The sequence below is a fragment of the Longimonas haloalkaliphila genome (assembly GCF_055379825.1).
The window spans coordinates 1,061,374-1,119,044 of record NZ_AP043948.1 but is presented as its reverse complement, the minus strand read 5'-3'; the positions used below and the strand labels follow the sequence as shown (position 1 = coordinate 1,119,044).

The window sequence follows — 57,671 nt, the reverse complement described above, 5'->3', positions numbered from 1 at the left end:
CATCACAATGTTGTCAGCTCGTTTTACTGTACTTAACCGATGTGCAATCATGATAACAGTATGGTCGCCTTCGAGTCCATAGATCGCTTTCATGACACTGGCCTCGGTTGCCTGATCGAGCGCACTTGTTGCTTCGTCAAAAACAAGCACAGAGGGTTTGTGGTATAGCGCACGGGCAATACCAATACGCTGCTGCTGTCCACCTGAGAGCTTAACGCCTCTCTCTCCTACAACAGTATTCCATTGGTTAGGAAGTTCGTCATTTATAAAATCGTAAATGTGAGCACGACGAGCTGCATCTTGAACAGCATCCATATCAATCTCTTCTTCAGGCACGCCAAACGCAATGTTGTGCGTAATCGTATCGTCGGAGAGATAAATCTGCTGGGGTACGTACCCGATGTTTTGTTGCCATGACCGAAGATTTCCCTCTTCGAGAGACACACCATCTACAGAAATAGTGCCTTGCTGCGGACGAAGGAGTCCAAGAATCAGATCGATAGCAGTGGTCTTCCCTGAGCCTGTTTTGCCAACGAATCCTACAGTTGTGTGTGCTGGCATTTCAAATGACAAGTCCTTAATAGCTGGTTCTTTAGCTCCTGGATAAAAGAAAGTAACAGAATCAAGAACACACTTCTTATTTAATTGGAGGTCTTCTTTCTCTTCTTGTCCACCACCAGAATAGGAAAGTGTTGTAAAGAATTTGCGCTTAGTCAAGTCGCGATGCAAAGCCTGAAGGGCAGCAATATTGAACCGAGCGCTGGCAACCCCTTTGAAAGCTTCTTGTAAAGCAGGCATGAGCCGGTAGCCCGCGAATGCATACAACCCTAACATAGGAATAACCTGTTGTAGATTTTCTTGGACTGCAATGAGATACACCGCAATGAGGATGATTCCTCCAAAGGCAACAGCCTCCAAGATATACCGGGGAGCTCTTTTAATTATTTTATATTGTGCTTGAACACGAGCATATCGTTTCGAGGGTAAAGCATATTGATCAATGAAAGTTTTTTCTTTACCGCGAAGCTTAACCTCTTTGATTCCACCAAAAGCCTCACTAACAAATCGATAACGTCCCTCATTAGCCTTTACACGTTCTTTTCCAGTATAATCAAGACGTGTTTTAACAAGAAGGTAAACACCGATGTATGCAGTTCCAAGTACAACGGCCACAGCACAAGCCAAGATTGGGTCCACGTAAATGAGTAACCCAATAATTGCAAGCGCAACAAGGGATTTTGCCGCTCCTCGAAGCACGGGAAGCAACATTTGAGTCGTAACTTCTCGCACCTCTTCCAAAATATTTTTTCCTAACTCTGAGCTATTCCGAGTAAGAAAATATTCATAGGGACGGTGGAGATACCGGCTCAGAAGCCTCTTTGAGAGGCTATGGTTACGTCCCCACACGTAACGGTAAAGTGCCCAGGTTGTGAATACAATGAATGCATTGCTGACAACCAGTGCGGCGAATGCACCAAGCCCAAGTGCGATCAAAAAGGAGTTTGTGTCGGCGAATCCGAACGTTTCGTATGCCCAACTCAGGTAGAAATTCTCTTGAATAATAGACGGATCGGCAGCTACAGACAAGAAGGGCATAATGGAGGCGACGCTCACCACCTCCAACCCGGCCATGATTACCACAGCGATGAAGAGCAATCCCAGGTTGCGCTTCTCGCGCGGGGTGAGTAGATCGAAAAAGGTGCGGAGGATTTCCATGGGGCGCGTTGTTAGTTGCGCTGTAGTCCAGCGCTATTCAATGAACAGCAAAAGGCAATCTACGAATCTCGCTGTATAACCATCTCTTCCTTCGCTTCAACGATATCTCCAGCCACCATCTCCTCGGCCATCTCTTCCAGTGAGTACTGCGGCGTCCAGCCCAGCTGCGTGCGGGCTTTCTCGGCGTCGCCCAAGAGCAGCTCAACTTCGGTCGGACGGTAGTAGCGGGGGTCGATGTCGACCACACACTGGCCGGTTTCGGCGTCGTAGCCTTTTTCGTCTTCGCCGTCGCCCTTCCACACAATGTCGATGTCGGCGGATTTGAAGGCGAGCGTTGCGAAGTCGCGCACGGTTGTGGTCTGGCCGGTGGCCAGCACGTAGTCGTCGGGCGTGTCTTGCTGGAGCATCAGGTACATGCCCTCTACGTAGTCGCGGGCATGGCCCCAGTCGCGCTTGGCGTCTAAGTTGCCGAGGTAGGTCGTCTCTTGCAGTCCGAGTTTGATACGCGCGGCTGCACGGGTGATCTTGCGCGTCACGAACGTCTCGCCGCGTCGGGGACTCTCGTGGTTAAAGAGAATCCCGTTGGAGGCGTGGATGTCGTATGCTTCTCGGTAGTTGATCGTGATCCAGTAGGCGTAGAGTTTGGCGGCTGCGTAGGGACTTCGCGGATAGAACGGTGTCGTTTCGCTCTGGGGCGTTTCTTGCACCTTGCCGTAGAGCTCTGAGGTCGACGCCTGGTAGAACCGCGTCTTCTCGGTCAGGTCCAGGATGCGAATGGCTTCCAACAGCCGCAGCGTACCCAACGCATCCACATCAGCGGTGTACTCGGGGCTGTCGAAGCTGACCTGCACGTGGCTTTGCGCGGCCAGGTTGTAGATCTCATCCGGCTGGGTCTCCTGCACAATGCGAATCAGGTTCGACGAGTCGGTCATGTCGCCGTAGTGGAGGAAGAAGCGGACCTCCTCCTCGTGCGGATCCTGGTACAGGTGGTCAATACGATCCGTGTTGAACTGCGACGCCCTCCGCTTGATGCCGTGCACTTCGTATCCCTTATCAAGCAACAGCTCGGCCAAGTACGATCCGTCTTGGCCGGTTACGCCGGTGACAAGTGCCACGGGACGCTCGCCTGTTGTACCGGGACGGTCCTCTGGGATTTTGCTCGTGATTTGCTTATCGGCTGCCATTATGATGCGGTTGATGTGTTGTATGATGCATTTGAAGGTAGGTACGGTGCCCCCGAATTACAATGCGAGATCTGGTGTTTGAATGGGGCATCACGCAAAGAATGCGTGCAAATACGGTACCAGGGTCCGGTAGACTCGCTACCGACACGATAGCACATGTATCATGCAGCTTTGGCTACGTTCCAAGGGGCCGTTCCTTCGACGGGTTCAGTCAGTACCTGAAAAATATGCCCCCGCTCTGTCCGGGACTCCGCCTGTGTTGAACTTGATTCGGTAATCCGGGGACTCGGGGGTCCTCAGATTCGTTTAGGCAGCACTCTCTACAAGGCTGTCATGGTGAGCGGACGGCGAAGCCGAGAGTCGAACCATCTTCTGCTCGGCCTGCAGGCCCCGACAATCTACCTCAGTCAAGCGACGTATGAGATTGTACCCCAGAAGCACTTCCTCCCTGCGGTCAGGGCGCCACACTCCCCTCATGCCGACGCAGCCGGAAAGAAAGGGTGCCCGAAGGGCGGGGTGGCCCCCTGCCGGGTAAAGATCCCGGGTCTTCGCTGGGCTGCGCCCGGGATGACTTGAACGTGTAGGATTTTTCTGGAAGGCGCGTCTACCTCTTTACTTCACCACCCCTCCAACACCAAGTCCCTGGCCCCCCGCCTGCCCCGAACGCCGATCCGGGGGCTCGGGGTCTCCTCATATCCGTAAAGGCAAAAAGTTTCCAACACGAGCGGGCACTTATTTTCAAGCGGGCATCGTGGGCAGATCTCTGCTAATAGCCATTCTGCCTCACACAGCAATGCATAAGATTTCCACGTCGCTAACGCTGCCTGCAATGATACGGTGAGGAAGTTTCCTGCGTGCGTATCATGCTCGCATAGACCTCCAGTTTAGCCGTGTGCCTGTCGCGATCCCTCACCCTAAATCCCCCTCCTCTGAGGATAGTCTATGCACACAACATGGAGTAGCCATGAGCGTTGGTTATCTGTTGCAATACTGCGTTGGTGTTCATTTTTTCCTGGATGAAAAAACGAACCAAAAAAATCACGGCTGGAAGAACTGGGCCTGACTCCGCCCTCCGGGCCGCTAAAATTGATCAAACTCGCTCACAGGTTCGCTCAAACACGATCAATTTTCAAGCGCGTCCCTCTGGGCTTCGTCCGGGCGGCCCACTTCTTCGAGGCCGGAAAGGGCTCATAACCGAAGGAGTTAGGTCTTGAGAGTACCTGAGCCTCCTCAAACAGCGTATTGAAACGCAGATTAGATCATGCCGACGAGGCCGTCGGTACAGCAAGGAGCAGGTACAGCAAGGAGCGAATCAGTGCACAAGCGGCAGAGCAGGCCAATTTTGAATCAACAAGGTAGCAAAGAAAAAGTTATGTGCAAGGACTAGCCCCTCAGTGGGACGTGATGGGCTCCGTCCGCGCCCCTTTGGCAGCATTACGGTGCCAAAGACTCCCCTCCTACCGATGCGCCAGCATCGGAAAGGAGGGGTGCCCGAAGGGCGGGGTGGTCCCCTGCCGGGTAAAGATCCCGGGTCTTCGCTGCGCCCGGGATGACTTGCTGTTTTGGGGTTTGCTTTACCGTAGACTTACGATCCTGTTTTAGTGCTCCATTCCAACAACACTTCTTCCCTATACTCAGGAGGATACGGCGGCAAACGCTCCGGTGCCTGCTTGTAGCGCATCGTAGGAGCCCTGTGCTACCACGCGGCCCGCTTCAATCTGGATAATATGATCTGCGTGTTTGAGGGTGTGGATGCGGTGCGCGATGCAGACGATCAGGCGGTGTGCCTTGCGCTTGTGCAATGCCTGCATGACCTGCGTCTCGGTGGCACGGTCCAGGGCGCTCGTGGCTTCGTCGAGTACGAGCACCGGTGGTTCGCGGTAGAGCGCACGCGCCAGTCCGATGCGCTGCTGCTGTCCGCCTGAGAGCGCCACGCCACGCTCGCCGACCGGCGTCTGCCACCGTTCGGGCAGTTCCTGCTCTACGAAGTCGTCGATGCACGCAATGCGCGCGGCCTCCTGCACGGCCTGCATGTCGATGGATTCCGGTGGCACGCCAAATGCGATGTTCTGCGCAATGGTGGTGTCTTCGAGATAGATGTGCTGCGGCACGTAGCCGATCGCCTGCTGCCACCGATTCAGCACCTCACCCTGCAGCGGCTCGCCGTCAATGCGAATCGTGCCCTCCTCTGGCTCCAGCAGACCCAGCATCAGGTCGACGGCGGTGGTCTTTCCGGATCCGGTGGAGCCGATAATGCCGACGGTCTGCCCGGTGTCCATTCGTATTGATACATTCTGAAGTGCGGGACGCTCAGCACCGGGGTAGCGAAACGTGACCGCGTCGAACGTCACGGCTTCGTGCAGCGGGAGCGGCTTGGGAGCTGGTGCAGATGTTGGGGAGGCCGCGGCCGTCGCATCCCCCTGAAGTGTATCTGTCTGAAGACCCTCGCGCAGATCGCGCAGCGCGGCGGTGTTGAACTGCACGCTGGCCGCCCCCTTGAACGCACCTTGCAGCGCGGGCAGCAGGCGGTATCCGGCAAAGGCGTACACGCCCAACGTGGGGATGACACTCGACATGGTGCCTTGTACAGCAATCAGGTAGACGGCAATCAGGATGATGCCGCCAAAGGTAACGATTTCAAGTGCATAGCGGGGCATGTGCTGCAATGCGCTGTAGCGAGCCTGGTAGCGCGCGTACCGTGCCGAGGGCTCGGTGTACCGGCGCAGACGCTCGGCGGCATGGGCACGGTGCAGCTTGCTCTCTTTGATACTTCCAAAGGCTTCCGCTACATGTTGATAGCGCGCGCTGTTGGACTGCACACGCTCCTCACCATAGCCGCGGATGCGGTGGCGAATGCCTATGTACAAGATCGTGTAGGCGCTCCCCAACACACATGCTGCGATAAGCGCAACCCACGGGTCGTAGGCCACCAGAAATCCGGCAATGAACAGCGCTACGACGGCTTTGGCTCCGCCTTTGAGTGCAGGCACGAGCATGCCGTTTACGACCTCGCGGATCTCTTCGAGCACGTTCTTGCCAAGCTCTGCGCTGTTGCGTGTCAAGAAGTAGGTGTAGGGACGCTCCATGTAGCGCTGCAACAGCCGCCGCGACAGATTGTGGTTCCACATCCAGGCGTAGTGGTACATCGCCCAGGTGGTGGCTACGATAACTGTGTTGCTCACGAGCATGGCCCCAAGCGCAGCGAGTCCCAGCGCAATGAGAAAGGCGTTCGTATCCCCAAACCCGAATGTCTCATACGCCCATTGCAGGTACGGGGTCGTGTGGATGCGCGCAGGATCGGCGGCCACCGACAGAAACGGCATGATCGAAGCCACGCTCACGACCTCCAGCAGCGCCATCACGACAACGGCAGCAAACAGCCCATAGAGCCGCCGACGCTCATGCGGGGTGAGGAGTTGGAAAAACAGGCGCAGTGCGTGCATGACGCAGGGGCGTTACGGGGTGGTGTCGGAGGCGAGGCGTAGCCGTCTTGTGACTTCACAAATGACGGTACGTGACGCAGGTTGCTTCCTGCAAGCTACACAAATATCAAGTTGGCTTTACCAATTGCGCTCCACCAGGTGCTAGCAAATGATCCACATACCCATAAATAGGGGCATCGCAAACCTGTTTGCCACAGTGAAGCATGAAGTATATAGAACCACGAATGAGACGTCTTCTTAGAGTCTGTTTGGGTTTTGGTTTGTAGGCGAGAGCGAGCGCCGCTGAAGCGAAAATTGGACCACGATGGCGGTTCGTAGCCGGGGCTACGGGCCGACATTGGGGGCAATTTGCACCAGGGGCATGACCTTCGGCCCCAGTCCAGCGCCGCCGCTCGGAGCCCAAATTAAGAAATCAAAACAGGCTCTTAGGCGGCTAATTTAATAGGGGGTTCTCTATTCTCTCTGCTGAATATGCGATTGGTCCTGAGTCATGTTCGCACTCTGCCTTCTTTCTCGAGCATCGAGCCGCTATGCGGGTCAGCATCCCGAGCCTTGCGGAGTATCTGCCGGTATAAATCTCGTGGACTGCTACGTTATCCGGCTGTTCAGAATTGTGTATGCGCTGGAGCCCTGGCGATTGCTTTTTTCTCTATACAATCTATTTTCAATATGCCTGTCCCAGATAACCCGCTCGTCCTTGTTCTTGGCGGTGACGATAATTACGCTGTTCCCATGGCCGTTACACTGTACTCGTCGCTGAGACACTGCACAGCGAACCTGCCCGTCGCCGTGTATATTTTAGATGGTGGCATCTCTTCAGACAGCAAGCAACGCCTGGAGCATATCGCTCTCCGTGCTGCGCCTCGTGTTGAGATACACTGGATACCTGTGACTCCCGAATCTGTGCCACACGGTATGCACTCCACTCCCTGGCTCAACGACACAGCATTCCTGCGGCTGCTTGTCCCTGATGTTCTACCTGATCACTGCACACGAGCGCTGTATCTGGATAGCGATCTTGTCGTACAGGACGATCTCATGGAGATATGGCGGGTACCTTTCGACGGTGCCGCCATCCTGGCTGTGCAGGACGCAGGTGTTCCCTATGTTTCCGACCGCCGTGGCATTCCCTCATACGGTTCGATGGGCCTTTCTGCAACGTCACCTTATTTCAATTCCGGAGTGATGATGCTAAATGTACCACGCTGGCGTACCGAACGTATAGGTCAGCAGGTTATAGACTACTTGCATGCCCATACCCATAAGAACCACTTTGGTAACCAGGATGGGCTGAATGCAGTATTAGCGCATGACTGGAAACCACTTTCAGCACTTTGGAACGTACCATCTTTTATTCAAGCGCCTTATTGGGCACGTAACGTACGTGCCTGGGCTGACTCCGACTTTCTTCGTGAGATGCGAGCTCTGCGCACATGCCTGTCAGCAGCAGCTCGCATTATTCACTATGCCGGGCCTAAAAAACCGTGGCACTGGGCAAACCCTTCTCCGCTGCAGCGGATCTGGTATCAATCGCTCTGGCAAAGCGGCTGGTACACGCCTGCTGAAGCAACGCAGTCTCGGTTGGCCTTCTACACGCGCTGGACAGCCCAACGCTTCGTCATTGATCCAGTGCGACGTAGCACACGTCCGTTCCGTCAACGGCTTGCAGATTGGATTATTGAATCGTCGCGTCAGTCCGATCCTGTGTGACGTTCTGGCTAATCTTATCTTCATGCTGATTGCCGGCGCAGCCCGGAAGAAGAGAACCTGAAAGGAGGGGGGCCTTAGCGGGGTAAAGAGACCGGGATTGCGCTGCGCCTGAGATGACCTGAGCGTGTGGGATGGAGTTGCCCCGGTCTGGAAGACGCGTCTGCCTCTTTACTCCCCCCTCCAACCCCAGGTCATCCCGGACCCGCCTGTGTTGAACTTGATTCGGTAATCCGGGGACTCGGGGGCTCCTCATATCCGTAAAGACGATTGTTTCCAACACGAGGCTGCACCTACCGAACGGGCATCGTGGGCAGGTCTCTGCTAATAGCCAGTCTGCCTCGCACAGCAATGCATAAGAGCACCCTAAAGGCACTTCCTCGCTACGCTCACAGCGCCGCGTCGCTACGCTCCTCGCAATGACACGGTGAATGGTTATTCGAGACTTACACGAGCTGAACGCCAGCGTAACGAACCCTCAAAACTCCCCTCCTACCGGCGTTAGCCGGAAAGGAGGGGGAGCCAAAAGGGTGGGGTGATCCAGGGCCAGGCTTCGCCAACCGAGAAAGATCCCGGGGCTCCGCTGTGCCCAGGATGACTTGTGCTGTGGGTTAGGGCCATCGTCGCCCTGAACCCTACGCGTCGGCTTCGGTGGGTACGGACTCGGGTTGCTTCGTGGCTTTGCTGGATGCAGGGGAGGCGCCAATCTCGGCAGCGGCGTCCGCATCAGACGCGTTGTCCTCGCCTTCGTTGCGGTGGGCTGCTTCAGCGGCCTGCACGGCGCTGTGGACTTCGTGAAAGAGGTGGTTGGGGCCGAGTTCGTGCACTACGCCCGCCCGGTTGAGCACGTCGTGCACCGGGCCCTTGAGTCCGGCCAGGTAGAGGTCCACGTCGCTCTCATGGCACGTTTCGATGACCTCGTGCAGCGCGTGGGCCGCGGTTGAGTCCACGCGGTTCACAGGATACATGTCGATCACGATAGCCCGCAAGGCCTCGTTGTTGAGGTCGATTTCGCTGACGAGGTCTTTGAAGGTCGCCACGTTGGCGAAGTAGAGCGCTGCATCCATGCGCACGATCATGATGTCGGCGCGTGTGATGGCTTCTGGGCTCCGCTTGAGGTTGCGGTAGGTTGTGGAATCGGGCAGGCGGCCCATGATGGCGGTGTGCGGTGTGGCACTCTGGTGGATCACGGCGATGAGCGATACGATGACGCCGGCGATAATCCCTTCTTCAATGCCAAGCGAGAGCGTGGCCACAAACGTGATGCCCATCAGCATCAGGTCGCGGCGGTCGACACGCCACAGGTAGATGGCCTCTTTCCAGTCAACGAGTCCCGACACCGCGACCATCACAATCGAGGCGAGCACGGCATTGGGCATGTAGTAGAAAAGCGGGGTGAGCACGAGCAGGGTAAGCGCGATAACACCAGCACTGACAAGGGCGGCCGCGTTGGTCTTTGCGCCTGCATCGGCGTTGACTGCCGTACGTGAGAATCCCCCTGTAGTCGGGTAGGCCTGAAAGAACGCACCGGCAACGTTGGCCATTCCGAGTCCGACCAGTTCTTTGTTCGCGTCGAGGCCATAGCCGTTGCGGCGAGCGTAGATCTTGGCGACGGCTACCGACTCCATGAATCCGATAAAGGCTATCGTGAGCGCGCCGGGGATCAGCGCTTGCAGGTCGGCCCAGGTGAATGCCGGGATGACAACCCCCGGAAGCCCGCCGGGTACGTCGCCTACGATCGCGACGTTACTGTTGTCGCCGCCGACGCTCCAGAGCAGTCCGGTTGCAAGCACCACCACGACAAGCGCACCCGGGATCGCCTTCGACCAGCGCCGGAGCGCAACAAGAATCGCGATGCCCCCCAGCCCGATCGCAACGGTGGGCCAGTGGATTGCTTCCCACTGCTGCAGAGCCGCCCAGACAATCTCGTGGATGTAGTTGGAACGCTCAATGTCGACGCCCAGCAGGTGGCTCAGCTGACTGAATCCGATGATGAGCGCAGCGGCGGAGGTAAACCCGCTAAGTACGGGGTGCGACAGAAAATTGACCAGGAAGCCAAACCGGAGGAGTCCCATAAGCAGTTGCAGCACGCCCACCATGAGCGTCAGCACAAGCGTGAGCATGATATAGCGACTCGGGTCCCCGTCTGCGAGGGGCGCAACGCTGGCAGCTACGAGTAGCGAAACGAGCGCTACGGGTCCGACGGCAAGCTGTCTTGAGGTGCCGAAGATGGCGTATCCCACGAGCGGGATGAGCGACGCATAGAGTCCGTAGATCGGAGGCAGCCCCGCGATCAGCGCGTAGGCCATGCCCTGTGGAATGAGCATCACACCCACGGTGAGTCCAGCAGAGAGGTCGCCTTTCAGGGCGCTGGAGTTGTAGTCGGCCAGCTGATCGAGAAGCGGGAGCGCGGAGCGAAGTCGAGCAAGCATGGGAGGCGCAGGCCAGGTGCATCAAAGACGTATGGTGCAAAACAAGACAGGAGCGACCCGGTAGCCAGGCCGCTCCCGCTGTGTGTTGTGGGCAGTTGCCCGTGTTACGCGGCAACGGCTTCTTCCGAAACAGGCGCCTCGTAGTCCGAGAAGTTGCCATTCACGTAGGCTACGGTGCGTCCGGCGCGGGCCAGATAGGCCGAGGCAGCCGCGGCGCGGGCTCCGCTTCCGCAGTGCACCAGCAGCGTGTCAGCATCGGGCAGATCAGCTTCATACTCCGGCAGGCGCGTGTAGGAAGCGTTGTGCGCGCCTGCTACGTGCCCGGCGTCGTACTCCGAGCGGAAGCGCACGTCCACCACCGCCGTATTGTCGGCGTGGCGACGCTGCTCCAGTTCGGCGAAGTCGATCTCTTCGATAGAGGCCGTCTCCGCATCCGCAACGTAGCGCTGCAGGGTTTCGAGGGTCGCAAAGGCCACCACGTTGTCGTATCCGATGCGGACCAGGTCGCGCACGGCTTCCTCAACGTCGCCCTCGTCGATCAGCAGCACGATCGGTGTGGTTTCGTCTTCGACGAGCGAGCCGACCACCGTGTTAAACGACTTGTTCATCGGGGCGTAGAGCGCGCCCGGAACGTGTGTTTCCATGAAGGCGGAGCGGTCGATCCGCGTATCCACGATGAGCGACGCATTGTTTTCGGCGTGGTTCTTTAGTTCGCGCACAGTCAGCTTCTTGGGCTGCGGCAGCTGGCCGAGTACGGGCGCACCCAGCTTGTTGTCGCGCTTCATACGCGCAAAGTAGAGCTGCGGCTCGGGCTGTCCGTCGAGGATGGCCTCCACAAATCGGTCTTCACCCTCAAGCGCGGCGCCGACCATCGGGTTGTACTTGCGCTCGTATCCGATTGTGGTCTGCGGCACCGCGCCGAGGGCTTTGCCACAGGTGGAACCCGCGCCGTGGGCAGGCCACACTTGCAGGTAGTCGGGCATGTCGAGGAAACGTTGCACCGAGCGGTAGAGCTCACGTGCGGACGGCTCCATGACGCCTTCGACTTTGGCGGCCGATTCGAGCAGGTCGGGGCGGCCCAGGTCGTTCACAAATGCGAAGTCGCCGGTTACGACGCCCATCGGCTCCGTAGCGCCTCCGCCCTTGTCGGTGATCGTAAAGGCCATGTGCTCGGGCGTGTGGCCCGGCGTATGCACCGCTTTCACCTCGATGTTGCCAATCGTGAAGGTGTCGCCGTCGTAGAGCAGCTGCGCATCGTATGAGCCGCCGCTCTCTTTCGGTTCTTTGATCCACTCGTACTTCCAGTCGTCGGTGCCCTCGTCGGAGAGATAGAGCTTCGTATCGAAGCGCTCGGCAAACTCGCGAGCGCCCGAGAGGAAGTCGGCGTGGATGTGCGTCTCCGCAACGGCAACAATTTCAACGCCCTCTTCCTCGGCGAGCTCCAGGTACTGGTCGATGTCGCGCTCCGGGTCAACAACGAGCGCTTCGCCGGTTTGCTGGCAGCCGATGAGGTAGGCATACTGAGCGAGCTTGGGATCGAAAATCTGACGGAATAGCATGGTAGTCTGTTGGAGTTATGTATATAAAAACGAGGATGAATGCAGGCGTACCTGCAAATGTCTGAAAGTTAGTGCGGCAGATGCGGACGCAGCGCGCCGTACACCCAGGTGCCAGCCACTGCGCTAAGCAACGCAACGATCATGACGGAGTACCCGCCACCGATCAGCGCGAAGATGGGGCCGGGGCAGGCACCCAGAAGCGCCCAGCCGAGGCCGAACATGATGCCGCCTACCCAATAGCGGTAGTTCGACCACTGCTTCGGGTTAATGGTGATGGCCTCGCCGTCGAGCGTGCGGATGTCGAAATACTTGATCGCCTGCACGCCGATCATCGCCACCACAACGGCGCTTCCGATGATGCCGTACATGTGAAACGCCTCAAAGCGAAACATCTCTTGAATGCGAAACCAGGACACCACCTCACTCTGGACGAAGATGATGCCGAAGATCATTCCCAGAAGCAGGTAGCCAAAGAGGCCACCTACGGTGAGATTTGCTTCGGTTTGTTCGGATTGTTGGGTCGTCGTAGCCATAACAGGTCAGCAGAACGTAGTTGTAAGGGAAACGCACAGGGGGGTGCGAAGCGAGCCGCCTCAGCAGCTGCTTCAGCACGCGCTACAGTCAGCACGCGCTACAGGATGAGAGGCAAGACTACGTAGGTCACGAAGAGCCCACCAATGAAGAACCCGATTACAGCGATGAGCGACGGCACCTGCAGGTCAGCGAGCCCGCTGATAGCGTGGCCCGAGGTACACCCGCCGGCGTAGCGCGCCCCGAATCCCACCAGAAAGCCACCTACGACAATCATGATGAAGCCCGGAAGTGAGGCCAGCCCCTCCCACGTAAAGATGTCATTGGGAAGAAGCCCCGTGAAGTCGGAGATTCCCAGCGCGGTGAGCTGCGCACGCGCACCCTCCGAAATCCCGATCTCCGGGTTCGGATGCGCCAGCAGCGTCGTTGCAATCAATCCGCCCAGCACGATGCCGACGGCAAACACGAGATTCCAGAGCCCCGACTTCTTCCAGTCGTACTGAAAGAACTCGATACGCCCCGGAATGGTGGCGGCACAGGCATGGCGCAGGTTGGCCGAAATCCCGAACATCTTGCCTCCGGCAATAAGCAGCGCGGGCACAATCAGTCCGATAAGCGGTCCGGCCACGTACCAGGGCCAGGTTTGGGAGAGCATCTCAATCATAGGTGCGTTACCATTGGGGTGTTGTTATAACAAGTTTGCGAGAGAGTATATATGCTACGCAAGTATCTTGTTCCAAGATCACATCGCACAAAAATACATGCCCAACCCCTTTAAGCGGCATATATTATTATCTCAACGTATTCTTTATAATACTTACAAAGAATATACTATCCTTTCAGCGTGTTACGCTCTTTTGACTACATGTAGTAACAACTTAATCAAGTCTCATCTGCACCGATGTGAGCATGCTACGCACGCTGATGTGGGGATTTTTCTGACATGCTGCGTCCTGCGTCTACGTAAGCCATGGCCTGCGGCCTGAACGGGGCCACGGGCGAATGCGTACGTTTCGCATCCTTTACGCCCAACCGTTCTATATACCAACCCGTTAATCTATTATGTCGGATACAAACGCTGATGCCCCGTCGCGACGTCAATTTCTTACACGCGGCGGCACCGCCCTGGCAGGCGTAGCAGCTGCAGGCGCATCGTTTGCAGCCGCACCTGCACCGTCCGCTACACCCAACCGTTCAGGGCGCTTCGACGACACCGTCGTGCTCATCACCGGTGCCACCTCCGGCATCGGCGAAGCCACCGCCCGCGCCTTTGCCGATGAAGGCGCGTCGGTCTTCTTCTGCGGACGCCGCGAGCATCTGGGCGCTGAAGTCGAGGGGGCAATTCGGGGTGCCGGCGGCGAGGCCACGTACATGCGCGCCGATGTGCGCGAGGAGACGCAAGTGGAGGCGTTTGTCTCGGCGTGTGTTGAAACCTATGGCACAGTCGATGTCGCCTTTAACAACGCAGGCATCGAAGGGCCCAATGGGGGCTATAACGGCATCGCCATGGAGGGGGAGATGGGCTATCACGACCTGATGCGCACGAACGTCGACGGCGTGCTCTACGCCATGCGCTACGAAATTCCGGTGATGGTGGAGCAGGGAGCGGGCGTAATCATCAACACCGGATCGGTCTTGACGAGCCGTGGCTCGGGTTCGTGGGGGGCATACGCCGCCTCAAAGCATGCCGTGCACGGGCTGTCGCGCTCAGCCGCCCAGCGCCACGCGGGCGACGGACTCCGCATTCTCACGCTTTCGCCGGGCGCTACCGAGACGGACCTGCTGCGCCGCTTCTACGGCGGTAGCCTGGAGGGAGCTGGCGAGAACCATCCCATGGGTCGCCTCGCCCAGCCCGAAGACATCGCCGCGATGGTGCTGCACCTAAGCTCCGATGGCGCCAACTTCGTGTCGGGGGCCAACATCGAGGTAGACGGCACCTCAACGGCGTAACTGCCGATGCTTCCGCCCGTGCTTCCCTGTTCGAGACGAACTGCCGCAGCGGCGATACTCGAGGCGACAGCACACGTCATCCCAAGCGCAGCGGAGCCCCGGGGTCTTTTACGGTTGGCGAAGCCTGGCCCTGGACCACCCCGCCCTTTCGGGTCCCCCCTCCTTTCCAGCTAACGCCGGTAGGAGGGGAGTCTCTGGTGCCGTAATACTGCAGTAAGAAGCCCCCTCACCTTGTCATTGCGAGGACGAAGGACGACGCAATCTCATACGCTTCTGTTCGAATTGGCTGGCTGTTAGCAGAGACCTGCTCACGATTTCCACTTGACGGTAGGGGGCAGCCTCGTGTTGGAAACGATCGTCTTTACGGATATGGGGAGTCCCCGAGTCCCCGAGTCTCCGGATCCGCGTCCGGGGCAGGCGGGGACTGTGGCGTTCTTCACGCTTCACAAAGGCACGCTCGGAATCAGAACACTTCGTGTTCGAACGTAGGCTGTGCCACGCGGGTGTCTTGCTCCAGCTTGCCATCCCGCAGGCGCAGGATGCGACGGGCATGCTGCGCGATGTCTTCCTCGTGCGTAACCACCAGAAGCGTGTTGCCCTGCCGGTGCAGCTCCTCGAAGAGCCGCATGATCTCATCGCCCGTTTCGGTGTCGAGGTTACCGGTCGGCTCGTCGGCCAGTATGATCGAGGGCGCGTTGACCAGCGCACGCGCCGTGGCCACCCGCTGCCGCTGCCCGCCCGAGAGCTCGTTGGGCCTGTGGTCCATGCGATCGCCGAGGCCGACCTTTCGGAGCGCCTCCGCCGCGCGCTCGTGCCGCTCGGCCTGCTTCATCCCGGCGTAGATCAGCGGCAGCTCCACGTTGCGCAGACAGTCCACACGCGGAAGCAGGTTAAACGTCTGAAAGATAAACCCGATCTCGCGATTGCGAATCTCGGCAAGCTCGTCGTCGGAGTAGTGGCTGACGTCGTTGCCGTTCAGCAAGTAGGTGCCGCTGGTGGGCGTGTCGAGACAGCCCAGCATGTTCATGAACGTCGACTTGCCCGACCCTGACGGCCCCATGATCGCGACGTACTCCCCCTCCTCGACGGAGACGTCGATGCCGTCGAGCGCCCAGACCTCCTCGCTCCCCATCACGTAGCGTTTCTTGAGTCCGGTAATCTGAAGGAGGGGACCGGCGGGGGACGCGACGGTTGGTGCGCCTGACGACGTACGTTGCGTAGATGAGGCCATATGCAGATAGACAAAAGGTAACCAGAAACCCGAGACAGTGAGACGTCGAAGCGAAGATCCTTCGCATCCCCCCGTATTCTTATGTATGCTGATTCTTACGCGCTGCGCAACTATCGAGAGGCTGTGCGGCGTCCGCCCTGGCGGGGCGATTCTTCGATTGTGATGGGCGCGCCGTCGTTTAGCTCGCGGCTGACGGCGCTGTACGGCCCCGTGATGACGCGCTCGCCGGCGCTGAGTCCAGAGCGCACCTCGATGTATGTATCGTCGGCAATGCCGGTATCGACGGCGCGCACGTGCGCCGAGTCGCCATCGGCCACGAAGACCACGCGGCGCATGCTGTCTGCCGAGCGCCGTCCGCCCCCCTCTTCGTCGTCCATATTACGTACCGTAACGGCCTGGATGGGCACGGAGATGACGTTCTCTACCGTCCGGGTCGAGATATCGACGCTGCCGCTCATGCCGGGTCGGATGACGGGCGCGGGCGCGACGGGCTCTCCATCTTCGGCTGTTGCGATACCGCCTTCGGGGCCGGTCATGACTTCGCCGGCGTCTTCGTTATGTGCGTCGAGCAGCCGGATCTTCACCGGGAAGTTCGTGACCTGCTCTTGCGTACCCTCGCCGCTTACGCGAGCCGAGTTGGCGATTTCGGTGACCGTGCCGCGAAAGGTGCGGTCGGGGTGAGCGTCAATCTCGATACGTGCGGTGTCGCCGGGACTCACATTCACAACGTCGTTTTCGTTGATATCCACTTCCATCTCCATCTGATTGAGGCGGGCGATGCGCATCATTTCGGTGCCTTGCATCTGCGAGGTGCCTACCACGCGCTCGCCGAGCTCTACGTCGAGCTTGCTGATGGTGCCGCTCATGGGCGCGTAGATGTTTGTTTTTTCGAGCTGCTCGCGGGCGTCGCGCAGCGTAGCCATGGCGCTTTGCACCTGGTAGCGGGCGCCCTGCAGCCGGGCCACGGCCTGCTTGTAGCGCGACTCGGCGGCCTCGTACTCGCTTTCTGGAATGACGTCGCGCTCAAACAGGCGTTTCTGCCGGTCGTACTCCAGCCGCACCTGCAGCGAGTCGGCTTCGCGCTCGGCGAGGTTGGCGCGGGCGCGGGCCACCTCGGCCTGGGTGCGCTCAAGCTGGGCCTGGTAGTTATCGGGACGCAGGCGCACGAGCAGGTCGCCCTGGCTGACCTGAGCGCCCTCGCGCACGTTCAGCTCCACGATCTCGCCCGCTACGTCGGGACTAATGGTAACCTCCACCTCGGGCTGTGCGCGTCCGAATGCGGTTACGACCTGCGTGATGGTACGCTCGTCGGCGTTTTCAGCCTGTACAGCGATGCCATCGGCCCCGCCGCCGAACCAGCCCATGAAGCGACCGGCCGTACCCAGCAGGATGAGCACCAGGATGATTCCGCCAATGATGTAGAAGATGCGACGCATCATAAGAGTGTCTCAATAAAGGGATGTAAGAAGAGGGCGCGTCGCGCGGTTGGATCAACAAGGCGCGGGGCCCTCAGGGGGTGTGACGTTCGCTGCCTGCTTGTTCTGCCTATTCAAAAAGGGGCGCATCGGGATTAAGCGTACCCACCTGGTAGTCGATCAGCTTCTGCTGAAACACTACGTTGAACTCCGCCTGCACCTGCTGACTTGCAGCATCGGTGAAGTCGCGAGTCGCCTGCGAGAGCTCCACGATCGAGGCGCTGCCCAGGTTATAACGCTCTTCGGCCGCTTCGCGGGCTCGCTCCGCTGCACGCAGGCGCGTGTCGGCCACTTCGAGCTGCTTCAGCGCGTTGCGGTAGTCGAGCACGGCCTGCCGCACCTGCAGCGCGATGTTCTGGCGCTGGTCTTGCAGGTTGTATTCGGCCTGGCGCACATCGGCCCGTGCCTGAGCCGTCTGGTTGCGGCGCTGCAGCCGGTCGAAGACTGCAAAGGAGAGCGAGATGCCTATGTTGCCCCCACGGCGCGAGTCGAGCACATCAAAGAACGACGGGTCGGGGTCGCCCGGAAGCGCAGCCGTGCTGGCCCAGTTGGTGTTGTACCCGAAGTTGAGCGAGAGCGACGGCCAGTAGCTGGACTGCGCGATGCGGATGCTCTGTTCAGAGGCAGACAGGTTGGCCTCTTCCGCCCGCAGGTCTACGCGCCGATCGAAGGCATTCTGTAGCATCTCATCCATTGCGTAGATCTGCTCTTGCGTAGCTACCTCGCTAACCGGCGGAGCTTCAAAGTCGTACGTGCCGAACGGGTCGAGCTGCAGCGTCTGAATCAGCCGCGTGGTGTTGACCTCGACTTCCCGCTCGGACTGCAGGAGCTGCTGCTCGGCCTGGGCCAGGTCGGCTTCGGCCTGAAAGAGATCGGACGTGGGCCGGGCGCCCGCATCCACAAACTCCTGGATCTGCTCCAGCTGCTGGCGCTGCACCGCGACCTCATCTTCGCGCACTTCCACCTCTTGCTTGCTCTGTGCCAGGTCAATGAACTGCTCCATCACCGTAAACACGACATCCTGCCGCGTGCGCTCCAGGTTAAGCTCGCTGGCCTGTCCGCGACGGTTGGCTTGCTGCAGCGACGCAATGTTGTTGAACCCGTCGAAGACCGTGACGCTGGAGTTGGCGCCGACGCGGAAGATATCGGTCGTCTGGTTTACGATGGCCCCTTCTTCCTGGCTAAAGCTGCGTCCGAACTGGCGGGTGGTACCGCTGTTGATACTCAGGTTCGGTGCAAAATCGAACTGGCGCTGCCGGATGGTAGCGTCCTGGCGCTGCACGTCGTTTATGGCACGCCGCAGATCGGTATTCTGGTCGAGCGCAATGGTGACGGCATCGTCGAAGGTGATGGTTTCGGGGCTTTGCTGCGCCTGAACGGGAGCGGTTCCTACCGCGGCGAACAGAGCGAGCGTACAACAGAGGGCGGCAACAAACGAGCGCATAGAACACAAGCGGGTCAGCAGAATCGACGGAACGGATGCAGCACAGGCACTTGCGGCACACGGTTTCTGTGGCCACGCGATGCGCCTTGCGCTGCTGTGCCCTCTCTACGGAGCCATGCGAAGCAATGTTACAGCACAGGTTATGAGCTGCCGCTCTGGCTGCATCAGGCGCTTGTGGGGGGCTTTTGAGATCCCGGGGTGGTGTCTAAGCCAGGAATCGACATATTAGCTTGCGCCCAGTTGCGTTGGACATCAGAAACGAGGGCTGGTAGCGGCTTAATGTCAAGCGGTGGAGGCAACGGGCCCGTTGTCGAAAATGAGGAGCGTCTCTCAGCCTGCACGTTCCCTACAGAACTGGAGGTAGCAAACAGGGACCGTTCGCTTCAAGAAATATTTTTTAGGAGACCGATCGTCGATGTACTCACCTACCACCCGAGTGCCTTGTCTGCTCTTCATTCAAGGGGATATGGATCCTGCATCGACCTTGCTTTTTATGTTGCGCTTAATACAAACCGGACGTAGCTTATATTTACACTATTTACACTTCCATGTGCTTTACTTCAGTAACTGTAACGGTGCATCATGGCCGGCCGTGACCTGAAGACCTTCCTGCGCTTAGCGCACGATCATCTATCGACATTGCAAGCAATACATGCGGCACCGCACGGGCTGCGTGAAGCAGAGATCCGTACCCATCTTCGCCGTGCCCAGCAAGGCCGTAGCGCCTCTACACCCTCAGTGCCGCACATCTTTCGGCAGCTCTGCACCCATGGGCTCATCGAGCCGCTTCCTGAGCAATCCGCCGTATACGAACCTACAATGCGCATTCAGCGCCTCTTACGCGAGTTTCAGCGCGAGCAGGTGCTGAGTACTCCGAAGGTCCTCCGAGGACACCTGGAGCAGATCGCCACCGACCGGGAGCGTCTTCGCGCGTTCGGCGAAACGGGCTCGCAGAGCGGTGCTATTCGCATCCTTGAACGCATTGGAGACGAAATGGAAGAGATCCGGCGAATCTCCCGGCGTAATCGCGAGGCCATTCTGAGTCACGTTGCGGCATTGCGAGCTCAAACGAAAGGCATAAGCGTGAAAGACCGCTTCGACGTCGTCCTCGAAATGATGAACGACCACATCGACCCGCTGGAAGAGCTCGTGCGCACTGGTGGGATGGCGGAAGACCAGTTTTCGCAATTGAACACCGCACTTGGTCATGTGCAACCAGCGTTTACTGATGCTCCTGCGGTACTGCGTGAGCTTGCCGTTGCCAGAGCCCGTCTGCGCCGCGTGCGCCGTCGCGTCCTCCAAAACTTTGAGACAGCCCGCGACGAGGTTCTGCCCCTGTTCAAAGAGCAAAAGCGTAGCACCATGCTCGTTCGTGGCGCATCTCAACTTCTGCAGGCCGTCCATCGTGCCGGCCCCGACGTGCTGCGCCTGCCCGAACGCCTCCAACTACTCCGCATCAACATACGCACCGTCTTCGATGACGACGCCATGCGAAGTTTCCTGCTGGATATGCGCGCCTATACGCCGGCACCGCCAGATCCTATCTCCGACTATACTGCAGACGCCCCACCAGTGGCCCTACCACGCCGCGATGAACTCATCGCCCAGATAGTACAGGCGTGCCCAATAGACGACGTAATGGCTCGACTTGTTAGTCAGTTTGCAGATGCCGATACGTCTCACGTACTCGCCGCCTACCGGTACGTCCTGCAGAGCAACGAACTGCATATCTCGTTCGATACAACACCTTGCACGTACCCGCATGGCCCGTATCTCATTGAGGCGCACCCTGTTCGCGTAGAAGCCGCTGAGTTGACCGCTATCTGACTATGCCTGACGACTATCAAAACTTAAGTAGGCCCACAAAAGAATCTTTGATTATGTCATTGCGAGGAGCGCCAGCGACGCGGCGCTGTGAGCGTAGCGAGGAAGTGCCTTATAAGCAGGATAAACCGCTTCAACTGACGTATGAGATCGCCGCGTCGGTCGCAGGCTCCCTCCTCGCGATGACAAGGTGTAAACGTATTTTCGCCGACTTACTTAACAACTTTACCTGCTTGATTATGAAGCCCCTTCCCCATCTTGCCACGATCTTCGACCGTCTCCGCAGAGGGTACCACTTTACGCCATCGGATGGCGATCTCTTCCGGGTTCTCTGGAATAGATTTGAGGCGTATGAGAACGCTTTTGCAGCTTTTGGACTGCATCTACACAAACACCCCCAAAATGTCGTTTACTTGGCTTCCGATCTTGACAAAAACCCGGGCAAGCAGGCGCGTACGATGGGATTATTTGTATTGGTGATGGTCGAATGGATGGGGAACGGGCACGCAGCGATCATTCCGACCTTCTTCGATGCCTGGTGGCCCATCGACGACCTCCCGCATCTTGCATCCGATCGATATCGCGAGTATATGGAGCAGGTAGATGTGAATGATGCCGATGACCTGGCGGGCGTCATTCGGTTACTCGAAACGTATGGGTTCGCCGAAACCCGGACCGGAGGCACGTTTCAGTTTCGGACTGCATCATATCGCTTTCTGGATCTGTGTGTCGAAGCTGCAGAGATGAGCGCTTCCTCTGATGCTGCAGCGTCCGACGCTGACACACAGGGCGACTCACACACCTACCCGCTCCCTCCTATCCAGAAATCGTAGCGCCCCCCATCCGAACGCCCCCATCCTCCTCATCACATCATTGTATATCATTGTGTTATGGCTCTCCTTGGACCCACCCGACTCATTCTGATACACGCCGGTACGTTTGATTTTGCTGATGTAGACCTGACGCGTCCGCTGCATTTGATAGGCCCGAACAATGTTGGCAAGACCACTCTGGTCAACCTGCTTCAGTTTTTGTACGTGGACAAGATCAGCCACATGTCTTTTTTTGGGTATACCACGCGGGAAACGCGGCGCTATTACTTTCCAGAGCGCTACAGCTACGTTCTGTTTGAGTGCCGAACCCCGCAGGGCTTGCAGGTTTTTGGAGTGCACGGTACCGGACCTGCAAAAAACTACGCCGTACAACGGTTTGCCTATGCTGGACCATGGGTCCGCAGCGACTTTCTAACAGACGACAACGCTCCTCGCCCCATCGACGAGGTAAAGCCTGAACTGGCCCTTAAGAACCTGCGGCTGATGAAAGCGCATCATCTTCGTGCTGCTCTTACCGGCATCGGTGAGAATAAGACCGTACACCTTGGTCTTGTACCCGTAAAGAGCCAGGAGGGCTATGATCGGTTTCGCGACCTGTTCAAAGGCCTGATTCGGCTTCGCCATCTGGACCAGCACACCCTGAAGTCTACACTTTGCAACACGTATGCTGAAGAACTGGGTGCCCTGTCGATCGACCTAAAAACGGATTATGCCGCTCAGTTTGCAAAAATGCAGAACCAGCGCGACGAGATTGAGAAGCTGGAACTAATTGAGGACAGTATTCGCACCGCTCTCGAGCACTACGAACGGCGCCAGCATCTCCGAAGCACCGGCGTGCAGCTGTGGGATCAGGTTACGCACACGGCAGACCAGCTTCGCAACACACTTGACGAGGCGGCTCGCGCCCAGGCTCAAGCGATCCACCAAGAAAAGAGCACGCGCAATGACCTTCAAAAAGCGTATCGCACGCTGGATGCAACACGCGACGACCTGAACCAGACGCTGGGCGGTGTGAAGGGTAACCTGCAGCGGTTGAGAGACATAGTGAAGGCAGGCGCAGACGTTGACCCCGAAACGACTGAGCACAAGCTGAAGCACCTGCGTCAGAAGCAGGCTTCACTGCGCGCCAAGATACAATCCATTGATGCAGACGACCCGAAGCGTATTCGCGCTCGCCTGCAACGGGTCAATAAGAATGTGGAGCAAATGCGCCACCGCCTCGCGAATCTTGAGAATGCGGTAGGTCCGGTGCTCAAAAAAACGCTCGGCACAGCTCGCATGAACCGGCTGTTTCGCATTCTGAACCCGGAAATGCTGGACCTGAACCCATCGGGACCTCACCTGAACATTACTGACCAAGATGCCCTTCTGGCGCGTCTCCGTCGTCTGGATGACGAACTCACGGCCAATCCATGGGTGGCTTCATGGGGCACGCTGTCTTTGAGCGGACTGACGCCCCCTCCATTGGACCAGTATATTGATGCCGATCGCATCCGCGCAGCGTTTCAGGATGCTACAGGTGAGCAGGAGCGGCTTCAACAACGACTGGCCATCGCCGAGAACCGGAGCAAGCTGAACGCGGATATTCAATCATTGCAGAAAACGATTGATGACCTGCAGGCTGTACTGCAGCATCGCCGTAAGGCTGAGGAGGCCTCCCAACAGATTCCTGAACTTCGCAATCAGAAAGCGCAAGTTGAGGCTGAAATGCAAGTCGTCACACAGCGCCGGGATGCGGTGCGAGACGACGTGCAGGTGCATGATAAGCGTATCCAAGACGCTCAGGTGCGTTATCAGCAGATTCAGAAATCTCTCCGAGAGCTGAAGAACGAGCAGCGCGCCTTGCACGCTCCCCCGGCTGCATGGACACCTCCAAACAAGGACAGCGAGGAAACGGTCGCATCCGATAGCTCACAAGTAGCACATTCTGTTGAAGGCGATGCAGGAGATATGCTTGCTGCCATCCGGCCTCTCTTCAGTGCATACCGTACGACCCTCAGCGATGAACAAGATGCAGAGGACCACCTGCGCCGAGCGCTTCGACGAATCCACACGCGAACTACGGCTCAGTACGAACGCGACACGTTGGAAGCTACCCTAACTGTTCTGCGCGACGAACTGCAGGGGCTTGCTCCGCGTCGTCAGGCTGCCGAAAATATGTGGCAGCAGCTAATGACCGGACTGGGTCGCAACCTGAGCGATCTACTGGCACGCCTTGATACACTACAGGCCAAAGTCAGTGCAATTAACCGGCGCTTGCGAACCACATCCGTATCCGACCTGAAGCGACTCAAACTGGTTGTTTCGCCCATAGACGAAATGGTTCGGCTCCTCAAGCGCACCGCTGAGCAAAATGCCATGCCTCTCTTTGGTAATGCCGAAGCACATGCCGCAGATGCACAACAGCTTGACACCATGCTGCGCACCCACCCGCGCATCCACCTGAGCGATCTGTTCAATGTAACCTTTGAAGTCACCGCTGCTGATGGCACAACAAGATCATACGACGGCCTGCAGTCTATCGAGTCAAATGGAACGAGTATCAGCATCAAAGTGCTCGTGCATCTGGTACTGATCAACGACCTGCTCAGCGACACCGATCGCACGATTCCATTCTACCTGGACGAGGCCTCGAGCCTGGATGACCGGAACCTAATAGGAATTACCGAAACGGCAAAGCGCATGGGGTTTGTACCTATCCTGGCGAGTCCGACCGAGTCGACGGCGGTAGATCATCTGTACTATCTTCAGTCCTCAGAAGACCGGGTGTACCTGGGTCCAAATCAGCGCGTGCGCTTGCGACGTCCCGAAGAAAGCGCCTCCCCGACTTCCCGTGCTGCCCCCAATACCTAACCTCTGCTTTCTTGCATCTCCCCAGAGAAAAACGATGGCCGATGGTCTCCTAACAACTCTTACCGGACTGATAGAACACGGAGCGGTAGCCTGGAGCAAGGTGAGCACTACGCAACGCAAAGCACTCCGTCCCCTACTTGATGGCGGCATTTTGGTACGCGAACGGTCTGGCAGCGGAGAGCGGCTCGTTGTAAAGAATCCAGCGGTTGTGCAGCGTTTTGCAGATAATCGTTACCCTAACGGACTTGCTGAAGCTACAGAAGCAGCTCAGCAATCGGGGCGTCTGTCTACTACGCAGGGCGTACAGTATTTTCGGGATGCGAAGCGAGGGGGCCAGCAGGCCGACCTTCTGCTCTTTCGAGGACGCCCTGGCACCACGATCCAATGCAATGGCATCGACCTGCCGGTCGGACAACTCACGAGCACTGCTGGCGTGGCAGCCGCCATACTGAGCGCATCCCAGAACCTGTCCATGTGTGGAACGCTCGCTGTCGTGGAGAACCAGACCGCCTTCCTCCGTGCTGAGGCGCTGGGCGTTGACTTTGACATCGCCCTGTACGGGCGAGGACGGCTATCAGGACGGGTTATTGAGTGGCTGGCAAGTAGCGCCATGGAAGCGGTCGACGTAGTCCACTGCCCTGATTATGACCTGGTTGGCCTTAACGAGTATAGCCGGCTACATGCCCAATGTGGAGGGCGCGTCCGGTTGCATCGTCCTCATGACCTGGAGAGATTGCTGCAACGATACGGCAAACCGTCTCTCTACTGGGAGAACCACCTCCTCCTTGCCTCGCTAGAAGACGCGCCGCCAGCAGCCCGGTCGGTCGCTACCCTGCTTACGCGCTACGGATGTGGGCTCGAGCAGGAGATCTTGATTACGTGATCTTAGCTCCCAAACAGACCAGCAGCACATGACTTGCCTCTGTGCGGGTCTCATAACAGTGCGAGCACACGCAGGAACCGGCAAACTGCCCCCTGTAGAGAACGGAGAGACATGAAAACAGCAGAGGAGAAAAAAGCGGAGGGGGAGGGATTCGAACCCCCGAGACCCGCGAGGGCCTGCCGGTTTTCAAGACCGGTGCATTCAACCAGGCTCTGCCACCCCTCCGTATGTAGCGTTACGTACGTCTCTTTGCGTGACGTGCTGTGCCTCGCACTCGGCATTAGGACACATATCACATTTCCATCGTACCAAACACGCCGATGTGCTGCAAGATCCACCCTCCTCGTTTGGGCGAGTTTTCACGGAGCACGCGCTGCTCTCGCATCCCAAACGCGTACCATCTATTCTTTCTCCACGTATCCCTCTTGCTTACTGATCCGGTTGCGCCATGCCTACTGATGATCCTAACAACGCCTCCGCTCTGGTGCTCTTTTCAGGCGGACAGGACTCGACCACCTGCCTCTTCTGGGCGCTGCAGCGCTTCGACGATGTGCATGCGCTTGGCTTTACCTATGGGCAGAAGCACGCCATCGAGACGGAGCAGGCCCGTAAGATCGCGGGAAAGGCCGGTGTGCCGTACGACTGCATCGACCTGACCGGCGCACTGGAAGGCTCTGCGCTCACCGAGCACGACAAGGATATGAACGCGCCGCACGCTCGCAATGAGGACCTGCCCGCCAGCTTTGTACCCGGACGCAACGCGCTCTTCCTGAGCACCGCCGCCGCATATGCATACAACCGCGGCACCACCAACCTTGTAGGCGGGATGTGCCAGACCGACTATTCCGGCTACCCCGACTGCCGACGTACATTCATCAGTTCGATGCAGGTGAGCCTCTCGCTGGCAATAGACGCAGACCTGAAGATCCATACGCCGCTGATGGATCTCACGAAGGCCGAGACCTGGAAACTGGCCGCCGACCTTGGCACCGTAGCGGACTGTGACGTGTTCGAAGTGGTGCGTGTGATGAGCCACACCGATTACAACGGCGATCGCAGCCAGCTCAACGAGTGGGGCTATGGCCGGCTCGACAACCCTGCTTCCAAGCTGCGCGCGAAGGGCTACGAGGAGGCCAAAGAAAAGGGATGGGTGTAGCGGGTCTGCCAAATGCTAAGGCGATGGGTAGTGGATGGACGCTGAATGATAAGGCGATTGGATGCCGCAGCTTTTTCTTTTTCGAACCCCTTCTCCCTTATTCCGCTTCGCTCCATCAGTCGCCCTACGGGCTCGTGTCGGGGTTCTCCTCCTTGGCCAAGAGAGAGATGTCCACAGGATCACGCCTGCAGCGAAGCTCGGCAGACAGAGGGGGTTTGGGTGAGCGTGCGATGATGTAAACCACAGGCAATCATTTAACATTGAACCGCTACCGAAATATGGATACCCTCGCAGATACTCGTCCCGCAGCCCTGCCCGACGCCACGCACGTATCCACTTCAGACCCCGCATCTACCTACCGGGTCAAGAACGTCTTTCGTACGGTACAGGGCGAGGGCTTCTGGGCGGGGCGTCCGGCCGTGTTTGTGCGGCTGGTTGGATGCAACATGTGGAGCGGGTACGAGGACGATCGCGAGCGCGATGCCCAGCGCACCGGCGCCGACTGTCCCCGCTGGTGCGACACGGACTTCACCAAGGAAGGCAGCACCGCCTACACCGCCGGTGAACTCACCCAGCAGATGCGCGAGGTGGGCGGTCCCATTGGCTTCTGCGTGCTTACCGGCGGCGAGCCGTTCCTGCAGGCCGACGCAGCGCTCATCCAGGCGATGCACGCAGCCGGATATACCATCGCCATTGAGACCAACGGCACGGTGGCGCTGGCAGACGCATTTGCGGATCCGGAGACCGGGGAGATTACGGCGCCGGACTGGATCACCTGCAGTCCGAAGCTGCCCGAGGAGTACCTCGCTCTTGAGCGCTTCGATGAACTGAAGCTGGTGGTGCCGGACTACCGGCCCGCCCACTATGAGCGGTTCGCCCGGCGTGGTATCCGGCACACCATCGCCGGTGAGACGCGGCGCTGCCTCTACGTACAGCCCGAGGATGGCCCGCGCTTCAACGACGCTCAAGACGAAGCCGTGTCTCTCGCCACTCAGCACCCGGAATGGAGCGTGAGTACCCAGACGCATAAGGTACTTGACGTCGATTAGGCAGCGTCTGAAAACGCTCCGCGGGCTGCACGCTGCCGGATGCAAAGCTGTACCCACTGTAAGGGGTAGGTGCACCATATAGATTCACCATATTAGATGCATACCGGAGCGAAGCATCCAAAATCCCAACTCCCCATCTTCCGTACTTCCTTCATCCCTCCCCCTCGCCTTTGCACCACACTTCACATGGCACTGCCCATGAAGGCGGCACCTGTGGAGGCATGCGCCGTACGGGTGAGATGGCGGCGCGGCTGCTCCGTCTTATCGCCTTCCTTTCGCTCTGACGTTTGCTCTGCATGGCTACTCCCGCTACCGACGACCAACAGATGGTGCTCCTGCTTCACTGGTGGCTCACCGAACGCCGCGAGGCGCTCGGATACTCGTGGGACGACCTGGCCCGCCTTACGGGTACGCTGCCCGATACCGTTGAGCAGTGGGCCGCTGGCGAGGGCCTGCCCGACTACCCGCAGCTCAAGGCGCTGGCTCAGCACCTCGGAGACCCCGATCATCCCCCCGGCGCGGAGCCGCTGCCCGACACCGAGGTGGGCCTGCACGACTTCGTGATTGCAGGCAACGGGCTTGGCATCGGGAAGTGTGTGTCGCTGGAGAATGGCACGGCAACCGTGGAGTACTTCGACACGATTGCCCGGCGCGAAACGCGCGAGGAGCCGACAGCCCGCCTGCGCGTGGTGCGCCTGGCCAACCAGACGCGCTGCTACGTCTTCGACCCGGAGGCGGAGCGCTGGCACATGGGCCGCGTACGACGCCTCGGCGATGGCGATCGCATGATCGAGCTGCCCGACCAGGAGGTCGAAGACCCCGGTCAGGAGCATCTCTACGTGCGCTGGGCTCGTCCGGTAGAAGATCCTACAGAGACGCTCAAGCAGAAAGGCCACGAAACGGTGTTCTTCCGCAATCAGCGGGCACCGTTTGTGCGGGCGCTGCTTCGTCAGCGCACAGCCTCGCACGGAGCATCTGGACTCCTCTCGTCGAGCATCGAGCTGTATCCGCATCAGGTCGAGATTATGCGCCAGATGCTTGAAGATCCGGCGCCGCGCTATCTGCTTGCAGATGAGGCGGGGCTTGGCAAATCGGTCGAAGCAGGTGTTGTCATCCGGCAGTTTCTGATCGATCACGACGCCGGCCACGTGCAGATCTGCGCCCCTGCCGAGCAGCACGCCGCCTGGGAGCACGCTCTCGATGCCATGTTCGACACCGAAGCGCTCCGCGGTACGGTGTCTGTCGACCCGCTCTCGGCTGTCTCGGGGACGGAGGCCAACCTTCTCGTTGTCGACGATGCCGATCGCGTAGCTGCCTGGGCGCAGACCGACCCCGATGCGTTTGCCAGCGCCGCAGCCGCTATTCACGCCGCCCCGCGCCTGCTGCTCCTGTCGGATGCCACGCCCCATCATGCCGAGCAGCCGTTTCTTGCGCTCTTGCACCTGCTCGATCCGGACACCTACCCGCTCGACGCCACCGAGGCCTTCACAGCCCGGCGCGAGGCCCGCGCCTCATGGAGCAAAGTGCTGCACGACCTGTCGGCCACTGCCAGCGAGGAGGCGCTTCGCCGCGCCTGTACCCGTATCTGCGAAGCGCATCCGAGCGACGATGAACTGCACGCCTGCGCGACCGCTCTGCAAGAGGCGCTCGACGATCCGGATGCGGAGCCGACCAATGGGGCCATCGACCACGTGCGCATCCTCCTGAAAAATCGGTACCGCTGGCACCCCCACATGCTGCGCACCCGGCGGGCCGATGTAGCGGATGTGGACGCCGTTCGCCAGGCGCCTGAGTATGCCGAGTTCGGGATGGATCTGCGCGAGGAGACGGTGCATGCGCTGTTGGATGCGTGGCGAACGGAGATCTATGAGACCGCGCTCGCTGATGCGGAGGCGCCCGCCATGCCGTATGCGCGTATCTTGCAGACGCTGGTGGAGACAGCCGGGAGCGACCTTTCCCTCTTTGCGAAGGCCGTAGCGTATCGGCACAGCGGCGCCGAAAGCGATCGCCTCAACGGCGACCTGACCGCCCCCGAACGCCGCCGCCTGCGCGAAACGCCGCTTTCAGAAGATGAGGAGGCGCTGCTCCACGACATGGAAACCGCCGCCCGGGCTGCTGTTGACGATATGGACCTGTCGCACGCGGACTGGCTTGCGGCCTTCCTCGATCAGAAGATGGATGCGGACGCTGCGGTGCCCGAAACGTTTGTGGTACACACGCGCTACCCGTCGGTTGCCGCGCGCCTGCACGAGCAGCTCACCGACCGGTTCGGCTATGCCGCCACGGCGCTCTATCACGCCAACGAAGATGTAGCGATGGCCCAGGACGAAGTCCGGCGGCTGCTGGAGGAAGACGCCTGCCGCATTCTGATATGTGATCGGTCGGGCGTAGGGGCCATCGACCTGTCGTTTGTAGACCACCTCATCCACTACGACCTGCCGTGGGATGCCCGTCAGATCGAAGCCCGCACCGGCGGACTCGACCGCGTTGGGCGGCGGGGGCGTCCGCTGCACACGCACGTCTACCTTGGGCCCGACGTGGAGGGCTCGCTCTTTGAGGCGTGGTACCGGCTTGTGCAAGAGGGGCTCGGCGTACTCGACACCTCGGTTGCTCCGGTGCAGCCGTGGCTCACGCAGATTCAGCCCGACCTGATCGAGACGCTCCTCGCAAAGGGTACCGCAGATATTGACGAGCGGGTGCAGGCACTGCACGACGCGCGTACCCGCACGCACGAGCGCACAGCTCAAGAGGCGCTCTTTGAGCAGCCCGAGGCGCTTGCCAGCGGCGATACACCGTACTTTGAGTCGGTGGAGGCACTCGAAGCCGACAGCCGCGCGCTCTATCGCGACATGGACGCCTGGATCACGAAAGCGCTGCGCTTCCACCGCTCCAAGCGGGGCTACCCCGACGACATCTTACGCTACCAGCCCGACTTCAACGGAAAAACGCTGATTCCTTTCGACACGATCCTGAATCGCTTTCTGCCGAAGTCCGACAAGCCCACCACGTACCACCGTCCGGTAGCGCTGCAGAGCCAGGCGCGTGCCGACGTTACCGCCAACCTGTTTCGTGTCGGGCATCCGTTCCTGGATGCGCTCACGGACTACTTCGAGTGGGACGACCGCGGACGGGCTTATGCTATCTGGCGCACGAACCGCCAATGGAACCTGCTCGGGCGCGACGACGCGCTTTTCTTCCGGTTCGAGTTTGTGGTGGAGGCGAACGCTGCGCATCTGTCGGAGGCGGGCGCCCACCCGGCTCGCGCAGCCTTGCAGCGCCGCGCCAATGCGGTCTTTCCGCCACAGTTCGTAACGATCTGCACGACGGGCACGGGTGAGGTCGTCGACAACGAAGGGCTGCGCAGCCTGCTGGAGGCGGAGCCTGAGCGTCAGCAAGACGGCGGCAGCGACACAAACATCAAAGGCGACCGCCTGCCTGCACTCGACGCGTTTGTCGACCCAAACCGATGGGCCACGCGCTGCGATGATGCGCGTGATGCCGCGCGCCGCGCACTCCGATCTGGCGATCGCCTGGTGGAACGGCAAGAGCGGGCGAAGCAGGAACTGCAGGCGCAGGCATCTCCCGAAATCGCGGCCACGCTGCGCGAGAGCATTGCCGACCCGGCAGTGCGCCTTGATAGCGTAGGCGCTATCGTACTCTCGGGCGGCCCGCTGCCCATCGACGAGGAAGGGGCCGCGTGAGCGCCTGTTGATCTCTCAATTTGGCCTCTGAGGCGTCCCGTCGTGCCTTCCTGTTGGTAACGAGTCCCATTTTGCCCCACGCTTCATGCCTCTAACGGAATGGATTTGGACCGACCTGTTGATTGTAGGTGGAGCCGGGGCGATCACCGGTCTGGCTACCGGACTGGGCGTGCTTCCATTTTTTGTGACGCGCCGGGTGTCGGCCCGTTGGATGGTCGGGCTCTGGGGCGCTGCCCTTGGACTCCTCGCCACGATGAGCGTGCTCGTGCTCTATGAGGGCGTTCAGAGCGGACCCACATACTGGGTTCTGGGAGGTGCAATTCTGGGCATGGGTCTCATGGCAGGGACAGACCAGATCTTGAAAAAGCGCCTTCCTGCCTCCGGCGCCTCCAAAACACATCAGCAGCGCCTCACCATACTGGTCGTGGGCGCCATGTTCGTCCACAGCATTCCTGAGGGCGTGGCCGTCGGCGTCGCGTTTGCTGACCTGCCCCACACAGAAGGACTCTCTCTCGGTGGGTTTGACCTGCCTGCGCTGGCAGTGTCTATGACTGCAGCCATGGCCTTGCTCAACATTCCGGAAGGGCTGGCTATTGCGCTCCCGCTCATTGCGCATGGCGTTTCGCGCGCGAAAGCGCTGGGGTGGGCCGTGCTCTCAGGCCTGCCTCAGCCTATCGGGGCCGTGGCGGCCTACCTGTTTGTAAACGTAGCCCACGGGCTTATGCCGGCCGGACTTGGCTTTGCCGCTGGCGCCTTGGCCTATCTCATGATTTTTGAGTTCTGGCCTACTGCCCGTAAACAGGGACGCTCATTGCCTGACCGCGGTCGGCGCGAGCTGCTGCTCGGACTGGGCTTTGGGGTGCTCCTGGTCGGCGGATTGCTATGGGCCACCCACTGAAGAACGCGACTGCCGAAAACCGCGACCGTTCGCCGGTTGATGCCTCTCGTTCCGGGCATCATCTAATCAACCCCCGTTCTCAAAGCCCCATGGAGCAGGGGGCGTTTCAATCGGTGCAGTCAGGTCAAAATCCAGGCGATAGCCCCACGTCCCGTCACTATACGTACCATACGTAAAGCGCTCGCCGGGGTCAATCTCGATGCGCCAGCCGCTTTGCGTATCCGGACTTATAAACTCGACGATGTACGCATCGATCACGGCTGAGCTTACCGCACCATACCAACTGCTCTCCTCTTCTTCGCCATCACGGTAACGATGATCGTGGCGCAGCTCCAGGCCGTCTTCATGAGGCATGAGCACCCATGTACGCGACCGGTTCCAGTCGTCGGCCTCTGGCTCTAACACATGCAGGGGGATGCGCAGCTCCTCTTCGCTACATTCGCGGATATGCATTGTTAGCTCAGCGTCTTCGGAGAGCTGGTCATCGCCTTCCGGCTTTTCGATCACGACGCCCTCGTACGCCTGCCCGCAGTCATCGGAGAGGGTGGCCCAGAATGCGGCATAATCGGCAGGTACAGGTGGTTCAGCATTGTCGTCGCCGTTCGACACAGCAGGGCTTTCAGGCTCGCATCCTGTCCATACAAACAGAGCAGCCAGAAGCAGGAAGGGGGTAAAACGGGGAATGAGATATCGACGCATGAGGCAGTGGTGTGAGAACGGAGTGTACGACGTATAGGAACGGCATGAGCTTCCAAAATACAAACTGCGCACGGTTAAACAAATAAATCAGCACGAAGGTAGAGCAGCCCGGATCTTTTAGAACCGTCTATTTTTGCGGTTAGGTGATATACTGCCTACGTTACAGAAAAGCACATCGTTTGTATTGACAGCGTCTCTATTCTATGTGGTATTACAGCGATGACGGAACGCAGCGGGGGCCGTTTTCGGAGCGTGAGTTTCAGCGGTGCATCCAAAGCGGGGAGGTAGCCCCCGATGATCTGGTCTGGCACAACGAGTTGAGCGGGTGGACGCCGGCAAAGGAGGTGCCCGACTTACTCATGCCGCCTCCGCCCTCCGATGCCTCCTCACAAGAACGGGGGGCTTCGTTGCGCTCGGCAGCCGAGCGTGGACTCTTTGGCGACGAACGGCACTGGGAATCAGACACCTCCTCGGATCCATTCGAACCGGTAGCCCCACCGCCCGGTCATAGCCGAAAGCAGACCCGGCCCGCCGAACCGTCCGCGCAGCACGATGAACACAGCCCGACCTATGAAGAGAATCCCTCGTTCTTTGGATACCGGGGTCGTCTCGGACGGCTGTCGTACTTCCTTCGCTCGTTTTCTATTGCGCTCGTGCTTGTTGTACCTGCAACCATTGCCGAGGAAGTAGGTGCACTTGGGAGCGCTGCGCTGCTCTACCTTGTTGCAGCGGTTCTACTCTCTTTCCCTGCCGTCCAGCGCCTTCACGACGTAAACCTGTCGGGCTGGTTTTACTGGATTGGCTTGATTCCGCTTGTCAATGTTCTCTTTGGGCTGTACATGCTTTTTGCAAGCGGCACCGACGGACCCAACCGGTACGGCCCTGCGCCCTCGTAAGTATGCGCTCTCCAACTGGAAAAGGGGCTGTATCCTGCGGTAGCAGATGCGGACGCCGCGTATCGCCACATAAAGCCATGTATAGCTGAGGGCTCATTATGACTGTCGTGGAACTGCTTGTCCTTGGCGTTGTGATTGCAGCGAACAACATGGCCGTAGCGCTGGCCCTCGGCGCGTTGAAGCAGTACGCGCGCCGGAGGCGCATCATTGTGGTATTTGGCCTCTTCGAATTCTTCGTACCGCTTCTAGGCATCACGCTGGGCCAGGCTACGGCACGGTGGATTGAGCAAGAGATCGCATGGGTCGGGGCGCTTTTGTTGATTCTTTTGGGCGGGTGGACGCTGGCCTCCAGCATGCGACAGGCCGCCCCAGAAGACACCATTGCTCAACGCATCACGACGTGGACCGGTCTGGCTATGCTGGCTGCCGGACTTAGCCTGGACAACCTGCTCATCGGGTTTGGTCTTGGGCTTGGCACCATAGATGCACTGCTCGTTGCCACAACCATGTGCCTCTTTTCCGTCGTGTTCACCTGGGTTGGGCTGTACGCCGGGTACCGCATTGGAGATGCATTCCGCCACTACCTTACCGCAGCGGCAGGCGTACTGCTCATCGTTCTCGGCGGGCTGAAGGCTCTTCATTGGATCTGAGTTCGCGCACAATCTATTGAACGCAGAGATAGGGCCCGCGAGCACAACAGGTCTGTTTTTCGCTTTGTGTCTGCCATAAATCACACTCTTGTACCTGACCTTCTCATTGCCTGCTTATGCCTGTACGTCTGCTTTCAGCTCTTACTGGCACCGTACTCATCAGCCTACTTCTTCTATCTGGCTGTGCCTCTGAAAACGCTGATGCGATAGGGCAAGATACCGGATCATCATGGTCCGACGCACAGGCAGACGGCGAGGCAGCCGTCACGGTGCTCTACGTACCGGCCGACGACTTCGCGTACGTCAACGAACACGACTCACTCACTGGCATCACGGTCGAGTTGATGCGGATGTTTGCCGACTGGGTAGCCACCGAGCGCGGTATCGACCTCACGCTCAACTTTGTAGAGGAGACCAACTGGCGCACGTTCTACGAGCGCGTACACCATGCCCGGAACGGCGTCTTCGGATTGGGGAACGTAACCATCACTGAGGAACGGCGCAGCGAGCTTCAGTTCTCGCCGCCGTACTTTAACAACGTGGCTGTGCTCATCACGCACGAATCGGTCGAGGAGTTGGACCGGCTAAGCAACTGGTCTCAGACGTTTGAAGGGCTCACCCCGCTGGCATTTGAGGGCACGCTGCATGAAGAGCGGCTGCGGAATATTGTGCAGGCACACGCCTCCGATACCGATCTGGCATTTTCAAACGCGAACGACGACCTCATCGAACGGGTCGCAACCGGAGATTACGCGGCCTACATCGACGGGTATAACTACTGGCGCGCACTCAACGATGGAGCGCCGCTTCGCCGCCACCCTGTAGGCGACGATCCCGCCGAAACGTTTGGTATCATCATGCCGCTGGATAGCGCGTGGGATGCACCTGTTGAGGCTTTCTTCGACAACGGAGGCGACCTGCGTGAACGCGCGGCTTATCGTGCTCTGCTGCGTGACCATCTTGGACCAGAGGTTACAGACGCACTCACACGCGCAGTCAGCGACGCGCAGTAAACGATGCCGCGCCTGCCAGTGCCGTATCAAAGTGGGCCTGTAGCGCTTCGGGATCTGGCCCCTCAGGCAGGCTCAGCACCACCAGGGCAGTGCGTGGTGTGTCGGGCCAGGCGCCTCGAAACGTGAGGGCAGCGCGGCGTCCGGCCATCTGAAGCAGCATACGTTCCTGACGCGTTTCTTCAGTAGCCACAAAGCCCTTCACGCGCAGCACCGTGTCGGGCAGACGGCGCAGCATGCGTTGCACGTCGTCTAAGTTTGTAAACGGCACCTCCGACCGGTACGTCCACCGCCGAAACGACGCCTCATGGTCATGGTGGTGCGCATGGTCCTCGTCGTGTTCGTGGCTGTGCCCGTGGTCTTCATTCGAATGGACCTCGTGTACAGATGGCAGCGGGACGGCCCCATCCAGCAGAACCGGAATCGGAACGTCAGCATGTTTGGTCTCAAGGATGCGTGCGCCGGGCGTCCACTCCTTGATCCAGGCGCGCAGATCGGCAATCTTATCGTCCTCGACAAGATCGACCTTGTTGAGCAGCACGATGTTGGCGGACTTAATCTGGGAAGCCACCAGCTCTTGCACGTCGTGGCCGTCGGGATACGGCGCGCGCTCGGCATCAATCACCGTAAGAACGCTATCGAGGCGCAGGTGCCGTTGCAGTCCGGGCGCCATCAGTCCCGCCGCGATGGGCATCGGGTCGGAAATACCGCTCGCCTCGACCAGGATATGCTCCGGCGGGGTGTCACGTCCAACGAGGTACATCGCTGCCGACGTGAGGCCCGACTGCATTGTGCAGCAGATGCATCCGCCCTCCAGGCGCAGCACATCGGCCTCCTGCCCAGCCACGAGATCAGCATCCACATTCAGGTCGCCGAAGTCGTTCACGAGCACCGCAAAGCGCGAGGCGCTGTCGGAGCGTAGCAAGCGGTTCAAAAGCGTCGTTTTGCCCGCCCCCAGAAATCCAGCCAGCAGGGTTACGGGAATCGGGGCGGTCGGCATGTCGGGCATACAGTGTCGGGCAGACAAACGAGAAGAGAGAGAAGTAGACACAACACTCATACACACGGAAATGTGTATAACCCGGTTCCGTCGGTAGGCTTAGAGCCTGTTTGGGTTTTGGTTTGCAGGCAAGAGCGAGCGCCGCCGCTCGGAGCCCAAATTAAGAAATCAAAACGAGTTCTTAGGGGGATGCGCCGCGTCCCGTTCGTCTCGGTATCCAGACCGCTGATCCGGTGCTTGTACCGTTGGTGCTGTTTTTGTAGACAGCGGAGGTAAAATGCACGTACGTTATGAGCAATACTTATTGGCCTGCAGTTATAGCCCGTGATGCGTTCTCTCTCTCCTGTAGCTCTTATGTGGACTGCCCTGCTTAGCTTGATTTCCTGGACCCATATTGCTCTCGGCTTCCTTGCGCTCTTCGCTGGTCCTGCAGCCATGTACGCCCGCAAGGGCGGCACGGCGCATCGCCGGTGGGGACAGGTCTTTGCCGTGTCGATGGGTGTTGTCGTCGTTACAGCCGTGCCGTTGGCGATTGCAAGCACCAATGTGTTTCTTCTCTTCGTGTCGGGCTTCAGCGGCTACTTCGTATGGACGGGCGTGCGTGCCCTGCAGCATAAGCCTGGAGGCGCGGGACCAGCACGACCAGACTGGATCGGCACAGGAAGTATGCTCCTGGTGAGCATGGGACTGATCGTGTGGGGCGGATGGATGCAGGGACAGAGCACTGTTGCCTCCGTTGCTCTCGTTTTCGGCAGCATCGGCACTGCGCTGGCTGGATATGACCTGTACGACCTCTTCGCCCCGGCCTCCGATCCACGTGCCTGGTTCTACACCCACCTGTCGCGTATGCTCGGCGGATATATCGCCGCCGTCACTGCATTTGCCACCACCACCCTCACCATGCTCCCCCCGCTCGTCCGCTGGCTGGGTCCCACCGCTGTGGGCGTGGCAGGCATCGTGTGGCTGACCCGCTCGTACCGGCGTCGGTTTAACGCTCCAACCTCCGCATAAGCCCCGGCTCATACGTTCTGGTTCATGAGAAAACTTTTTCGACTTGCCGGATGGGTGGGCCTGGTGGGCATTGCCACCGGAACGATCGTATTTTTCAGCATTGGCAGCCTGAATGCCCCCGGCACCCACAGTCGCGTGTGGATACGCAGCGTCACTCATGCTGCGATCTACACCGGTATCATGACAGCTGTCATCATGGGCGTTGGTAACTGGGTATATACCTGGTTGCCCTTGCAATCGTATCGGGCCGTAGCCGGACATGTGGTGGGACAAGCAGGTGCCACACTGGTCTCGTTTGCAGTCGCCACAGGCGTAAATCATGTGCTGTTTCCAGACACGTTCTCGCTGTCCGGACCGGTGCTTTTCATCGTTGCGGGAGTCGCCGCCGGTACAGCGGCGCTGTGGAGCAGCTTCGCCTACATGGCCGAGTTTTTTCAACGCATGCAAGCCGCGCAGTCGGCCGCCTACGATGCCCGCCTGCAAGCGCTGCGTGCACAGATCAACCCACACTTTCTGTTTAACGCATTCAACACGGTCGCTGCGCTGATTCGGACGCGTCCCAAAGAGGCAGAAGCTGTTGTCGAAGATCTGTCTGACCTCTTTCGCTACACACTGCATGCTTCGGAACACGACACTGCACGGCTCACCGATGAACTTGACGCTGTGCGGCGGTATCTGGCTATCGAAAAAGCTCGTTTTCAGGACCGGCTGCAGGTAGATGTGCAGGTTGACGACGGGCTCCGCCAGATGCACATGCCAAGCATGACCCTGCAACCGCTCGTAGAGAACGCCGTGAAGCACGGCGTAGGCCAAACTACAGCACCCTGTGAGGTGTCCATTCAAGCACATGACCTCAGAGATCGGTGGCAACTGCGCGTCAGCGACACAGGACCGGGGTTCGACACCACCAACCCGGATGTGATATGCTCCCGGGGTACCGGACTCAGCAATGTGCGCGAGCGCCTGTCTCTCTTTGTTGGTGGACACGAGGCGCTGCTTATAGAACGGCAAGGCGTTGTGATTACGCTCCCGAAAAGAACGACCACCGCTTCTGACTTTTCTGATTCATAGATGCTCTACACCATGCGCTGTATACTGGTCGACGACGAGCCGCTGGCACGCGAGCGCTTTCGGTCGCTCCTTGACGAATCCGACTCCGATGTTACGGTGGTCGGAGAAGCCGGAAGCGGCAAAGACGCCGTGCCGCTCATCCATGAAACGCAGCCCGATGTGGTTTTTCTGGATGTGCAGATGCCCGTGCTCGACGGATTCGACGTAGTCGACCTGCTCTCCAAGCCGCGTCCACACATCGTGTTCGTAACGGCCTATGACAAGTATGCCCTGCAGGCGTTTGACATCCATGCCCTCGACTACCTCACCAAACCGGTTCGGCTGACGCGTCTGAGCAGTACGTTGCAACGACTGGCGGAAGCGACCGCATCCGAACCGAATGAGGGGCTTGATACGCTCCGCAAGGAGCGTCAAAGCAAGACACTGCATCGCCTCACGGTACATGTGGGGCGCAAGCTGCGTGTGGTCGATCTTGACGACATCCGCTACGTCGAAGCCAAGAACAAGCTGGTGTTTGTACATCTGCATAACGCACGCTACCGAACGGATTTCACGCTGCAGGAACTGGAGAAGCGTCTTGACGATCGGTTTGTCCGTATACACCGTTCCATCATCGCGAATCTGGATGACGCGTACGAGCTGGTACCGTGGTCGTCGGGGACCTACCGACTTCGGCTTGCAGACGGCACCGAGCTTCCTGTTGCCCGGCGGCGCACACAGACGGTAAAGTCCGCACTGGGAACGTAACGGATCCGTGCGCACTGCTTGCTCATACGTTTGGGGTGGTTCGTTACTTATCCTGATTGCAGTGCTGCTTCATGCCTCCTACCGATGCGCTTGCCGATGCCCTTCGAACCATCCCTGATTTCCCCGAACCGGGGATCCAGTACAAAGACATCACACCTATTCTATCGAACGCGGCGCTGCTACACGCAGCTGTATCCCGGCTGGCAACACCGTATGCTGAAGCGAACATCACCAAGGTGGTAGGGATTGAGGCCCGTGGGTTCATTCTAGGCCCTATGCTGGCGCGCGAGCTCAATGCCGGTTTCGTGCCCGTGCGCAAGGCAGGCAAGTTGCCCCACAACACGCTTGAGGCGACCTACGAGTTGGAGTACGGCACCGACACGATCGAAATACATACCGATGCGCTCGCTGCCTCCGACCGCGTGCTCCTACACGACGACGTCCTGGCTACCGGCGGTACCGCTGCTGCCACTGCACGCCTAATCAAACGCAGCGGGGCCACCCTCCATGGGTTTTCGTTTCTGGTCGAGCTTGCTTTCTTAGAAGGCCGTACCGCGCTCGATGACTCGACTCCGTTTCATAGTGTGCTTCCCCTTGAAGGGTAGGCGCCTCTCGTCTACCTGCGTGCACGCCTCACTGTCTGCGTACCTGTTCCTGTCCCATGCTCGACATTCAGAAACGCCTCTCCAACTCCTTCTACGCGCTGTTAGCGCTTCCAGCTACGGCCATGGGCTTTGCACTCACCGTGCAGATCGCTGCGCTTAGCTGGATTCTAAGTACGCAGTATGGCCTGCAGATCGATGAAATCGGCATTGTATGGGCCACAGGGCCTATTGCCGGGATTATCGGCCAGGTTGTCATTGGTATCATCAGCGACAAGGTCTGGTTTTGGAACGGACGCCGGCGCCCGTTTCTGATTATTGGCGGGGTGCTGGCTTCGCTCATGATTCTGGCGCTACCCAATATTGGCGTCATCCAGGAAGGCCTCGGACTCGACGGGGTTCTGGGCATCGCTATCATCGTGTCGATGACGCTCGACCTGTCGATCAACCTCTCGTTTAATCCGGCCCGCTCGATCATCGCTGATGTGACGCCCGAGGGGCGCGAGCGCACCAAAGGGTACACCTGGATGCAGACGGTATCGGGCACGTTTGGCGTGCTGGCCTATCTCATCGGCGCCGTGTTCGACAATTTTGTCCTGCTCTACTTCGGCGTGGGGCTTGTCTTTTTCTTCTCCGTAATCCCACCGCTCTTCGTAAAGGAGCCCAAGTACCTGGGCAAGTACGGGCAAGACGAGGACGAACTCGACCGGGCAGCCGCCGAGCGCGGCGACCCTGATGGGATCCAAAGCTTCGATGATATCAGCTTCATGGAGGTCCTCCACGGCATTCGTCCGCTATGGGGATTTCTCGTCTACGCCGTCTACGCGATCGCGATGCGGCTTACCGGCTTCGAGTTTGCCGGGTATTACTTTGAAGGCATTCTCTTAGCAATCACGGTCTTCTTTATTGCCGAAGCCCTTCTGAAATCGGAAGCCGGGAAATCCAAAGAAGAGGCGGGGCTCATCGGGTTTCGTAAAGTACTGGCTGCGCACTCCTTTACGTGGATTGGCATCCAGTCAATGTTTATTTACATGTTTGCGTTTGTCGACTTCCGCCTGCCCGGCATGAGCGACGATGGTCTGGGTACGGTGGTAAACTGGAGCTTCTTTTCGCTCAACCTGGTCGCTGCCATTCTTCCTGTTTTAGCGCTGGAGCCTCTCGCTAACAAGTTTGGCCGCGTGAAAGTGCATGCCGTTGCCCTCGCCTGCACTGCAGCTGGCTATGTAGGCATTCTCGCGTTTGGCTTTTCCCCCTGGGCCATTTATCTGTGGATGGCGGTTGTGGGCATCGGCTGGGCCTCAACGATTAGCCTGCCGTTTGCAATCATGTCGCAGAAGATCGACCAAGGAAAAATGGGACTCTACATGGGGCTCTTCAACCTGTCGGTCGTGCTTCCACAACTGGTGGCCAGCTTCGGCGTGGGCGAGGCCGTTCAGGCTGCCGACGATAAGGGGCTCGTGTTCATCATCTGTGCGGGCACCGTGGCGTTCTCATCGCTGGCCTGGTTTATGATCAAGGAGCCCGAGGACGAGCAGACCGAGAACCCGGTGCTACTCGACCAAGAGATTGAGAGCGAAGCTGCCGATACTAACCACCCAGATGGTGCCGGAACCGGGTCAGAGATTGCCAAGGCTAACAAGTAAGCTGCCTGCAAACGCTCAGCCAATCCGGCACTGGCGCGCAAGTAAGATACCCCAAAACAGACGGTGGGTACGTCGACATCCAGAGACAAGACCGCTTTACAGTCCACGCAGTTTATGCAAGTTTATGGGATGTGCTGGCAAACACGCATCCTGAAACCCCTTCCGAGTCGTCTGCATTTTGCATGATGCTCGGTGCTTTCTCTCTCGCTGCTCTTCTTTTTATCTGATTCCCTGTATGTTGTCCTCAGTCCGTATCGTCGCTTTGCTTCTCGGCCTGCTGCTTCTATCTGTGCCCCTTACCCTGCTTGCATCCGACATCGCAGCTGCGGACGAGCGCCACAGCACCGCCTCCCCCGAATCCATTAACCAGGTGCATGTAGAGGTGGTCGACGGCGTGCCCATGTATAGCATCACGCGGCTCGGGGACCCGGTCGTGCAGCCGTCTCCGCTCGGCTTTCTACTCGAAGATGCGCCCGACCTCGATGGCCCGTTTGCGATTGCTGATGTGGAGACCCGCTCGTTCGATACAACCTGGGAGCAGGTGTGGGGTGAGAAGCAGTTCATCCGTAACCACTACAACGAGTTACAGGTGACGCTGACTGAAACCGATGCCCCGGAGCGCGACCTGGTCGTGACGTTCCGCGTCTACGACGACGGCGTGGGCTTTCGTTACGAGTTTCCTGAGCAGGAGGAACTGGAGCAGTTTCGCATTGCCGATGAGCTGACCGAATTTCGTCTGACGGGCGACCATGCGTCGTGGTACATCGATGCGTATCAGTGGAATCGGTTCGAGTACTATTTCGAGAATACGCCGCTTAGCGAGGCCGACACGGTGCATACACCGCTCACCATGCGCACCGAGAACGACCTCTACATCAGCATGCACGAAGCGGCACTGGTCGACTTTTCGACGATGACGCTGGAGCGTACCGGCGAGCATACGCTCAAGTCAAACCTGATGCCGTGGAGCGAGGGCGACCGCGTGCGCGTCACCGACACCCGCGTATCCCCCTGGCGTACGCTCCAACTGGCGGATGCGCCCGGCGACCTCATCACGTCGTATCTGATTCTGAATTTGAATGAACCGAACAAGATAGAGGACACGTCCTGGATTAAGCCCGCCAAGTACAACGGGATCTGGTGGGAGATGCACCTCGACAAGTCCACCTGGAACCGGGGTGACCGGCTGGGCGCCACCACGGAGAATGCCAAGCGATACATTGACTTTGCCGCCGAGCACGGCCTCGATCATGTGTTGGTTGAAGGTTGGAATGAGGGGTGGGACGAAGCCTGGTACGAGAGTGGCGTCGTGTTTAGCTTTACCGAATCGATCCCTGAGTTTAACCTGGAGGAGGTGGCACAGTACGCCCTCGACAACGACGTGCGGTTGATGGGACACCACGAGACCTCGGCCAGCGTGCTGCACTATGAGGACCAGATGCACGATGCGTTTGCGCTTTACGAAGACCTGGGTGTGCGTGCGGTAAAAACGGGCTACGTAGGCCATGGCACCGAGATTGTACGCTACGATGATGAGGGCAATGAGCACAATGAGTGGCACCACGGGCAGTTCATGGTCAACCACCACCTTGATGTGGTGAAGCTCGCTGCCGAGCATGAGATTGCGCTGAACGTGCATGAGGGCGTGAAGAGCACCGGACTCCGCCGTACCTATCCCAACATGATGACCAGCGAGGTGGCGATTGGTCGCGAGTATGACGCTTGGGGCGAGGCCGGGGGACATCCACCGGAGCACACCCTGAACCTGCCGTTCACCCGAAATCTGGCGGGTCCGTTTGACTTTACACCAGGAATGGTCGACCTGCACTTTGACGAGTACCGCCCGGATAACCGCATCAAGTCGACGCTGGCCAAGGAGCTGGCGCTCTACATTACCATCTACAGTCCGCTTCACATGGTGGCCGATCTGCCCGAAAACTACGCCGAGCAGCCCAAGGCCTTTCAGTTCATCAAAGACGTGCCGACCGACTGGTACGACACCAAAGTGCTGAACGCCAGCATCGGCAACTACATTACGATGGTCCGCAAAGAGCGTGGGGGCGACGACTGGTACCTGGGCAGCATTACGAACGAGAACGGACGTGTACACACGATCTCCCTTGGGTTTTTGGATGCGAACACCCGGTATGTGGCCGAAATCTATCGCGATGGTCAGGATGCGCACTGGGACCACGCGCCGTATGACCTGGTGACGGAGGAGCGCCTCGTTGACCATAGCACCGAGTTGACGCTGCGCCTTGCCGCGAGTGGCGGACAGGTCATCCGCTTTCGCCCCGCTACCGACGAGGACATAGAGCGGCTGGAGTAAGGACTGATGGGTGGATGTATTGAGGGCTGGATGGAGCGCTACGGCTTGCGGGGGTAGTAACATCCTCATCCCGTTCGATGGAGCCGATCCGGTTGAACAGCAGTATGTCGGACAGCAGCATGAGATTGCTACTTCAGCCGACAGGCTCCTCCACGCGATGAAACGGTGTATGAAACGATCTCAAAAGCGTCTGTGGCTCTGAGCAGCTGCCTCCTTGAAAGTAGGTGGCACCCGTCATTTTATTTCAGTACGTGATGTGCATATAGCGTGCAGTTTCGTCCTATCTAACCTCTCGATCAGCGCATCGCCATGGAAGCAACAATCATTCGTTCCGACACGAAGCCCAGCTACGCCAATATCCTCTCGACCGCAACCTTTTTGGTTGGCGTTGTGCTTCTGGGCTTCCTCGCATGGACCTACGTGAATGGCTCCCTCTCGGAGAACTGGATCCCCTCTCTCGTAATTGGGTTGGGAGCCATCGCCACAAGTCTCTCGATTCGATACAGGCATCTGTTTGTTCAGCAGCCTGAGCTTCGCATCGACGAAACCGGCATCAGATCGCAGAACACATCCATCTGGGGAGACAAGTTAATCAAGTGGACAGATGTCAAGGCGATCTCGCTTACCAAGAACGCGATCCAGATCCAGTACCGCCAGTCTGGGTTGCGCGATGAGGTGCATCTTCCAAAGAATGGAACGCAGGAGCATGATCAGATCAGCCGTGCGCTTAGCGAGGCGGCTACATCGTTCAACATCGTGTACAACCAGAATTGAACGCAAGCGCCCAAATCGAAGGGGCGGTACCAACGCTATGCAGCCACCGGATCCCAGATGCGCGCCATAGGCAGTGTAAATCCGCTGACGACTGTGTCGGCGGTCATTGTCTCGGGACGATCGAGCGTCGTGTGGAGCGTATCCGGCTGGTAGATGGTAACCGTTTCCGTCAGCGGGTCAATGAGCCAGCCGAGTTGCACGCCAGCGCGCATGTACTCGTTCATTTTGCTCTTTAGCGCATCCAGCGGATCAGAGGGCGAACGGAGTTCGATGAGGAAGTCGGGGGATAGAGGCAGGAGGCCTTCTCGCTCGGATTCAGAAAGTGCCATAAAACGTTCGCGCCGTACCCAGGCTGCATCAGGAGCACGGATACTGCCTGTCGAGAGTTTAAACAGACCATTAGAATCGAATGGGATTCCCTCTTTGTTCTCTTCGCTCCATTGGTCCAGATGGCGAATGATGACCGAATTACGAGCAGAAGAGAGACCACCAGTTGGACTCATAAGCGTGAGGGTACCGTCAGGATCTTGCTCAATAGAGAGCCCTTCGTTCCGGGCGCAAAGCGCGTGGAATGCGTCATCGGAAAGGGGCTCTTCCAACTGAATGCGCATGCGCTGGCAGGGGAGCGCGGGACGCATGACAGCGTCGAGAGCAGCGGTGTCGCGTGGCGCATCAATAGTTGTTGTCATAGCATGCCCTGACGGACGTGAAGGGATTGTGTGCAAATGCAGGGTAATTACTGCACGGTAGCCGTGCAGATCCTGCCGGTACGACTCAAATCATCTACTCCGCAATCGCATTGCGATCCCACACCGCAAATGTGGTGTCCTGCCCGCCTATGACATGGTTGTCGGTGATAGCGAGACTCCGCACGGGCTCGGGCGGTTCGTAGCTGTAGCGATAGGTGCCTGCATCCAGGTCGTACACATCCACGATGTGGCGATTTTCGTCGGGCTCCAGGAAGACCACGAGCACATGGATTGCATTGTCGTGAATTGACACGTCGTTGATGCGAAACCGAAGCCCATTATGGATTACCCGCTTCGTAGGACCGATCGCTTCTGTCGGGGTAGGCGGGTAGTCGTCAATCATGTGGCGAATGTAGTCGATGGTGCCATTACTGCGCCACCGGATCAGGTAGCCGTAGTAGAAAGAGAACTGAATCACACCGCCCTGTGTGTCGTCACGCAGACCGCCCTCTAAGAGCCTGTTTGGGTTTTGGTTTGCAGGCGAGAGCGAGCGCCGCTGAGGCGAAAATTGGATCCCGATGGAGGTTCGTAGCCGGGGCTACGGGCCGACATCGGGAGCAATTTGCAGTCCAGCGCCGCCGCTCGAAGCCCAAATTAAGAAATCAAGGTAGTGGATAGAGGCTAAGTGATGAGACAGTTGCAAATTGCAGCCTCGTATCGGTCGAACCCCCTCTCCCTACGGGTTTCTCCCCCTTGGCCAAGGGGGAGATGTCGGCAGACAGAGGGGGTTTGAGCGGGCTGCAATCATGTAAACCGCATGTCAATCACTTAACATTGGACCGCTACTGAAATCAAAACAGGTTCTAACACGCCAATCCACTCATACGGATCGCGTACAAGGTCCACTGCTTGCTCATGCTCCCCACCGTCAGCGGATTGAAACCGCACCGCGGTAGGGGCTGCCAGCGTCACGATTTGATCGTCGGTTGTAACACCCAAACGCATGAGACTAAAGTCGGGCCGTTCGGTACGTTGCACCGTTCCATCCTCGCTAAATACTGAGATTTTGCGTCCCTGCGCATCCCCGATAACAATATTGCCATTGGAGGTAATGCCATATCCCATCACGTTCATGTGCTGCCCGGGACCGATGCCTTTTCCTTCTCCATACATGCGCACATGCTCTCCATCAAGCGTGTACCGATACACCCGGTGCTCAGACTGATCGCGAAAGAACACGTCGCCCCGAGCTGCGCGGAGCGCTCGCGGATTGGTGAGCGACGGGCGCTGTGCTCCCACCTCGGTCCACGCGCCAGACCGGAACGCCCGCTCACTGGCTGGCTGTGACTGGATGCGCTTCGTGAACTGGGGCGGGGTCTTGACGGGTGCAGACGCCTGAGCCTCCGGGGGCGAAGGGTTCGGGTCCGACGATTCGTGCTCAAAGCTCGCCCCGAACGCCCAGAAAGCAGCCAGCACTGCGCATCCGCTGATAATAATAGAAAGCGTGCGTCGTGTTGACATTGGCATCAGATTGGTAGAGATGATGACAGAGACAGGTACATAGCGGCATGTGCAGGTTTCCTTCCTCCTTTGTTGATCGCCGCCTTGTCGCAGAATGCGCGGTCCTCACATCCGCCATTCCCTCACGCTGTTCGGGATTTCCCCCTTCGCGAAGGGGAAAATGTCGCGTAGCCACAAAGGGGGATATGCGCCCAAAAGGATAATGGAAAACTTGCACACCGCGTTACATAGGTGAGGGTGCTGCACTACTCGCGCTCGGCTGTGGAAGCTGGATCGTAGGCGACCGTGTCGTTTAGGTGATCGCGTCCAAGGGGGGCAAGAGTAAGCACAAGTGCGATGAGAAGCAGAGAGCGCCGCATACCGGTTACCAGATGGTTACAGGTCCGAGCATGTGCCAATGTATGCAATTGATGAATCGGACACAAAATGTGGGTAGTTGTCTCGCGCTTTCGACGATATCTCCTGCGCGGGCCCCCAAAACGGCTCCCATCTCAGGCGTTCGATCTTACGACACCCCACCGCCGCCTCCACCGACCCCACCCGTAGCGCCCGCGCCCACCGATACACTGCTGACAGACGAGCTGCTCCCGGAAGCCGATGCAGATGTGCTGCTCATCATTAGAATGTAGAGCGGCAGGAAGGTGGTGAAGACCTCCTTGCTTTCCCCTTTTCCCACGCGGTCTTCAATCCACGGCGGTAGTGTGACGGCAGTGGGATTCTCCTCCAGTGCGTCGTTGATGGCTTTCACATATGTGCTATCTACCGATGTGTCGATCGTAAGCCACGGCAGCGCCTCCACAAAGCGATGTGCCGCTGCCACGGGGTTTAGGTCGAGCGTGGATTCGATAGCGGTACGCTCTTCCTCCAGAAAGGCCTGCACTTCAGCATGCTGCCGGGCCCCCTCGTCACTCAGCGTGCGGTACTGCGTGGCGATGAGCCCGCTCCCGACCCCCATTCCCATTCCGAGTCCGCCTGCGACGGCAGCCATCCAGCCCGAGAGGCTTAGCAGCGCTGCCAGTCCGCCCGCAAAAAGCGCGACGCCGCCCAGTCCGCTGAGCCACGAGCGGGCCGGGTGCTCCACAATCCAGCCGCGCTCCACCAGATTATCGCGGATGCGTTTCGCCTGCTTACCCTGCCACGACCACTCGGTTTGAAAGAAGTCGGCCAGTATATCGTGCGAGCGGAGCACTTCGATCAGGGCTTCTTCGCGATCCGAGAGCGTGTGCGATTGGGCGTGCACGTCTACTTCGATCGTTTCGCTGGTTGGGTCGGTCCACGATGTGTCTTTTTCCACACGCCGGAGCGTGAGGTGGCCCCGCTCGGCCAGGTCAAAGATCATTGCGCTAAACAGGCGTTGCCACCCGTAAATGTTCTCGCGCAGCATCAGGTAGCCGGCTTCTTCAAGCGGGAGGCGGGGCTTGCGTGGGCGACGCACCGACGGAGCAGGGGTGCGTCCGAGCCACCACGCCATCGCGCCGCCCCCGAGCATCCCGAGTATGCCCAGCCCAATACCTGTGAACACCTGCGCGACATTTGTCGACTCGCGTTCGGGAGCATCAATCACGCGGGGCAGGTGGATGCGCAGGCGATAGCCTTCGTTCGGAGCCAACTCGCCGTAAGTGAATATAGCCTGCCATCCCGCCTCCATAGAGTCGAGTGAGGCGTCAGCAGCAGGTTCCAGTCGAATAGAATCGCGCTCCACCTCGGGAAACGGAAGCTGCACGGTCGCCTGCATCGCGCGGATGGGTACGTCCCACGCATCGCCCACCGCCTGCCAGTCGATGACCGTCTGGTCGTCTTCGGTGTACGGCGCGCCCTCCACCACATACGTCAGCGTAAACGTCGTCGTGGTGTCGCGCTCGGGGTACTGCCACTGAATGACCCGCTCACCGCTCTGTGTACGGGTGGATACGTCGGTAACCTCCACCTGAGCGCTGGTCACCTCCACATCGCGCAGCGCCTGCATCTGACGTGTAGGGATGCGTCGCTCGCCCCGGGTGTACGTGCCACTGCGCAGGTCAAAAGTGATATCTTCGGTGACTGCGTATGTGCCGCTGGTATCCACAACAACATCCACGGTATAGCGGGCGATGTCCCAGTCGGCATCCTGCGCATGGCCCGGTGCTGTTTGCACCAGCATTAGAAGCAAGACACCGAGGGAACACCATGTCGCTGGAATCTGAAGATATTGCATGGCTGGCGGACTATATAACGGAACGCTGTAGATATCGTGACACTCCATCCACGATCACAGCGCTGAAAAGGTTACGGGTGGGGAGAGGCGATGCTACAGGTGGTGTAACAACGCCGGATCTCCACACACCCAAACCACGGATGCACTTTCCTATCAACCGGTGTGCATATGTGGCGCTCGTTTTTCGCTTCGGATCTGATTGTGCTCATCTGCAGCATGGGACTCGCGCTAGCTCTCGCCGCCTGCGGATCCAGCCAGCCTACGCCCGATCTGCCGGGCCTCTACAACCAGTCGGCACAGTACCACGGTCCCGAGCGCAACCCGGTGATCGTTATTCCGGGACTCTTGGGGTCCGAGTTGGTAAAAAAAGACACCGAGCGCATTGTCTGGGGCGCGTTCCGGGGCGATGCGGCCAATCCAAACGATGACGAAGGCGCGCGGCTGATTGCTCTGCCCATGGATCCCGATACGCCGCTCCGCGATCTGCACGACGACGTTCGCCCCAACGGCGCGCTACGCGCATTTCGGCTGCGCGTGCTGGGTCTGCCCATCAACCTGCAGGCGTACCAGAGCATCATGCAGGCGCTCGGCGTGGGCGGCTACCGCGACGACTCGGGCAGTCTGGGCGCGATCGACTACGGCGATGAGCACTTCACTTGCTTCCAGTTCGATTACGACTGGCGCCGCGATAACGTCGAGAATGCGCAGCGCCTGCACGCGTTCATCCAGGAAAAGACGGCGTATCTGCAGGAGGAGTACGCGACGCGCTACGGCATTGAGAATGCCGACATCCAGTTCGACATTGTAGCGCACTCAATGGGCGGCCTCCTGACGCGCTACTATCTGCGCTACGGCAACCAGGACCTGCCCGATGACGGCTCCGCCCCCGAGATCACCTGGGCCGGGGCCGAGCACGTCTCCCGCGCGGTGCTCGTGGGTACGCCCAACGCCGGATCCGCCAAAGCGCTGCGCCAGATGGTGGAGGGGAAACGCACCTCTCGTATCACCCCGGATTACGCCGCCGCAATCCTGGGCACCATGCCCGCCGGGTATCAGCTGCTGCCGCGGGGACGTCATGGCGCCTTGGTGGATGCAGAGGATACGAGCGTGATGATTGACTCGCTGTTTATCCCGGACTTCTGGCAGCGGATGGGGTGGGGCCTGGCAGATCCCGAGCAAGATGCGGTGCTCCAGCAGCTCCTGCCAGACGTAGAGGACGCCCGCGAGCGCCGCCGCATTGCGCTCGACCATCAGCAGAAGAGCCTGGAACGCGCCCGGCAGTTCACCGCAGCGCTCGACCTCCCCGCCACGCCACCCGCTTCAACCGAGATCGCCCTCATCGCAGGCGATGCCGAGCCGACACTCGCTCGCTTGACCGTGGATCGCACGACTGGAGCACTCGACGACTTCGACGACGCTCCAGGCGATGGCACCGTGCTGCGCTCCAGCGCCCTCATGGATGAGCGCGTGGGTGGAACGTGGCAGCCTACGCTTAACTCGCCCATCCGCTGGTCGCAGGTTACCTTTCTGTTCACCGACCACATTGACATGACGCGCGACCCGGGCTTTACCGACAACCTGCTCTACTACCTGCTGGAAGCGCCACGCTGACTCCTAACTCGCACACCGACCGCTTTCCCGCTCCACGCTATGCTGTTCGAGTTCTGGTTTATGCTGCCTGCTGCTATCGCCATTGCAACGATTGCGATGGGGGCGGGCGTAGAAGGCGCCACTTTCTTCTCGCCATTCTTCATCATTGTACTTGGCCTCGACCCGACGACCGCGATCGGGGCCGGGCTGATCACAGAGGTGTTTGGGTTTAGCAGCGGTTTGTACGCGTACTACAGACGAGGCGCCATCGATTACCAGATGGGTATGCAGCTCCTGCTCGTTACCGTTCCCGCAGCGCTGTTTGGCGTGTGGGTGGCCCACTTCATCCCTGCCGGTATCCTAAAAGCCATTCTGGGGATGGGCCTGGTCGTAGTTGCCATCAGCTTCTTTCGCACACCCGACCATGATCTCATGAACCAGATGGATGCGCGAGCTCAGCAGTCTGGCGATCGGGCTGAGCGGTGCGTGGTGACGACCGACGGCACCCGGCACTGCTATACCGTCTTCAATCGCGCTGAAGGCCTCTTTACTGGCAGCATTGGTGGCACATTTATCGGGATGCTCTCGACCGGACTTGGCGAACTGAATGGCTATCTCCTTTTGCAGCGCTGCCGCATCCCCAGCACCATTGCCGTGGCCACCAGCGTGTTTGTCGTTGCTCTCACTGCCCTGGCTGCCTCCGTGAGCCACGCTGTCCAGCTCGCCAGCGCCGACGCCGCCACGCTCCACCAGGTAACGAGCCTGCTGGTGTTTACCGTGCCCGGCGTGCTTATTGGTGGACAGTTGGGTCCCCGCGCTGCTGCAAAAATTCCCGACGATGTGTTGGAGAAGGGTATGGGGGTGCTCTTCCTCATTGTGGCTACCGTCGTCCTGGCAGAAGCCGCGCTGGCATAGCCGTTAGGCGTTGGCTTTAGGCGTTGGCTTTAGGTAGCCCCCCAAAAGAATCGTTGAGGATGCCATGGCTCACAGCGCCGCGTCGGTCGCAGGCTCCCTCCTTGCGAGAACGCCGTGTAAGCGTATTTTTTTGCTGACTTAACTGGCTGTCGGCACCGCTTTTTTCCAGCACTGTTCTACCTTGCCCGGCTGCTACCCTGCCGTTCATCTGGCACTACCCCGACTGCCCGGATTCTTTCTCCATGCGGTTTGTAAGCAGCCGGTACGCGCCGCATAGCACCAGATGGGGGGCATGCGCGTCGATGCCGGGAAGCGTATCTTGAAGCAGCGAAGCGGCTCCACCTGTCAGTACAATTCGGGGCGTGTCGGGCAGAGTTGCCTTTAGGCGGGCTACCAGGCCTTCAGCCATCCCAGCAAAACCGTGCATGATACCGCTCTGCAGGGCGTGCTCGGTAGAGGTACCGGTGGGATGCGCGGGCACGTTCAGATCAATAGCAGGAAGCTGTGCGCCGCCTGTCGCCAGCGCATCACGCAGCAGGCGCGGTCCCGGTGCGATCACCCCGCCCAGATACGTCGCGTCGTGACGAACCACCTCAATGGTGAGGGCCGTACCGGCGTCAATCGCAAGCACGCTGCGTGCCGGACGCGCCTCGGCAGCCACGCCGTAGTCGAGCCAGGCTCCTGCAGCGGCCGCGAGCCGGTCGGTGCCGAGCGTCTGAGGCGTTTTGTAGGCAAGCGTAAACGGCAGCCAGCCTTCGGTCTGCAGCACGCGTGCAGGCGCTCCCGTGTAGGCCGTTACAGCAGCCTGTGCAGGCACATTCGCATCAGGAACGACCGATACGATTCCGATGCGCGCTCCCGTTGGAAGCACATCTTTCAATACGCCCCGCCAGGCAATGGGATGCGCGAAGTCGCTCCGATCGAGCTCCAGGCGCCCCGTATCCCGAAGAACGCTATCGGCAAATTGCCCCCACTTTACAGCGCTGTTTCCGATATCAAGAATGAGCCAGGGTGCAGCCATCAAGATGTAGCCATGATTACGTGGGTTCGAATGAAGGCGCGCGTCACGCAGTACGGGTCGTTACCTCGCCTGCGTGGAAGGCCTGTACGCCGCGCGGCGTGCGAAGACGAAGCGCCCCCGATGGGTCGATGCCCACGACCGTGCCCGTGGCCGTACGTTCGGCGCCCGGCACGCGCACCGTGATGGTTTTCCCGTAATGCAGCATCTGTTCGGTATATGCCGTGCGCAGCGCCGTGCGGGCGTTGGGGTCGTGCAGGGCGTCGTACCGCGCTTCGAGCTGCTTCATGAGCGCAGCCCAGAGCGGCGCACGGGGCACAGAGCGCCCTACCTGCATACGGAGCGACGTGGCCCCTGCGCCGGAAGGCAACTCGGTCTGATTCACATTCAGTCCGATGCCCAGCACGACAGGAGAGCGCCTGGGAGAAGCCCCGCCTGTTGCTCGCATCGACGTCTCCAGCAGCATCCCGCAGCACTTGCGTCCACCAATGAGCACATCATTGGGCCACTTGATTTGCGGTGGATCGGCAAGTGGATAGGTGCTCAGCACATCCGCCACCGCCAGACTGGCAGTGAGCGGGATGAGCGAGAGCAGCTCCGTAGGCAGTTCCGGGCGCAGCACGACCGACCCGGTGAGCGCCTGATGCGGCGGTGCCACCCACGAGCGCCCATGGCGTCCGCGTCCTGCCGTCTGCTGTTCGGCCAGCACAACCGCTCCTTCAGGAGCGCCCTCTCGGGCCCAGTCGGCCGCCACGGCATTGGTAGATCCTACAGCATGGTGGTAGCGCAGCGATTGGCCGAAGCGCTCGGTGGTGAGCGCCGAAGCGATGGCATCGGGAAGCAGCGTATCGGTCATGGGCAGCTTACAGGAGAAGAGGGGGCACCATGCGATTATGCGGCCAGCCAGATGGCAGTAGCCAGCACGGCCAGAACGAGCGTCCACAGCACCAGTGCCCAGCGGGTGGCTTTCTTGGCTTGCTCGGTCTTGTACCACGACATCGGGCGCACGCCCATCACCAGGAAGGTGAGCACCGAGGCCAGGTTCACCCCCGCTACATTGGTAACCAGAAGCAGCGCCGCCTGGTAGGCCAGGTCGTACTCGCCGCTCCCAGACAGCAGGCCCACGGCCACCAGGGGCGGCACCAGCGCCACAGCAACCATCACCCCGACAATCGCCGTAGACAGTCCACGCGTTACCGCCAGCGCCCCCGCTACACCCGCAGCTATGGCCAGCACCACGTCGGGCAGTCCGATCGCTGTACGCAGCGCGATCTCAGACTGCCCCGGGTCGACCGGCAAGAACAACCCCATACCGAATGCCAGACTGAGTCCGGCAAGCAATCCACTCAGGTTGGTCTTCAGGCTTTTCATGATGAGCGCCCGGTCTGCCAGCGTCGTGCCGAGCCCGAGTGCAATGTTGGGACCGATGAGCGGTGCGATTACCATGGCCCCGATAACAACAGCGGTATTGTTGCGTAGCATCCCCCCGGCCGCTACCACCACCGAAAGTGCCACAAGAGCAAAGTAGACGCCACGCATCTTCACCGAGTCGCTCATATCCTGATACAGCTCCTCGCGGCTGATGCGATCGGAGCCGTTCTTCGACTTACGCTTTTCGTCTTCATCTGGGCGCGGCAACGTCGCCTCAATAGGCGACACCACAATGCGGTAGTCCTCGGTGTGGCCCATCTGCTTCTGCAAACGCTCCAGCGCCGTCTCTGTCAGCGTGCCGTCGACAATCAGGCGCTCCAGCACACGCCCATCGGCGAGCGTAACCGTGTAGCGGTCTGCGATAGGCACGTCGTCGCCCAGTTTTCCGAGAGTCTCCTGCGTATTAGGCAGGTAGACGTCTATCTGCTGAAATGCCATATGGGGTTTGAGGGATGCAGAAGGCAGCGTCTGGCGTGCCGGTATAGTGCCTTACGCGACACGGCTACCGGTTTCGTCCATACGATTCGTGACTGGACACCCAGTCTGACGATGAAATCGCCGCGCCCAACGACAGTTCGCCCGCCAGCGCGACCCCCGCAACAATTTCTGCAAACTTACGCACCTTTCCCTTTCCATAGCAGTCGAGCATCTCCAAGCATTCGCGCTGCGTGGGCAGCCCCGTACCGCCTCCGTAGGTAGCTACGATGAGCGAGGGGATCGTGAGCGAGATTTTCAGATCGCCCTCGTCGGTCACATCAGTGTAGAGCACGCCAGCCGAAGACTCCGACACGTTGGCAACGTCTTGCCCGGTAGCGATAAACATCGCCGTGATGGCATTCGGCGAGTGCGCACCGTTGTTGTTCGCCCCCGATAGGAAGGCGCCGACCGTTGACACGTTCCAGTGGTAGTGCAGGCTCTCTGGGTCGACCCGCATATGCTGCTCCAGCACCGACCGGTCGATGGTCGCTTCGGCGGTAACGCGCTTGCCACGCGTACGCATCACGTTCACCTGCGAGGCCTTCTTGTCAGTGGCAAAATTAGACTCAAGGTAGAAATGCTCAATCGGATCGGGATAGTTGTCCATAATCCACCCGCAGGCCGTGAAGGTGGCGCGTCCCACCATGTTCTGTCCGGCCGCATCGCCGGTGCGGTAGTTGAAACGCAGGTACGCAAAGTTATTCGACAGGTATGTATCGATATAGAGCAGCTTAGCTATGCTGGACGTAGACTCGGCTTCGCGCCGCACATCGTCCATGTGGCTGTCGACCCAGTCTCTAAACTCGCGCGCTTCCCGCGCATCCGAAAACACAAAAACCGGTGCCCGCTGCATGCAATCGTTGACAACGGTGGCTTTCACGCCGCCACTCATATTTACCACCTTGATGCCCCGGTTGTACGAGGCTACCAGCGTGCCTTCAGAGGTGGCCATGGGTATCAGGAATTCGCCCTGCGCATGCTCCCCGTTTACCTGCAGCGGTCCGGCAATGCCCAGCGGCACCTGCGACACCCCTACAAAGTGCTCAACATTTCCTTGTGTAAGGTGGGGGTCGAACGAGTGCTCAAAGCTGTGTGAGGGGTTCGTTTCTGTAAAGGAGCGGAGAAACGCCTGCCGCTCCTCGATCGCCGCATCACTGTAATCATCGTCGTCGTTCCGTGGGATACGGGGCAGCATCTCTTCGTTGGCGGTAATTGCATCTTCGACCGTGAAGTCGAGTGATCCGAATGGTTTGCTTTTGAACGCGATGGAAATGCTATGCTTGCCTACCCCCAGCGCCTCTGTATCACACACCACACTGAGCGTACGGCGGAGCGGAAAGTCGATCGTGGTGCCCTTCTCAAGGTCGGGGGCGGTCAGCGTCGTCCCGTCACCGAGATGCAAGCGTATATCTGAAAGCGCTACCGGCTCTCCATCAATCTTGACGCCTTTGAGCTGCGTAAGGGTTGCATCCTTCAGACGGTTCTTGATGGCAAACTGAACCCCCTGGTCGGTATTTTCAAGGCTGCCAAAGGTGTACAGCTGCTTAAGGATCATGCTTGGAATCAACATAGGTGCCTGGCTTTCATGATAAGAGCAAATGGGTACGGGTCATCTTTCCGTACAAAGCGGTCGGTAGTAGACGGTGCACGTATAATAGCGCCTCACAATGTGCCGCGACGCATCGCAATGCATCGCAGCGTACAATATCGCAAAAAGTTTGAAGAAATAACAAGGCATCTGTAAGGCAACGTGTCACGCCACTGAACTTACAGGAAAGACGAGGCAATGTATAGCCATACCGGTACTACAATCCACCGAAAACAGATCGCCCTACGAAGGCGCTATCGGACTGTTCGCATCTTTACGATTGCCGTGTAACAACTCGCTGAATAGATTCGTCAAGGGCGTACGATGGACTGTCGCCTTTCACTCTCATACTGATTGCATGCGCTGCTTTGCACCCTGTATATCGTCGCTCTCATAGGCTGGGCAGCCTGCTTTTACCGCTATTGTATCTTGGCTCTTTCTGTGATGCGTTCGCTGTCTTCGCTTCTCTTGTACGCCTGTGCCCTGATTGGCGTGCTCCTCTTTCTTTCCGCCAGCGCCGGCACAATCCAGGCTCAATCGGCCACCGATGCCTCCGCTGCGCTGAATGGATACGTGCGAGACGCCACAACCGGAGAAACCCTGCTGGGTGCTAACGTGCTGGTGCGTGAGGCCGAGCGCGGCGCAGCCACCAACAACGCCGGGTATTACACGATTGGCAACCTGACGCCCGGCACGTATACCGTGCGGGCCTCGTACATCGGCTACCGCAGCACAGAGGAAACGGTTACACTCGAAGCAGGCGAGGAGCGGCGCCTCGACCTGGAGCTGCTGCCCGACGACCTGGCGCTCGACCAGGTGATCGTCGAAGGCGATACCGAAGAGGCCGATCGCACCATCGGGGTAGAACGGCTCTCTACCGACCTGATTCGCGAGCTGCCCGCCGTGCTTGAGCCCGACGTGTTTCGCTCGCTGCAGTACCTGCCCGGCATCAAAGCCGCCAGCGACTTTTCGAGTGGGCTCTACATCCGCGGTGGGAGTCCCGACCAGACATTGATTTTGCTTGACCAGACCACCGTCTACAATCCGTCGCACTTTTTCGGGTTCTTCTCTACCTTCAACCCCGATGCTATCAAAGATGTACAGCTCTACAAGGGGGCCTTCCCGGCAGAGTATGGCGGGCGCATCGGCAGTGTCGTGGACATCTACAACAAGGATGGCAACCGTCGCGAAACTCAGGGGGGGCTCAGCGTGGGTCTCTTGGCCTCGCGGGCCTACGTTGAAGGGCCGTACGGCGTAGACGAAGAGACCGACACCGCCGCCGGGTCGTACATGGTGGCGGTGCGGCGCTCTACGCTCGAACCGCTATTGGCCGTGCTGCGCGGCGCCGATGTTGAGGGCATCCCCGACCGCTTTTACTTCTACGACATCAACGCCAAGATCAACTATACGCTCACTGACGACGACCGCCTCTCGCTCTCGGTGTACGGCGGCCAGGACCAGCTCGACCTGGAGTTTCTCGACGACGGCCAGTTTGACATCTCGTACGGCAACCGTACTGCAAGCGCAAACTGGACGCGCCTGGTCTCTTCGAAGCTCTTCACCTCGGTTACAGGAACCGCCTCGCGCTACCGCAGCACCCCCGTCGCTAACATTGCCGGTACCCAGTTCGCACAGACCAATGAGGTCACCGACGTCTCCCTGAAAGCTGATTTTGAGTACACGCCAATCCCCGAACATGAGATTAAAGCCGGCCTGTGGGGCGGGGCGCTCTCGTTTGACCTGCGCAACACGTTCGACGGCATCGAGTCGTTTCAGCGCAACATCGAAAGCGGATACCTCGCGCTCTTCGTGCAAGACACCTACCGGCCAACCGACCTGTGGCGCATTCGCGGTGGACTGCGAGGCACGTACTTCGACCAGGGCAACTTCTGGCGTCTGGAGCCCCGTCTCTCGGTAGCGTACGACCTCACCCCCAGCCTGCGCTTG

At 59.1% G+C, this 57,671-nt stretch carries 43 protein-coding genes and 1 tRNA gene (2 of these 44 only partly in view); 23 read left to right on the top strand and 21 right to left on the bottom strand.

What is annotated here, in order from left to right; genetic code table 11:
- From ACZ48V_RS04395 to ACZ48V_RS04385, 3 genes are all read right to left on the bottom strand, one after another.
- Positions 1-1,716, bottom strand: partial view of an ABC transporter ATP-binding protein gene (locus ACZ48V_RS04395; protein ID WP_464541968.1) — the 5' portion only. 87 nt of this gene lie to the left of the window's left edge; the window shows 1,716 of its 1,803 coding nt (coding positions 1-1,716); it begins with the start codon at positions 1,714-1,716; its stop codon lies beyond the left edge, outside the window.
- A gap of 59 nt (positions 1,717-1,775) precedes the next feature.
- The gene (gene gmd, locus ACZ48V_RS04390; RefSeq protein WP_464541966.1) at positions 1,776-2,900 is read right to left on the bottom strand and encodes a GDP-mannose 4,6-dehydratase; all 1,125 of its coding nucleotides are present in this window, start codon (positions 2,898-2,900) and stop codon (positions 1,776-1,778) included.
- Between the two features lie 1,634 nt (positions 2,901-4,534).
- Positions 4,535-6,343, bottom strand: coding sequence for an ABC transporter ATP-binding protein (locus ACZ48V_RS04385; RefSeq protein ID WP_464541964.1), 1,809 nt, complete (start codon positions 6,341-6,343; stop codon positions 4,535-4,537).
- A 471-nt stretch (positions 6,344-6,814) separates the two neighbouring features.
- Here ACZ48V_RS04385 and ACZ48V_RS04380 point away from each other — a divergent pair, with 471 nt between their 5' ends.
- Complete coding sequence (locus tag ACZ48V_RS04380; protein ID WP_464541962.1) at positions 6,815-8,053, top strand: glycosyltransferase family 8 protein; 1,239 nt, start codon at positions 6,815-6,817, stop codon at positions 8,051-8,053.
- A gap of 632 nt (positions 8,054-8,685) precedes the next feature.
- On the opposite strand, the gene ACZ48V_RS04375 is transcribed toward ACZ48V_RS04380, so the two are convergent.
- The 4 genes from ACZ48V_RS04375 to ACZ48V_RS04360 form a co-directional block, all read right to left on the bottom strand.
- The gene (locus ACZ48V_RS04375) at positions 8,686-10,482 is read right to left on the bottom strand and encodes a SulP family inorganic anion transporter (RefSeq protein ID WP_464541960.1); all 1,797 of its coding nucleotides are present in this window, start codon (positions 10,480-10,482) and stop codon (positions 8,686-8,688) included.
- Positions 10,483-10,586: 104 nt separating this feature from the next.
- Complete coding sequence (locus tag ACZ48V_RS04370) at positions 10,587-12,041, bottom strand: MBL fold metallo-hydrolase (RefSeq protein ID WP_464541958.1); 1,455 nt, start codon at positions 12,039-12,041, stop codon at positions 10,587-10,589.
- A gap of 68 nt (positions 12,042-12,109) precedes the next feature.
- The gene (locus tag ACZ48V_RS04365) at positions 12,110-12,574 is read right to left on the bottom strand and encodes a DUF6691 family protein (RefSeq protein WP_464541956.1); all 465 of its coding nucleotides are present in this window, start codon (positions 12,572-12,574) and stop codon (positions 12,110-12,112) included.
- Positions 12,575-12,672: 98 nt separating this feature from the next.
- Positions 12,673-13,236 carry a YeeE/YedE family protein gene (locus ACZ48V_RS04360; protein WP_464541954.1) on the bottom strand — a complete coding sequence of 188 codons (564 nt, stop codon included), beginning with the start codon at positions 13,234-13,236 and terminating at the stop codon, positions 12,673-12,675.
- A gap of 398 nt (positions 13,237-13,634) precedes the next feature.
- On the opposite strand from ACZ48V_RS04360, the gene ACZ48V_RS04355 reads away from it, so the two are divergent.
- A complete protein-coding gene (locus ACZ48V_RS04355) occupies positions 13,635-14,522 on the top strand; it encodes an SDR family NAD(P)-dependent oxidoreductase (protein ID WP_464541952.1) in 888 nt (295 codons plus the stop codon).
- 463 nt (positions 14,523-14,985) lie between these two features.
- Here ACZ48V_RS04355 and ACZ48V_RS04350 read toward each other — a convergent pair whose 3' ends face one another.
- The 3 genes from ACZ48V_RS04350 to ACZ48V_RS04340 form a co-directional block, all read right to left on the bottom strand.
- Complete coding sequence (locus ACZ48V_RS04350; RefSeq protein WP_464541950.1) at positions 14,986-15,753, bottom strand: ABC transporter ATP-binding protein; 768 nt, start codon at positions 15,751-15,753, stop codon at positions 14,986-14,988.
- A gap of 110 nt (positions 15,754-15,863) precedes the next feature.
- Complete coding sequence (locus ACZ48V_RS04345; protein ID WP_464541948.1) at positions 15,864-17,192, bottom strand: efflux RND transporter periplasmic adaptor subunit; 1,329 nt, start codon at positions 17,190-17,192, stop codon at positions 15,864-15,866.
- 106 nt (positions 17,193-17,298) lie between these two features.
- Positions 17,299-18,672 carry a TolC family protein gene (locus ACZ48V_RS04340; protein WP_464541946.1) on the bottom strand — a complete coding sequence of 458 codons (1,374 nt, stop codon included), beginning with the start codon at positions 18,670-18,672 and terminating at the stop codon, positions 17,299-17,301.
- Between the two features lie 582 nt (positions 18,673-19,254).
- On the opposite strand from ACZ48V_RS04340, the gene ACZ48V_RS04335 reads away from it, so the two are divergent.
- The 4 genes from ACZ48V_RS04335 to ACZ48V_RS04320 all read left to right on the top strand — a co-directional run bounded on the left by ACZ48V_RS04335 (position 19,255) and on the right by ACZ48V_RS04320 (position 25,065).
- Entirely contained in the window at positions 19,255-20,499 is a 1,245-nt protein-coding gene (locus tag ACZ48V_RS04335) for a hypothetical protein (protein WP_464541944.1), read from the top strand.
- 236 nt (positions 20,500-20,735) lie between these two features.
- Positions 20,736-21,329, top strand: coding sequence for a condensin complex protein MksE (locus ACZ48V_RS04330; RefSeq protein ID WP_464541942.1), 594 nt, complete (start codon positions 20,736-20,738; stop codon positions 21,327-21,329).
- 57 nt (positions 21,330-21,386) lie between these two features.
- The gene (locus ACZ48V_RS04325) at positions 21,387-24,182 is read left to right on the top strand and encodes an ATP-binding protein (RefSeq protein ID WP_464541940.1); all 2,796 of its coding nucleotides are present in this window, start codon (positions 21,387-21,389) and stop codon (positions 24,180-24,182) included.
- Between the two features lie 34 nt (positions 24,183-24,216).
- Positions 24,217-25,065 (top strand): hypothetical protein, encoded by an 849-nt coding sequence (locus tag ACZ48V_RS04320; protein ID WP_464541938.1) that lies wholly within the window; start codon positions 24,217-24,219, stop codon positions 25,063-25,065.
- A 136-nt stretch (positions 25,066-25,201) separates the two neighbouring features.
- Here the strand turns inward: ACZ48V_RS04320 and ACZ48V_RS04315 are convergent.
- Positions 25,202-25,290, bottom strand: a tRNA-Ser gene (locus ACZ48V_RS04315).
- Positions 25,291-25,513: 223 nt separating this feature from the next.
- On the opposite strand from ACZ48V_RS04315, the gene queC reads away from it, so the two are divergent.
- From queC to ACZ48V_RS04295, 4 genes are all read left to right on the top strand, one after another.
- Positions 25,514-26,221 (top strand): 7-cyano-7-deazaguanine synthase QueC, encoded by a 708-nt coding sequence (gene queC / locus ACZ48V_RS04310; protein ID WP_464541936.1) that lies wholly within the window; start codon positions 25,514-25,516, stop codon positions 26,219-26,221.
- A gap of 278 nt (positions 26,222-26,499) precedes the next feature.
- Entirely contained in the window at positions 26,500-27,270 is a 771-nt protein-coding gene (locus ACZ48V_RS04305; RefSeq protein ID WP_464541934.1) for a 7-carboxy-7-deazaguanine synthase QueE, read from the top strand.
- Between the two features lie 296 nt (positions 27,271-27,566).
- Positions 27,567-30,971, top strand: coding sequence for a protein DpdE (gene dpdE, locus ACZ48V_RS04300; RefSeq protein WP_464541932.1), 3,405 nt, complete (start codon positions 27,567-27,569; stop codon positions 30,969-30,971).
- Positions 30,972-31,056: 85 nt separating this feature from the next.
- The gene (locus tag ACZ48V_RS04295; protein ID WP_464541930.1) at positions 31,057-31,869 is read left to right on the top strand and encodes a ZIP family metal transporter; all 813 of its coding nucleotides are present in this window, start codon (positions 31,057-31,059) and stop codon (positions 31,867-31,869) included.
- A gap of 66 nt (positions 31,870-31,935) precedes the next feature.
- Here ACZ48V_RS04295 and ACZ48V_RS04290 read toward each other — a convergent pair whose 3' ends face one another.
- Complete coding sequence (locus tag ACZ48V_RS04290) at positions 31,936-32,568, bottom strand: hypothetical protein (RefSeq protein WP_464541929.1); 633 nt, start codon at positions 32,566-32,568, stop codon at positions 31,936-31,938.
- Between the two features lie 203 nt (positions 32,569-32,771).
- Between ACZ48V_RS04290 and ACZ48V_RS04285 the strand changes: the two genes are divergently transcribed.
- The 3 genes from ACZ48V_RS04285 to ACZ48V_RS04275 all read left to right on the top strand — a co-directional run bounded on the left by ACZ48V_RS04285 (position 32,772) and on the right by ACZ48V_RS04275 (position 35,127).
- Positions 32,772-33,464, top strand: coding sequence for a GYF domain-containing protein (locus tag ACZ48V_RS04285; RefSeq protein WP_464541927.1), 693 nt, complete (start codon positions 32,772-32,774; stop codon positions 33,462-33,464).
- Between the two features lie 98 nt (positions 33,465-33,562).
- A complete protein-coding gene (locus ACZ48V_RS04280) occupies positions 33,563-34,114 on the top strand; it encodes a manganese efflux pump MntP (RefSeq protein WP_464541925.1) in 552 nt (183 codons plus the stop codon).
- Between the two features lie 116 nt (positions 34,115-34,230).
- Positions 34,231-35,127: a substrate-binding periplasmic protein gene (locus tag ACZ48V_RS04275; RefSeq protein WP_464541923.1), complete on the top strand. Its 897-nt coding sequence runs from the start codon at positions 34,231-34,233 to the stop codon at positions 35,125-35,127.
- Here the strand turns inward: ACZ48V_RS04275 and ACZ48V_RS04270 are convergent.
- A complete protein-coding gene (locus tag ACZ48V_RS04270) occupies positions 35,111-36,133 on the bottom strand; it encodes a CobW family GTP-binding protein (RefSeq protein ID WP_464541921.1) in 1,023 nt (340 codons plus the stop codon). The two genes, ACZ48V_RS04275 and ACZ48V_RS04270, sit on opposite strands and share 17 nt — an antisense overlap.
- Positions 36,134-36,478: 345 nt before the next feature.
- Here ACZ48V_RS04270 and ACZ48V_RS04265 point away from each other — a divergent pair, with 345 nt between their 5' ends.
- The 7 genes from ACZ48V_RS04265 to ACZ48V_RS04235 all read left to right on the top strand — a co-directional run bounded on the left by ACZ48V_RS04265 (position 36,479) and on the right by ACZ48V_RS04235 (position 44,301).
- Positions 36,479-37,135 (top strand): DUF2306 domain-containing protein, encoded by a 657-nt coding sequence (locus ACZ48V_RS04265; RefSeq protein ID WP_464541919.1) that lies wholly within the window; start codon positions 36,479-36,481, stop codon positions 37,133-37,135.
- Positions 37,136-37,159: 24 nt separating this feature from the next.
- Positions 37,160-38,206, top strand: a complete 1,047-nt coding sequence (locus ACZ48V_RS04260; RefSeq protein ID WP_464541917.1) for a sensor histidine kinase — start codon at positions 37,160-37,162, stop codon at positions 38,204-38,206.
- 12 nt (positions 38,207-38,218) lie between these two features.
- Entirely contained in the window at positions 38,219-38,953 is a 735-nt protein-coding gene (locus ACZ48V_RS04255; RefSeq protein WP_464541915.1) for a LytR/AlgR family response regulator transcription factor, read from the top strand.
- A 71-nt stretch (positions 38,954-39,024) separates the two neighbouring features.
- Positions 39,025-39,558 (top strand): adenine phosphoribosyltransferase, encoded by a 534-nt coding sequence (locus ACZ48V_RS04250; RefSeq protein WP_464541914.1) that lies wholly within the window; start codon positions 39,025-39,027, stop codon positions 39,556-39,558.
- Positions 39,559-39,614: 56 nt separating this feature from the next.
- Positions 39,615-41,198 (top strand): MFS transporter, encoded by a 1,584-nt coding sequence (locus ACZ48V_RS04245; protein WP_464541912.1) that lies wholly within the window; start codon positions 39,615-39,617, stop codon positions 41,196-41,198.
- Positions 41,199-41,433: 235 nt separating this feature from the next.
- Complete coding sequence (locus ACZ48V_RS04240) at positions 41,434-43,527, top strand: glycoside hydrolase family 97 protein (RefSeq protein ID WP_464541910.1); 2,094 nt, start codon at positions 41,434-41,436, stop codon at positions 43,525-43,527.
- 309 nt (positions 43,528-43,836) lie between these two features.
- Positions 43,837-44,301 carry a hypothetical protein gene (locus ACZ48V_RS04235; RefSeq protein WP_464541908.1) on the top strand — a complete coding sequence of 155 codons (465 nt, stop codon included), beginning with the start codon at positions 43,837-43,839 and terminating at the stop codon, positions 44,299-44,301.
- Positions 44,302-44,336: 35 nt separating this feature from the next.
- Here ACZ48V_RS04235 and ACZ48V_RS04230 read toward each other — a convergent pair whose 3' ends face one another.
- The 4 genes from ACZ48V_RS04230 to ACZ48V_RS04215 form a co-directional block, all read right to left on the bottom strand.
- Complete coding sequence (locus ACZ48V_RS04230; RefSeq protein ID WP_464541906.1) at positions 44,337-44,990, bottom strand: Uma2 family endonuclease; 654 nt, start codon at positions 44,988-44,990, stop codon at positions 44,337-44,339.
- A gap of 94 nt (positions 44,991-45,084) precedes the next feature.
- The gene (locus ACZ48V_RS04225; protein ID WP_464541904.1) at positions 45,085-45,468 is read right to left on the bottom strand and encodes a hypothetical protein; all 384 of its coding nucleotides are present in this window, start codon (positions 45,466-45,468) and stop codon (positions 45,085-45,087) included.
- 350 nt (positions 45,469-45,818) lie between these two features.
- The gene (locus tag ACZ48V_RS04220) at positions 45,819-46,511 is read right to left on the bottom strand and encodes a hypothetical protein (protein ID WP_464541902.1); all 693 of its coding nucleotides are present in this window, start codon (positions 46,509-46,511) and stop codon (positions 45,819-45,821) included.
- 505 nt (positions 46,512-47,016) lie between these two features.
- Positions 47,017-48,651, bottom strand: a complete 1,635-nt coding sequence (locus tag ACZ48V_RS04215) for a DUF2207 domain-containing protein (RefSeq protein WP_464541900.1) — start codon at positions 48,649-48,651, stop codon at positions 47,017-47,019.
- 222 nt (positions 48,652-48,873) lie between these two features.
- On the opposite strand from ACZ48V_RS04215, the gene ACZ48V_RS04210 reads away from it, so the two are divergent.
- Positions 48,874-50,316 (top strand): esterase/lipase family protein, encoded by a 1,443-nt coding sequence (locus ACZ48V_RS04210; RefSeq protein ID WP_464541898.1) that lies wholly within the window; start codon positions 48,874-48,876, stop codon positions 50,314-50,316.
- Between the two features lie 39 nt (positions 50,317-50,355).
- Positions 50,356-51,210, top strand: a complete 855-nt coding sequence (locus ACZ48V_RS04205; protein ID WP_464541896.1) for a sulfite exporter TauE/SafE family protein — start codon at positions 50,356-50,358, stop codon at positions 51,208-51,210.
- 214 nt (positions 51,211-51,424) lie between these two features.
- On the opposite strand, the gene ACZ48V_RS04200 is transcribed toward ACZ48V_RS04205, so the two are convergent.
- The 4 genes from ACZ48V_RS04200 to ACZ48V_RS04185 all read right to left on the bottom strand — a co-directional run bounded on the left by ACZ48V_RS04200 (position 51,425) and on the right by ACZ48V_RS04185 (position 55,706).
- Complete coding sequence (locus tag ACZ48V_RS04200) at positions 51,425-52,231, bottom strand: type III pantothenate kinase (protein ID WP_464541894.1); 807 nt, start codon at positions 52,229-52,231, stop codon at positions 51,425-51,427.
- Positions 52,232-52,274: 43 nt separating this feature from the next.
- Entirely contained in the window at positions 52,275-53,084 is an 810-nt protein-coding gene (locus ACZ48V_RS04195) for a biotin--[acetyl-CoA-carboxylase] ligase (RefSeq protein ID WP_464541892.1), read from the bottom strand.
- 35 nt (positions 53,085-53,119) lie between these two features.
- The gene (locus ACZ48V_RS04190) at positions 53,120-54,097 is read right to left on the bottom strand and encodes a TIGR00341 family protein (RefSeq protein WP_464541890.1); all 978 of its coding nucleotides are present in this window, start codon (positions 54,095-54,097) and stop codon (positions 53,120-53,122) included.
- A gap of 64 nt (positions 54,098-54,161) precedes the next feature.
- Positions 54,162-55,706: a hydroxymethylglutaryl-CoA reductase gene (locus ACZ48V_RS04185; RefSeq protein ID WP_464541888.1), complete on the bottom strand. Its 1,545-nt coding sequence runs from the start codon at positions 55,704-55,706 to the stop codon at positions 54,162-54,164.
- A gap of 462 nt (positions 55,707-56,168) precedes the next feature.
- On the opposite strand from ACZ48V_RS04185, the gene ACZ48V_RS04180 reads away from it, so the two are divergent.
- Positions 56,169-57,671, top strand: the 5' portion of a protein-coding gene (locus ACZ48V_RS04180) for a TonB-dependent receptor (RefSeq protein ID WP_464541886.1). Its footprint extends 828 nt past the window's final position; 1,503 of the gene's 2,331 nt are visible here — the first part of the coding sequence; the start codon lies at positions 56,169-56,171; the stop codon falls past the right edge of the window.

What these genes read in the sequence shown, in the direction of transcription:
- ACZ48V_RS04255 (WP_464541915.1), top strand. Translation starts at nt 38,219, where the DNA reads ATGCGCTGTATACTGGTCGACGACGAGCCGCTGGCACGCGAGCGCTTT.
- ACZ48V_RS04230 (WP_464541906.1), bottom strand. Translation starts at nt 44,990, where the DNA reads ATGACAACAACTATTGATGCGCCACGCGACACCGCTGCTCTCGACGCT.
- ACZ48V_RS04190 (WP_464541890.1), bottom strand. Translation starts at nt 54,097, where the DNA reads ATGGCATTTCAGCAGATAGACGTCTACCTGCCTAATACGCAGGAGACT.
- ACZ48V_RS04270 (WP_464541921.1), bottom strand. Translation starts at nt 36,133, where the DNA reads ATGCCCGACATGCCGACCGCCCCGATTCCCGTAACCCTGCTGGCTGGA.
- ACZ48V_RS04265 (WP_464541919.1), top strand. Translation starts at nt 36,479, where the DNA reads ATGTGGACTGCCCTGCTTAGCTTGATTTCCTGGACCCATATTGCTCTC.
- ACZ48V_RS04275 (WP_464541923.1), top strand. Translation starts at nt 34,231, where the DNA reads ATGCCTGTACGTCTGCTTTCAGCTCTTACTGGCACCGTACTCATCAGC.
- ACZ48V_RS04325 (WP_464541940.1), top strand. Translation starts at nt 21,387, where the DNA reads ATGGCTCTCCTTGGACCCACCCGACTCATTCTGATACACGCCGGTACG.
- dpdE (WP_464541932.1), top strand. Translation starts at nt 27,567, where the DNA reads ATGGCTACTCCCGCTACCGACGACCAACAGATGGTGCTCCTGCTTCAC.
- ACZ48V_RS04250 (WP_464541914.1), top strand. Translation starts at nt 39,025, where the DNA reads ATGCCTCCTACCGATGCGCTTGCCGATGCCCTTCGAACCATCCCTGAT.
- ACZ48V_RS04380 (WP_464541962.1), top strand. Translation starts at nt 6,815, where the DNA reads ATGCGATTGGTCCTGAGTCATGTTCGCACTCTGCCTTCTTTCTCGAGC.
- ACZ48V_RS04200 (WP_464541894.1), bottom strand. Translation starts at nt 52,231, where the DNA reads ATGGCTGCACCCTGGCTCATTCTTGATATCGGAAACAGCGCTGTAAAG.
- ACZ48V_RS04195 (WP_464541892.1), bottom strand. Translation starts at nt 53,084, where the DNA reads ATGACCGATACGCTGCTTCCCGATGCCATCGCTTCGGCGCTCACCACC.
- ACZ48V_RS04185 (WP_464541888.1), bottom strand. Translation starts at nt 55,706, where the DNA reads ATGTTGATTCCAAGCATGATCCTTAAGCAGCTGTACACCTTTGGCAGC.
- ACZ48V_RS04260 (WP_464541917.1), top strand. Translation starts at nt 37,160, where the DNA reads ATGAGAAAACTTTTTCGACTTGCCGGATGGGTGGGCCTGGTGGGCATT.
- ACZ48V_RS04245 (WP_464541912.1), top strand. Translation starts at nt 39,615, where the DNA reads ATGCTCGACATTCAGAAACGCCTCTCCAACTCCTTCTACGCGCTGTTA.
- ACZ48V_RS04370 (WP_464541958.1), bottom strand. Translation starts at nt 12,041, where the DNA reads ATGCTATTCCGTCAGATTTTCGATCCCAAGCTCGCTCAGTATGCCTAC.
- ACZ48V_RS04235 (WP_464541908.1), top strand. Translation starts at nt 43,837, where the DNA reads ATGGAAGCAACAATCATTCGTTCCGACACGAAGCCCAGCTACGCCAAT.
- ACZ48V_RS04355 (WP_464541952.1), top strand. Translation starts at nt 13,635, where the DNA reads ATGTCGGATACAAACGCTGATGCCCCGTCGCGACGTCAATTTCTTACA.
- ACZ48V_RS04335 (WP_464541944.1), top strand. Translation starts at nt 19,255, where the DNA reads ATGGCCGGCCGTGACCTGAAGACCTTCCTGCGCTTAGCGCACGATCAT.
- ACZ48V_RS04240 (WP_464541910.1), top strand. Translation starts at nt 41,434, where the DNA reads ATGTTGTCCTCAGTCCGTATCGTCGCTTTGCTTCTCGGCCTGCTGCTT.
- ACZ48V_RS04305 (WP_464541934.1), top strand. Translation starts at nt 26,500, where the DNA reads ATGGATACCCTCGCAGATACTCGTCCCGCAGCCCTGCCCGACGCCACG.
- ACZ48V_RS04330 (WP_464541942.1), top strand. Translation starts at nt 20,736, where the DNA reads ATGAAGCCCCTTCCCCATCTTGCCACGATCTTCGACCGTCTCCGCAGA.
- ACZ48V_RS04210 (WP_464541898.1), top strand. Translation starts at nt 48,874, where the DNA reads ATGTGGCGCTCGTTTTTCGCTTCGGATCTGATTGTGCTCATCTGCAGC.
- ACZ48V_RS04340 (WP_464541946.1), bottom strand. Translation starts at nt 18,672, where the DNA reads ATGCGCTCGTTTGTTGCCGCCCTCTGTTGTACGCTCGCTCTGTTCGCC.
- ACZ48V_RS04295 (WP_464541930.1), top strand. Translation starts at nt 31,057, where the DNA reads ATGCCTCTAACGGAATGGATTTGGACCGACCTGTTGATTGTAGGTGGA.
- ACZ48V_RS04360 (WP_464541954.1), bottom strand. Translation starts at nt 13,236, where the DNA reads ATGATTGAGATGCTCTCCCAAACCTGGCCCTGGTACGTGGCCGGACCG.
- ACZ48V_RS04220 (WP_464541902.1), bottom strand. Translation starts at nt 46,511, where the DNA reads ATGTCAACACGACGCACGCTTTCTATTATTATCAGCGGATGCGCAGTG.
- gmd (WP_464541966.1), bottom strand. Translation starts at nt 2,900, where the DNA reads ATGGCAGCCGATAAGCAAATCACGAGCAAAATCCCAGAGGACCGTCCC.
- ACZ48V_RS04290 (WP_464541929.1), bottom strand. Translation starts at nt 32,568, where the DNA reads ATGCGTCGATATCTCATTCCCCGTTTTACCCCCTTCCTGCTTCTGGCT.
- ACZ48V_RS04385 (WP_464541964.1), bottom strand. Translation starts at nt 6,343, where the DNA reads ATGCACGCACTGCGCCTGTTTTTCCAACTCCTCACCCCGCATGAGCGT.
- ACZ48V_RS04280 (WP_464541925.1), top strand. Translation starts at nt 33,563, where the DNA reads ATGACTGTCGTGGAACTGCTTGTCCTTGGCGTTGTGATTGCAGCGAAC.
- ACZ48V_RS04345 (WP_464541948.1), bottom strand. Translation starts at nt 17,192, where the DNA reads ATGATGCGTCGCATCTTCTACATCATTGGCGGAATCATCCTGGTGCTC.
- ACZ48V_RS04205 (WP_464541896.1), top strand. Translation starts at nt 50,356, where the DNA reads ATGCTGTTCGAGTTCTGGTTTATGCTGCCTGCTGCTATCGCCATTGCA.
- ACZ48V_RS04365 (WP_464541956.1), bottom strand. Translation starts at nt 12,574, where the DNA reads ATGGCTACGACGACCCAACAATCCGAACAAACCGAAGCAAATCTCACC.
- ACZ48V_RS04350 (WP_464541950.1), bottom strand. Translation starts at nt 15,753, where the DNA reads ATGGCCTCATCTACGCAACGTACGTCGTCAGGCGCACCAACCGTCGCG.
- ACZ48V_RS04285 (WP_464541927.1), top strand. Translation starts at nt 32,772, where the DNA reads ATGTGGTATTACAGCGATGACGGAACGCAGCGGGGGCCGTTTTCGGAG.
- ACZ48V_RS04215 (WP_464541900.1), bottom strand. Translation starts at nt 48,651, where the DNA reads ATGCTGGTGCAAACAGCACCGGGCCATGCGCAGGATGCCGACTGGGAC.
- ACZ48V_RS04320 (WP_464541938.1), top strand. Translation starts at nt 24,217, where the DNA reads ATGGCCGATGGTCTCCTAACAACTCTTACCGGACTGATAGAACACGGA.
- ACZ48V_RS04375 (WP_464541960.1), bottom strand. Translation starts at nt 10,482, where the DNA reads ATGCTTGCTCGACTTCGCTCCGCGCTCCCGCTTCTCGATCAGCTGGCC.
- queC (WP_464541936.1), top strand. Translation starts at nt 25,514, where the DNA reads ATGCCTACTGATGATCCTAACAACGCCTCCGCTCTGGTGCTCTTTTCA.